This is a genomic window from Streptomyces sp. NBC_00988, assembly GCF_045162645.1.
Lineage (GTDB): Bacteria > Actinomycetota > Actinomycetes > Streptomycetales > Streptomycetaceae > Streptomyces.
On record NZ_CP108730.1, the window covers coordinates 7,028,045 to 7,085,715 of the forward strand.

Here is a 57,671-nt window from a genome sequence, read left to right on the forward strand (position 1 = left end):
CTCGCCAGCCTCCGAGTGCGAGGTGCGCACATATGTTTCATGGCGTGTTTTAGGGGAATCAACGGGACCCCATGGCAGTCATGGGGTCCAACGGGGGAGGTTTTTCATGTCTGTTGACCGTACTGAAGAGGTCGAGGGCGACGGCACGACGCAGGCCGTCACCACGGCGGCGTCCGCAGCGGCGGCGCTGCACTACTACTCGATCGCACCCGGCACCCGCGTCAACGTCCGCAGCGGCCCCGGCACCGGCTACACCATCGTCCGCGTCCTGGCCGAGGGCTCCCAGGTCCCGATCTACTGCCAGACGCCGGGCACCACGGTGACGGGCTACTACGGCACGACGAACATCTGGGACAACATCGACGACGGCGAGTACATCTCCGACGCGTACGTGAACACGGGCAGCGACGGCTACGTCCGCCCGCACTGCTCCTGACCACACCGCCACCACCCAGGGGGACACGCATGACATTCCGAAGACGCGCGTCGGTCTTACTTGCAGGCGGTGCCGGAGCACTGGTCCTCGTGATCGGCTCACCGGTCACCGCCAGCGCGGCGCAGACGTACACGACGGCCAACGTCACCCTCAACATCCGCAGCGGCCCAGGCACGGGCTACAGCATCGTCGGCACCCTGCCCGCGAGTTCGAAGGTCCTGCTCTACTGCCAGGCGCCGGGGACGACGGTCACCGGCACCTACGGCACGTCGAGCATCTGGGACAACATCAGCAACGGCGAGTTCATCGCGGACGCGTATGTGAACACCGGTAGCGACGGCTACGTGGCGTCCCGCTGCGCCTGAGCCCCCAACGGGAGCCCGCGCCCACCCCCGGAGCCATAATCGTCCCGTGAACGACGAGACGACCGGCACCCAGGACACCCCCGCGGGCTCCCCAGGCGAAGGCACGGCCACAGCGACAGGCCCCCGCCCCGAACCCCTCCGCTTCTTCGGCAACACCTGGGTGAACCACGACGACGGCTACACCGCACGCCGCGTCTCCACGGCCGCCGGCTCCCTCGCCGCCGCGGTCGCCGCCTGCCTGGTCCTCCGCTTCGCCTACCAGGGCATCCAGATCGCGAACGTAGGCAGCTTCGTCACCCTCCTCGTCATCGTGATGTTCGCGATCTGCAGCGCCCTCGCCTTCGGCCACACCTGGGAAACCTTCAAAAAACGCCCCGACCCGGACCGCCAGGCCTCCCTCCGCGGCCTCCTGGCCATCGGCTTCGTCGGCTCTCTCCTCGCCTACTTCTTCCGCTCTCTGGTGGAGGCCCCGGGCGAGAAACTCCACCGCCAGGAGTACGAGACCGCCCTGACCCAGTACGAGAAGCGCACCTCCCGCCGCACCCGCAACCCGTCGAAGAAGCGACGGGGGGCGTGAGGCAGGGGTACGGATTCCGGGGAGCTACGGCGCCTGGGGCACGGGCAGGTCTTCGGGCACGCGGAACTCTCCAGCTGGGCGAGAGCCGGTCGTACGGCAGCTTGCGACTCCGCGGGTCACGGCGGTTCCCTCTTTCATTTCTCACCAAAAACCACCTGCACCCTGCACCCACCCGGGTAACCATGGCCGTATGACCACCTCCGCAAATCCCCCCTCACCCGCCGCCCGAGCCCACTCCTTCAACGCCGCCGCAGGCCAGTACGCCGAGAACCGCCCCTCCTACCCACCCGCCCTCTTCGACGCCATCGAGGAACTCGCCGGCCACCCCCTCACCGGCGCCCGCGTCGCGGACGTCGGCGCGGGCACCGGCATCGCGACCGCCCTGCTGCACGACCGCGGCGCCGAAGTGATCGCGATCGAACCCGGCGACGGCATGGCGGTCCAGTTCCGCCGGACCCTCCCCGACATCCCGATCGTCCGGGGCAACGGCGACGCCCTCCCCCTCACCGACCACTCCGTCGACTTCCTCACCTACGCCCAGGCCTGGCACTGGACCGACACCACCCGCTCGGTCCCGGAGGCGCTCCGCGTACTGCGCCCCGGCGGCGCACTCGCCCTGTGGTGGAACACCGGCGCTGTCGACGTGCCGTGGATCGCGGAGCAGTCGGAACGCATCAGGATCCACTTCGGCATCGACCGCGTCGTGGAGCAGAACGGCAGCGGCGTGCGTGCCGCGCTGGCCGATCCCACCGGCCGCCTCGACTTCGCCCACCGCAGGGTCCGCTGGAGCCGCCACGTCCCGATCGACACGCACCTGGCCAACATCGGCAGCCACTCGGCCTTCCTCGTCCACGACAAGGCGAGCACGGACGCCTTCCTGACCGAGGAGCGGGACCACCTACGGACCGTCTTCCCGGACGAGCTGGTGGAGGAGACCTACGTCGTGGAACTCGTCGTAGCCCTCACGCCATGACCCCCTGACGGCCACCCCGCCACGCGTCCGGCGGCCACCGCGAGCCCTGATGCCCCGGGGGCACGGGGCTGTACCGATATGCGGCTCCGCCGCGCGGGCGCGACCAGCCCCGCCCACCCGCACCCCGCACACAACCGAAGCCACCCACCCCCAACCCGACAACCACCGCTCCCGCTCACACCGCGCCTCCGGCAGCCCACCGACCCACCACACCCCGCCCCGACAGTCACGGACTCCCAACTCGCCCTCCCCTCACAGCCGTTACCCCCTCACCCTGCTCCGGTGCCGGCCCCCGCCCCCTCTCCCGCCCGACGACCCACCCCTCCAGCGCCGCCGCACACGCATGATCCACATGCCGCAGCCCACCCAACTCCAGCCGCACCACCCGGTCGCACGGCAACGCCTCCAACGCGTCCAACAGCTTCGGCAACCGCAGAAACGTCGCGTGCCCCAGCACCCGTACGACGATCCCCGCGTCCCCGAGATCCTCCGTCGCCACCTGCACATGACTGACGTCCCACGCGGTCTTCGCCACGGCCGACGCCAGCCCGACCAGCACCCCCTCGAACACATTCCCCACCACGATCACCACCGCGGTCACCCCGAGCACGACCACCTCACCCCGATGCCCGCGCCACAACCCCCGCACCTGCCGCACCGGCAAGAGCCCGCACCCGGCGTGCACGAGCAACCCCGCCAGCGCTGCCACCGGAACCAGCCCCAACACCCCGGGCAGCAGAGCCGTGAACACCAGCAACCACCCACCGTGCAGCACCCGCGAGGCCTTCGTCCGCGCCCCCGACTGAACTCCCCCAGAGGGGGCGCCCCCAGTCGCACTCCGCACGATCACCGCGGTCATCGGCAACGCCCCGAGCACCCCGCACACGGCGTTCCCCACACCCTGCGCGATCAACTCCCGGTCGTAGTCCGTCCGCTGCCCCCGATGCAGCCGGTCCACCTCCGCCGCGCCGAACAACGACTCCGCCGACGCGATCAGCGCGAACGCCACGACCGTCCCGATCACCCCCACTTCCGTAAGCCGCCCGAAATCCCCCCACTCCGGCACCCGCACGGCACCGACCAGCCCCCGCACCTCCACCCGCCGCACGGCGAGGTCGAACCCCCCGGTCACCGCCGCGGCCAACCCCACCGCCACCAACGGCGCCGGAACCAACCGAGACCCCCGCCCCCACCGAGGCCACAGCAGCAATACGGCAATGGTGGCACCCCCCACTGACAACGCCACCGGATCCACCAGCCCCGGCAGCGACACCAGCCCGGCGAGCTTCCCGACCCCGCCCGCCGGCGCGGCGACATCACCGAGCGCGTACACCTGCCCGGCGACCAGCACGAGCCCGATTCCGGCGAGCATCCCGTGCACTACGGCCGAGGACACGGCCCGGAACCACCGCCCCAGCCGCAACGCCCCGAGCCCCAACTGCACCACCCCGGCCGCGAACACCAGCACCCCGAGCGCCTCGACGCCGTACGTCCGCACGGCCTCGTACACGAGCACGGTCAGCCCGGCGGCCGGACCGCTCACCTGCAGGCTGCTCCCGGGCAACGCCCCGACGACCAGCCCACCGACGATCCCGGTCACCAGCCCCAACTCGGCCGGCACCCCAGAGGCGATCGCCACGCCCACACAGAGTGGGAGCGCGACGAGAAAGACGACGAGCGAAGCGAACAGATCGGCCTTGCTCACACCACAGCGCACGACACGCATGACAACGGCACCTCCGAAGACAGGACAGAGCCGGACAGGAGATGCGTGGGCGCCGCACCGGGGGAGGGCACGGCGAACTGAAATCCATTGTCGGGAAAGGGAGTTGGCCCCGCACCCGGTTCGTGTTGCCACCCCGTGAACGCGGAGGCATCCATACCGGAGCACCCCACTCCGATCACGCCACCACGCGCCTGCGCCGTCCCGCACACCCACCGGACGACACCCCAACCCAACCCGCTTGACGGTCCCGTCCCGCGAGAGCATTATTCATCACATGATGAATTACCTCCCCGGCCCGTCCGCATCACCGGACACCCCGCCCGACACGGACCGCGAACCGGCCGTCCAGGCCGAGTCCCTCACCGTCGTCCGCGGCCCCCGCACAGTCCTCCGCACCCTCGACTTCACCGTCCCGCGAGGCCAGATCACCGGCCTGCTCGGCCCCTCCGGCTGCGGCAAGTCGACCCTCATGCGCTCGATCGTCGGTACCCAGGCCAAGGTCACCGGCACCCTGAACGTCCTCGGCCGCCCCGCAGGACACCCGACCCTCCGCACCCGCATCGGTTACGTCACCCAAGCCCCCTCCGTCTACGACGACTTGACGGTCCGTCAGAATCTCGACTACTTCGCCGCGATCCTCGACCCCGGCCGCGCCGCGGCCACCCGCCGCCACGACGACGTCACCCGGGCCATCAACGACGTCGACCTCACCACCCACGCAGACGCCCTCGCCGGCAACCTCTCCGGCGGACAGCGCAGCCGCGTCTCCCTCGCGGTCGCACTCCTCGGCACCCCGGAACTCCTCGTCCTCGACGAACCCACCGTCGGCCTGGACCCCGTCCTCCGCCGCGACCTCTGGGCCCTCTTCCACGACATCGCCGCCTCCCGCGGCGCCACCCTCCTCATCTCCTCCCATGTCATGGACGAGGCCGAGCGCTGCCACCGCCTCCTCCTGATGCGCGAGGGCGAGATCCTCGCCGACGACACCCCGGACGCCCTCCGCACCAGCACCGGCTCCGACACGGTCGAAGCCGCCTTCCTGCACCTGGTCGACGAGGCCGTAGCCACCGCCCGCCAGAAGGAGACCACCCGATGAGCGCGAACACGGCCACGAGCACGGCCGCCACGACGACCGGCACCCCCGCACCTGCCAGGCCCCGCGCCCTCAGCGCCTCCCGCACCACTGCCACCGCCGCCCGGGTCCTGCGCCAGCTCCGCCACGACCCCCGCACGATCGCGCTGCTGATCCTCATCCCGTGCGTGATGCTCGTCCTGCTGCGCTACGTCTTCGACGGCAGCCCGCGCACCTTCGACAGCATCGGCGCCTCACTGCTCGGCATCTTCCCCCTCATCACGATGTTCCTGGTCACGTCCATCGCCACCCTGCGCGAACGCACCTCCGGCACCCTCGAACGCCTCCTCGCCATGCCCCTCGGCAAGGGCGACCTGATCGCCGGCTACGCCCTCGCCTTCGGCATCCTCGCGATCATCCAGTCCGCCCTGGCGACGGGCCTCGCCGTCTGGTTCCTGGGCCTCGACGTGACCGGCAGCCCCTGGCTCCTCCTCCTGGTCGCCCTCCTCGACGCCCTGCTCGGCACCGCCCTCGGCCTCTTCGTCTCGGCCTTCGCGGCCTCCGAATACCAGGCCGTCCAGTTCATGCCGGCGGTGATCTTCCCCCAACTCCTCCTCTGCGGCCTCTTCACTCCCCGCTCCGACATGCACCCCGCCCTGGAGGCCATCTCCGACGTCCTGCCCATGTCGTACGCCGTCGATGGCATGAACGAGGTCCTCAAGCACACCGACATGACCGCCACCTTCGTACGCGACGCACTGATCGTGGCCGGCTGCGCGCTACTGGTGCTGTGCCTGGGCGCGGCCACCCTGAGAAGGCGTACGGCATAGAGGAGTGAGGAGTACGGAGGTCCTGTTCCGCCAGCCGGACAACCACCACCTCTCCCCACGGCCGGTGCGAGGATGGGCCCATGAGTCAGAAAGTCGCAGTCCTCGGCACCGGCAAGATCGGTGAGGCCCTGCTCAGCGGAATGATCCGAGCGGGCTGGGCCCCGGCCGACCTGCTGGTCACCGCCCGCCGCCCCGAGCGCGCCGAAGAACTCCGCGCCCGCCACGGAGTCACCCCGGTCACCAACCCGGAGGCAGCGAAGACCGCCGACACCCTGATCCTCACGGTCAAGCCGCAGGACATGGGCACTCTCCTCGACGAACTCGCCCCGCACCTCCCCGCCGACCGCCTGATCATCAGCGGCGCGGCGGGCATCCCCACCTCCTTCTTCGAGGAGCGCCTGGCCGCAGGCACCCCCGTCGTCCGTGTCATGACGAACACCCCCGCCCTCGTCGACGAGGCCATGTCCGTCATCTCCGCCGGCAGCCACGCCACCGAGGCCCATCTCGCGCACGCCGACGAGATCTTCGGCGCCGTGGGCAAGACGCTCCGCGTCCCCGAGTCCCAGCAGGACGCCTGCACCGCCCTCTCCGGCTCCGGCCCGGCGTACTTCTTCTACCTGGTCGAAGCCATGACGGACGCGGGCATCCTGCTCGGCCTGCCGCGCGACAAGGCCCACGACCTCATCGTCCAGTCCGCGATCGGCGCCGCCGTCATGCTCCGCGACAGCGGCGAGCACCCGGTGAAGCTCCGCGAGAACGTCACCTCGCCCGCCGGCACGACGATCAACGCCATCCGCGAACTGGAGAACCACGGCGTACGCGCCGCACTCATCGCCGCCCTGGAGGCCGCCCGCGACCGCAGCCGCGAACTGGCCTCCGGAAACAGCTGACCGGCTAACCGCTCACGCGACTACGCAGGCAGAAGCCCGATGGCCCGATACGCGCTGTCGACCATCGGCTTCGCCATCTCTCTCGCCTTCTCCGCCCCATCCCGCAACACCCCTTCCACATAAGCGGGATCCGCGCACAACTCCTTGTGCCTCTCCTGCACGGGCCTGAGCAGCTCGACCACGGCCTCCGCCGTGGCCTTCTTCAAAGTGCCGTACGACTCATATACACCGCTCAGGTCCTCCGGGTTCCCACCACCGCAAGCGGCCAGGATCTCCAGCAGATTGGCCACCCCCGGCCGCGCCTCCCGGTCGTAGACGACCTCCGCGCCACTGTCGGTCACGGCCCGCATGACCTTCTTCCGTACGGCCTCCGGCTCGTCCAGCAGATAGACGATGCCCGGCCCGGAGTCGTCCGACTTCCCCATCTTCGAAGTCGGCTCCTGCAGGTTCATCACCCGGGCCGCCACCTCCGGCCGAGTCGCCCGAGGCACCACGAACGTGTGTCCGTACCGCTGGTTGAACCGCACCGCCAGATCCCGGGTCAGTTCCACATGCTGCGTCTGGTCGTCCCCGACCGGCACCTCGTCCGTCCCGTACGCCAGGATGTCCGCCGCCATCAGCACGGGATACGTCAGCAGCGACAGCCGCACACTCCCGCCCCGCTCCCGCTCACGCGCGGCCTTCTCCTTGTACTGCACCATCCGCCGCATCTCACCGTCGGTGGCCACACACTCCATGACGTACGACAGCCGCGCGTGCTCGTCCACATGACTCTGTACGAACACGGTGCACAGCTCGGGATCCAGCCCTGCCGCCAGCAACAGCGTCGCCGCCTGCCGACTGAGCCTGCGCACCCGCGCCGGATCGTGGTCCACGGTCAGCGCGTGCAGATCGACCACACAGAACAGCGCGTCGCTCCGCCGCTGATCCACGTCGACCCACCGCCGGATGGCGCCCAGGTAGTTCCCCAGCGTCAGATGCCCGGTCGGCTTGACCCCACTGAAGACCCGCGTCATCTCTCCACCTCCTGATAGAGACCGCCGCACCCGGCCGGCCGACCCTCTGGAGGGAGAAACGCGAACGGCCGCCGATGCGGCGGCCGTTGAGTACATACGTGTGTACGGCCGCCGTCAGGCGGCCCACCACTGCTGGGTGCACGTACGCGTAGTCACGTCACACAGCGTACGCCTCCACTGTGCTCTCCGGAGCGGAGTTGACACGCCTCTACCGCGTACGTAATGTTCTCCGAGTTGTCCGACGTGAGCGCCGACCCCGGTCGGTCCCCGGACAGCCATTCCGCAAGTACCTACGAACAATCGACGATCCGTCGTCGCGTTGTATTGCCATGCGTATTTGCGAAATGAGGAATCCGCGTTCGAAAGGACGCACCCCCCGATTCGCTCGGGACTCAGGAATCCGCTAAAGTCTCACTCGTCGGAACGGCCCAAGGGCCGGGAAGGCAAGCCCCGCTGACTGGGAGTCAGGCCCGAAAGGATCTGATAGAGTCGGAACCGCCGGAAAGGGAAACGCGGAAGCGGAAACCTGGAAAGCACCGAGGAAATCGGGACCGGAAACGGTCTGATAGAGTCGGAAACGCAAGACCGAAGGGAAAAGCCCGGAGGAAAGCCCGAGAGGGTGAGTACAAAGGAAGCGTCCGTTCCTTGAGAACTCAACAGCGTGCCAAAAATCAACGCCAGATATGTTGATACCCCGTCTCCAAACATCATCTGATGTCTGGGACGAGGTTCCTTTGAAGAAAACATACAGCGAGGACGCTGTGAACGGTCGGGCTTATTCCGCCTGACTGTTCCGCTCTCGTGTGTGTCGTTCCCGATTACGGGAAAACATTCACGGAGAGTTTGATCCTGGCTCAGGACGAACGCTGGCGGCGTGCTTAACACATGCAAGTCGAACGATGAACCACTTCGGTGGGGATTAGTGGCGAACGGGTGAGTAACACGTGGGCAATCTGCCCTGCACTCTGGGACAAGCCCTGGAAACGGGGTCTAATACCGGATAATACTCCTGCACTCATGTGTGGGGGTTAAAAGCTCCGGCGGTGCAGGATGAGCCCGCGGCCTATCAGCTTGTTGGTGAGGTAATGGCTCACCAAGGCGACGACGGGTAGCCGGCCTGAGAGGGCGACCGGCCACACTGGGACTGAGACACGGCCCAGACTCCTACGGGAGGCAGCAGTGGGGAATATTGCACAATGGGCGAAAGCCTGATGCAGCGACGCCGCGTGAGGGATGACGGCCTTCGGGTTGTAAACCTCTTTCAGCAGGGAAGAAGCGCAAGTGACGGTACCTGCAGAAGAAGCGCCGGCTAACTACGTGCCAGCAGCCGCGGTAATACGTAGGGCGCAAGCGTTGTCCGGAATTATTGGGCGTAAAGAGCTCGTAGGCGGCTTGTCACGTCGGGTGTGAAAGCCCGGGGCTTAACCCCGGGTCTGCATTCGATACGGGCTAGCTAGAGTGTGGTAGGGGAGATCGGAATTCCTGGTGTAGCGGTGAAATGCGCAGATATCAGGAGGAACACCGGTGGCGAAGGCGGATCTCTGGGCCATTACTGACGCTGAGGAGCGAAAGCGTGGGGAGCGAACAGGATTAGATACCCTGGTAGTCCACGCCGTAAACGGTGGGAACTAGGTGTTGGCGACATTCCACGTCGTCGGTGCCGCAGCTAACGCATTAAGTTCCCCGCCTGGGGAGTACGGCCGCAAGGCTAAAACTCAAAGGAATTGACGGGGGCCCGCACAAGCAGCGGAGCATGTGGCTTAATTCGACGCAACGCGAAGAACCTTACCAAGGCTTGACATACACCGGAAAGCATTAGAGATAGTGCCCCCCTTGTGGTCGGTGTACAGGTGGTGCATGGCTGTCGTCAGCTCGTGTCGTGAGATGTTGGGTTAAGTCCCGCAACGAGCGCAACCCTTGTCCTGTGTTGCCAGCGTGCCCTTCGGGGTGACGGGGACTCACAGGAGACCGCCGGGGTCAACTCGGAGGAAGGTGGGGACGACGTCAAGTCATCATGCCCCTTATGTCTTGGGCTGCACACGTGCTACAATGGCCGGTACAATGAGCTGCGATACCGTGAGGTGGAGCGAATCTCAAAAAGCCGGTCTCAGTTCGGATTGGGGTCTGCAACTCGACCCCATGAAGTCGGAGTTGCTAGTAATCGCAGATCAGCATTGCTGCGGTGAATACGTTCCCGGGCCTTGTACACACCGCCCGTCACGTCACGAAAGTCGGTAACACCCGAAGCCGGTGGCCCAACCCCCTTGTGGGGAGGGAGCTGTCGAAGGTGGGACTGGCGATTGGGACGAAGTCGTAACAAGGTAGCCGTACCGGAAGGTGCGGCTGGATCACCTCCTTTCTAAGGAGCATCTAGGCCGCCAAGTTCGCTTGGTGGTCCAGGGCCATTACGTCGGCAGATGTCCGACGGTGGTTGCTCAAGGGTGGAACGTTGATTATTCGGCACTGTCGGTCATCTCTTGGCTGCGAGTACTGCTCTTCGGGGCGTGGAAAGCTGATCATGAGTGGCGATGGTGCCGGGCACGCTGTTGGGTGTCTGAGGGCACGGCCGAGAGGCTGCCTTCAGTGCCGACCCCAGTGAACTTGCCCAGTAGGGCAGGGTGATGGGTGGTTGGTCGTTGTTTGAGAACTGCACAGTGGACGCGAGCATCTGTGGCCAAGTTTTTAAGGGCGCACGGTGGATGCCTTGGCACCAGGAACCGATGAAGGACGTGGGAGGCCACGATAGTCCCCGGGGAGTCGTCAACCAGGCTTTGATCCGGGGGTTTCCGAATGGGGAAACCCGGCAGTCGTCATGGGCTGTCACCCTTGCCTGAACACATAGGGCAAGTGGAGGGAACGCGGGGAAGTGAAACATCTCAGTACCCGCAGGAAGAGAAAACAACCGTGATTCCGGGAGTAGTGGCGAGCGAAACCGGATGAGGCCAAACCGTATACGTGTGAGACCCGGCAGGGGTTGCGTGTACGGGGTTGTGGGATCTCTCTTTCACAGTCTGCCGGCTGTGAGACGAGTCAGAAACCGTTGATGTAGGCGAAGGACATGCGAAAGGTCCGGCGTAGAGGGTAAGACCCCCGTAGTCGAAACGTCAACGGCTCGTTTGAGAGACACCCAAGTAGCACGGGGCCCGAGAAATCCCGTGTGAATCTGGCGGGACCACCCGCTAAGCCTAAATATTCCCTGGTGACCGATAGCGGATAGTACCGTGAGGGAATGGTGAAAAGTACCGCGGGAGCGGAGTGAAATAGTACCTGAAACCGTGTGCCTACAAGCCGTGGGAGCGTCGCTCACAGAGTTTACTCTGTGGGTCGTGACTGCGTGCCTTTTGAAGAATGAGCCTGCGAGTTTGCGGTGTGTTGCGAGGTTAACCCGTGTGGGGAAGCCGTAGCGAAAGCGAGTCCGAATAGGGCGGTTTAGTAGCGCGCTCAAGACCCGAAGCGGAGTGATCTAGCCATGGGCAGGTTGAAGCGGAGGTAAGACTTCGTGGAGGACCGAACCCACCAGGGTTGAAAACCTGGGGGATGACCTGTGGTTAGGGGTGAAAGGCCAATCAAACTCCGTGATAGCTGGTTCTCCCCGAAATGCATTTAGGTGCAGCGTCGTGTGTTTCTTGCCGGAGGTAGAGCACTGGATAGGCGATGGGCCCTACCGGGTTACTGACCTTAGCCAAACTCCGAATGCCGGTAAGTGAGAGCACGGCAGTGAGACTGTGGGGGATAAGCTCCATGGTCGAGAGGGAAACAGCCCAGAGCATCGACTAAGGCCCCTAAGCGTACGCTAAGTGGGAAAGGATGTGGAGTCGCAGAGACAACCAGGAGGTTGGCTTAGAAGCAGCCACCCTTGAAAGAGTGCGTAATAGCTCACTGGTCTAGTGATTCCGCGCCGACAATGTAGCGGGGCTCAAGCGTACCGCCGAAGTCGTGTCATTCATACAACAGGGCCAACGCCTGTATGGATGGGTAGGGGAGCGTCGTGTGCCGGGTGAAGCCGCAGCGGAAGCTAGTGGTGGACGGTTCACGAGTGAGAATGCAGGCATGAGTAGCGATACACACGTGAGAAACGTGTGCGCCGATTGACTAAGGGTTCCTGGGTCAAGCTGATCTGCCCAGGGTAAGTCGGGACCTAAGGCGAGGCCGACAGGCGTAGTCGATGGATAACCGGTTGATATTCCGGTACCCGCTGTGAAGCGTCAAACATCGAGCCCATTAATGCTAAGGCCGTGAAGCCGTTCCGGACCCTTCGGGGAATGGAAAGTGGTGGAGCCGCCGGCCCAAGATGGTAGTAGGTGAGTGATGGGGTGACGCAGGAAGGTAGTCCATCCCGGGCGGTGGTTGTCCCGGGGTAAGGGTGTAGGACGAGTGGTAGGCAAATCCGCCACTCACATAGTCTGAGACCTGATGCCGAGCCGATTGTGGTGAAGTGGATGATCCTATGCTGTCGAGAAAAGCCTCTAGCGAGTTTCATGGCGGCCCGTACCCTAAACCGACTCAGGTGGTCAGGTAGAGAATACCGAGGCGTTCGGGTGAACTATGGTTAAGGAACTCGGCAAAATGCCCCCGTAACTTCGGGAGAAGGGGGGCCATCACCGGTGAGAGGATTTACTCCTTGAGCTGGGGGTGGCCGCAGAGACCAGCGAGAAGCGACTGTTTACTAAAAACACAGGTCCGTGCGAAGCCGTAAGGCGATGTATACGGACTGACGCCTGCCCGGTGCTGGAACGTTAAGGGGACCGGTTAGTCACTCTTCGGGGTGGCGAAGCTGAGAACTTAAGCGCCAGTAAACGGCGGTGGTAACTATAACCATCCTAAGGTAGCGAAATTCCTTGTCGGGTAAGTTCCGACCTGCACGAATGGCGTAACGACTTCTCGACTGTCTCAACCATAGGCCCGGTGAAATTGCACTACGAGTAAAGATGCTCGTTTCGCGCAGCAGGACGGAAAGACCCCGGGACCTTTACTACAGTTTGATATTGGTGTTCGGTTCGGCTTGTGTAGGATAGCTGGGAGACTGTGAACTCTGGACGCCAGTTCAGGGGGAGTCGTCGTTGAAATACCAGTCTGGTCGTGCTGGATGTCTAACCTGGGTCCGTGATCCGGATCAGGGACAGTGTCTGATGGGTAGTTTAACTGGGGCGGTTGCCTCCTAAAGAGTAACGGAGGCGCCCAAAGGTTCCCTCAGCCTGGTTGGCAATCAGGTGTTGAGTGTAAGTGCACAAGGGAGCTTGACTGTGAGACCGACGGGTCGAGCAGGGACGAAAGTCGGGACTAGTGATCCGGCGGTGGCTTGTGGAAGCGCCGTCGCTCAACGGATAAAAGGTACCCCGGGGATAACAGGCTGATCTTCCCCAAGAGTCCATATCGACGGGATGGTTTGGCACCTCGATGTCGGCTCGTCGCATCCTGGGGCTGGAGTCGGTCCCAAGGGTTGGGCTGTTCGCCCATTAAAGCGGTACGCGAGCTGGGTTTAGAACGTCGTGAGACAGTTCGGTCCCTATCCGCTGCGCGCGCAGGAACATTGAGAAGGGCTGTCCCTAGTACGAGAGGACCGGGACGGACGAACCTCTGGTGTGCCAGTTGTTCTGCCAAGGGCATGGCTGGTTGGCTACGTTCGGGAGGGATAACCGCTGAAAGCATCTAAGCGGGAAGCCTGCTTCGAGATGAGTGTTCCCACCCCCTTGAGGGGTTAAGGCTCCCAGTAGACGACTGGGTTGATAGGCCGGATCTGGAAGGCGGGTAACCGCTGGAGGTGACCGGTACTAATAGGCCGAGGGCTTGTCCTCAGTTGCTCGCGTCCACTGTGTTGGTTCTGAAACCACGAACAACCCCACATCCCTGGGTTATGCGGGGTGTGGTGCGGTTGTCTGTTTCATAGTGTTTCGGTGGTCATAGCGTGAGGGAAACGCCCGGTTACATTCCGAACCCGGAAGCTAAGCCTTACAGCGCCGATGGTACTGCAGGGGGGACCCTGTGGGAGAGTAGGACGCCGCCGAACAAATATTGCGAAAACCCCTGTACCGTTAATTCGGTACGGGGGTTTTCTGCGTTTAGGCTCAGCGGTATGCGCTATGACCTCGTGATCTTCGACAACGACGGTGTTCTCGTCGACAGCGAGCCGATCTCCAACAGGCTCCTGGCCGGCTATCTCACCGAGCTCGGGCACCCGACTTCCTACGAGGAGTCCCTCCGTGACTACATGGGCGCCGCGATGCACCGCGTCCACGATCTCGTCGAGGAGCGGACCGGGCAGCGGTTGGCGGCCGACTTCGACGATGTCTTCCACGCTCGCGTATTCGCCGCGTTCGAGCGGGAGTTGAAGCCGGTCGCCGGGGCCGTCGACGTGCTGGAGAGGCTGGTCGCGGACGGGGTGCCGTACTGCGTGGCGTCGTCCGGGAGCCATGAGCGGATTCGGGTGGGGCATCGGACCACCGGGCTGGACGAGTGGTTCGAGGAGGAGTGGGTCTTCAGCTCCGAGGACGTGGGGCGGGGGAAGCCCGCGCCGGATCTCTTCCTGTACGCGGCCGAGCGGATGGGCGTGGCGCCGGAGCGGTGTGTGGTCGTAGAGGACAGTCCGTTGGGGGTGCGGGCCGGTGTTGCGGCCGGGATGGATGTGTATGGGTTCATCGGGATGACTCCTGCTGAGCGGCTTGTCGGGGCCACTAAACTCTTTGGTGACATGGGGCAGTTGGCTGACCTGTTGGAATGACCTCGGGCAGGGTGGGAGCGCTGACATTTGTCATGCCGAGGTCCGGACGATCGGTTCTACTGGCGGGCCGGGGCCTCGCGGCAAGCTGAGGGCATGACGACGAACACGGGCTCCATGAAGAAGAACTTCGGGCCGCTCCTCGTGGATGTGGCGGTGCCGATCGGGTCGTACTACCTGCTGAAGAGCGGGTTCGGGATGGGCACGGTGGCGGCGCTGGGGTGGAGCAGTGTCGTGCCGGCGGTGCGGACCGTGTGGGGGGTCGTCGCGGAGCGGACGGTCAACGCGTTCGCGGTGCTGATTCTGTTCGTGAACGTCGTCGGGGTGCTGCTCAGCCTTGTGGCCGGTGATCCGCGGCTGATGCTTGCCAAGGACAGCGGGATCAGCAGTGTCGTCGGGATCGGGATCCTCGTGTCGGTGGTGATGGGGAAGCCGATGATGACCGCCGGTATGAAGCCCTTCCTGGTGAAGGGCAGCCCGGAGCGGGAGGCCGCGTTCGAGCGGCTGTTGAGCGGGTCGGTGGCGTTTCAGCGGGCCGAGCGGCGGTTCTCGCTCGTGTGGGGTGTGATGCTGCTCGCGGAGTGCGTCGCGCGGATCGTCGGGGTGTACACGCTGCCCGTGGACACCATGGTGTGGCTGGGCACGGTCGTGATGATCGGGACGATCGCCGTGACGTCCGTGGTCAGTGGCGGTGTCGCCGTCGGGCCGATGGCGGAGATGATCGATGCGGAGCTGAAGGCCGGGGAAGCCCCCGTACCTGCGGCGATGCCCTCGCTGGCCGTCGCTCGGTAAAGCTGAGCGGAATTCATCTTTGGCTGGATCTACCCACGAGTACGCTGGGGCCCTTACGCTCGCCGCCATGACAGATGTGCTGCGGCGCGGTAGGGCCTCTTTGGCGTTCAGCTTCTTCGCTCAGGGCGCCACCTTCGCGCTGCTCGTGACGCGCATTCCGGCGATCCAGGACCGGTACGGGGTCTCGGACGGGCTGCTGCCCGTCTTCCTGGCCGCGGTGCCGATTCTCGCCGGGGTCGGCAGCGTGACGACCGAGCAGTTGGTGAAGCGAATACGGCCCAGCGTGCTGCTGCGCTGGTCCCAGCCCGTCGTCCTCCTGGCGCTGCTCGGGGTCGGGGCGGGCGACAGCATGGCCGAACTGGCCGTCGCCCTCGGCGCGTTCGGGCTCGGGGTGGGTGCGCTGGACGCCTCGATGAACATGCTCGGGGTGAGTCTGCAGCGGACGTACGGACGAAGCATCATGCTCAGCTTCCATGCCGCGTACAGCCTGGGCGGGATCGTGGGGGCCTCGCTGGCTTGGGCGGGGGCGCACTGGCATCTCGCGCTGTGGGTGTCGTATCTGCCCGTGGTGGTTGTGTTGTTGCCGGCCGCCTTGGTGGGGAGTCGGTGGTACGTCGACGGGGGTGCGCCGGGGAGCGAGGCGGAGGGCGCGGAGGCTGGGCCGCTCGTCTTCAAGTTGCTGCTGCCCTTGTGTCTGGTGATGACCTTCGCCTATATCGGGGACTCGACCGTCTCCAACTGGAGTGCGAAATATCTGAAGGACGTGCTGGGCAGCTCGGAGCAGGTGGCGACCGTTCCGTACAACGTCTACATGGTGATGTGCCTGGTCGGGCGGGGGATCGGGGATCTCGGGGTGCGGCGGTTCGGGGCGGTGGCCGTGGTGCGGTTGGGGGCGGTGGTGGCCGCGGTGGGGTTCGCCGTGGTGGCCGTGGCGCCGGGGGCCGGGGTCGGGATGCTCGGGTTCACGTTGGTGGGGCTCGGGTTGTGTGTGCTGGTGCCGCAGACGTTCGCGGCGGCCGGGCGGTTGTTCCCGGGGGCTTCGGATACGGCCATTGCGCGGCTCAATGTGTTCAATTACGTCGGGTTTCTGATCGGTTCGCCGTTGGTGGGGGCGCTGGGCGACGCCTGGAGTTACCGCTGGGCGATGCTCGTGCCGATGGTGTTGGTGCTGGTGACGTTGGTGTACGCCCGCTCGTTCGCGCCGTCGGCGGACCGATACGGTGACGGGCATGAGCGGGCGCGCACAGCTGATGTGGGACGAGGCAGTAACGGGCTATGACTTCGGCCGGGACCATCCGATGGACCCGGTCCGGCTCGCCCTGACCCGGAGACTCGTCGATGCCTTCGGGCTCGACAAGGACATGGATGTGGTGGCGGCGAAGCCCGCCGGTGATTCGACGCTGCGGCTGGTCCATCGGGAGGACTACGTCGAGGCGGTGAAGGCGGCCTCGGCTGATCCGGAGTCGGCGGACGGGGCGTATGGGCTGGGGACGATGGATGATCCCGCCTTTGCCGGGATGCATGAGGTGTCGGCGCTGATTGCGGGGCAGTCGGTGGGGGCGGCGGAGGCTGTTTGGGCCGGGGATGTGCTGCATGCCGTGAACTTCTCCGGTGGGTTGCATCACGCTATGCCGGGGGCTGCCTCGGGGTTCTGTATTTACAACGACGCCTCGCTGGCCATCGCCCGGCTGTTGGAGCTGGGGGCCGAGCGGGTCGCGTACGTCGATGTCGATGTGCATCACGGGGATGGGGTCCAGGCGGCGTTCTGGGAGGACCCGCGGGTGCTGACGATCTCCCTGCATGAGCATCCTCGGACGTTGTTCCCGCAGACCGGGTGGCCGGAGGAGACCGGGGCCGGGAAGGGGGAGGGCGCTGCGGTCAATGTGGCGTTGCCGGCCGGGACCGGGGACGCGGGGTGGTTGCGGGCCTTTCACGCCGTCGTACCGGAGTTGATCGCGGACTTTCGGCCGCAGGTGCTGGTTTCGCAGCACGGGGCCGATACGCATTTCGAGGATCCGCTCGCTCATCTCGCGGTGTCGCTGGACGCGCAGCGGGCGGTGCAGGTCGCGTGTCATGAGCTCGCGCACGAGTACGCGGACGGGAAGTGGGTCGCGCTCGGCGGAGGTGGTTATGCCGTGGTGGAGGTGGTGCCGCGGTCGTGGACGCATCTCGTCGCGATTGCCGCGGGGCGGGAGATCGCGCCCGAGGCGGTGATTCCTGAGGGGTGGCGGCAGGAAGTGTTTGCTCGGACGCGGCAGTTGGGGCCTCAGCGGATGACGGATGGGCGGTGGCCGGTGGCCTACGCCGACTGGGAGTCGGGGTATGACCCCGCGGATCGTCTTGATCAGGCTGTTGTGGCTACTCGGCGGGCGGTGTTTCCGTTGCGGGGGTTGTTGGCGTAGGTCTTCGGTGGTTGTGCGGGTGGGGGTGGGTTTTTCGCCCCCGCCGCCCCTACCCGTCCCATCCCAGGGGGCTGCGCCCCCAGACCCCCGCTTCGGCCCCGAAAGGGCCTCGTCCTCAAACGCCGGACGGGCTGGATTTGGTGGGCTGTGCCGTGAAGTGGCCGCCCGCGCCGAGTGACGCCACCCCGTGTCGAGAAGCGCCCGCCCGCATCGAAGAGCGACCACCGGAGACGGCCGCTAGATCCGTCTCCGGCGCTCACCCCTCACCCGTCAGCCGCAGTGGCCCGAGTCCTCTGCCGACGCGTTGCCGATGGTGCCGCCCCAGGCGATGCAGGAGTCGCGGCCCTCGACGTAGACCGGGCCGGCGTAGCTCGTGTACGTGCCGGAGTCCACGGCGGGGGCGTCGGAGTCGCCGAGGGCGTCCAGGGTGACCCGCATGTTGATCTTGTTGCCTACGGCGTTGCGGACGGTTACGGCGCAGTTCTTGCCGGTCGACGCGTTCCAGGTCACGAAGACCTTGCCGGAGTTGCCGACCGGGGTGGAGTCGATGACCTTGTAGCCGGTGCCGCAGGCGCCGTTGTAGGTGGCGGCGGCTGCCGCCTTGGTGGTGGATGTGGCGGCCGAGGCCGGGGCCGTGGCGGCTACCGTGCCGCCGAGGGCCAGGACCGTGAGTGCGGCGGCGGTTGTCGTGCGACGGGACAGCTTCATCATGGTGTTCCCCCTGCTGATGTGATGGTCAACTTGCCTGGGACGGTTGGTCGTTCCGGCCCATGCAAGGTGAGACCCGGGAAGCCGTACGACAGTTGTGGGTGTTTTTGTCACTGTCCTGTCACCGGTGTTACGCCAACCGCGCGGTGTTTCCGGGGTTCCGGCCGTGGCCGGGGCAGCCGTCCGTCACCATCAGCCTCGTGTTGACCACCGGCGCCCTCCGCGCCCATCTGCTGGCCGCCCGGCTGGCCGGACCCGTGGCCACCTCGCGGGAGGAGAGCCTGCGGAGTTATCGGGCCTTCGCCGCGCGGGATCCTCGGGTGCTGATCGGACTCGATCCCGAATGGACGTGGGGGCAGCGGGACTTGATCGGGTTGATGGCGGACAAGTGTGGGGTTTCGGCCGACCCGGCGCACACTTCCGGGCATGATGTGATCGATCCGGAGCTGACTCTGGCCGCGTTGGACGCCTTCGCCGATCGGTTGGGGGAGGTAGCGGAGCGGAGTGGGGCCGTGCTTCTCGGGACCGGGCATCCGCATCGGCTGCTCGGGTTCTACGCCGCGCTGGCGGACGCCTTGTCGGCGGCGGGGTGTGCTGTTCTCACCCCTGCGCATGGTCGCTGTGTCGACATAACGACCCGGTTCGGTCTACGCACGTACAACCTTGACTACGTCCAGGGGGTCGGCCTGGTCCGCGAACCGGGCCCCGAACGCACCGGTTGTGAGCCCGGCGCACACACGCACTCACCGCTCCCGGTTCGTACCGTGCTGGGTGCGGCGGCGGAGGCCGGCGGGGTGCTTCCGGAGCTGGTGATCGGAGACCACGGATGGGTCTGCGGAGCAGGTCAGCTGGGGTTTGAGGCCATTGGTCTCGCGGATACCGATGACCCCGCGCTCTTCGTGGGTGAGGCCGAGGGGTCGGTGTCCGTCGTCGTTCCACTTGATGACGCCGTGCGGTCCGATTACTACCGCCCGCTTACCCGCTACGTACTCAATCGAGCGTGTCTGTCACAGTAGGCCGCCGATGGGTGCACCTCTTCCCCACTCGCATCACACGCCCCTACATTGGGGAGTGAGCACGCAACGACGAAGAGTCACCGGAAGGGGAAGCCGGTGACCGTCGAGTGCGGAAGGTTCAGGTGTGTCATGGCTGCAGCTGGCGAGAGGCCTCTGAACGAGGTTCAGTTCCTTACCGTGGCGGAGGTCGCCTCGGTGATGCGAGTGTCGAAGATGACCGTGTACCGGTTGGTGCACAGCGGTCATCTGCCCGCTATCCGGGTGGGGCGGTCCTTCCGCGTCCCCGAGCAAGCGGTACACGAGTACCTTCGCGAGAGTTATGTGGGGGTGGAGACAGCCTGAGGCGATACCTCGATTACGACCTCAGCGCTCGGACGGGTAGGCTGGCCCCTTGTAGGTCGTATGGGCCCATGATGCCCAGCACCGAGTGATGAGAAGTGAGCGAGGGTAGTCGTGGGCTCTGTTATCAAGAAGCGGCGCAAGCGGATGGCTAAGAAGAAGCACCGCAAGCTGCTGAAGCGCACGCGCGTGCAGCGTCGTAACAAGAAGTAGGCGACGCAGCGCCGCGAGAGCGTTTCCTGTGGCCCCCCACCGCATTCGGTGGGGGGCCACAGTTATGCCCGTGTCCGTGTCATGTGCCGAATGTGGGTACTCGGGTTCTCGTGCGTCAGGCGGTCATCACAGCGCAACACCGAACCGCTAGGTTGGCCGCACACGGGTAACTCAAAAGGAAGGCGCTGATCTTGGGGAAGGTCGTGCTCGTGACCGGAGCGGCCCGTCAGCTGGGGGGCCGGTTCGTACGACGCATTCAGCGTGATCCGGAAGTGGACCGGGTGATCGCCGTGGACGCGGTCGTGCCCGGGCACCATCTCGGGGGCGCGGAGTTCATCCAGGCCGACATCCGGCAGCCCACCATCGCGCGGGTGCTCGCCGAGTCGGGCGCCGACACGGTCGTGCACATGGACGTGACGGGCACCGCCCTGGGCAGCGGCAGCCGGACCACGGTCAAGGAGACCAACGTCATCGGCACCATGCAGCTGCTCGGCGCCTGCCAGAAGTCGCCGGTCGTGAAGCGCCTGGTGGTGAAGTCCAGCACGAACGTCTACGGCTCCGCCCCGCGCGACCCGGCCGTCTTCACCGAGGGCACCCCGCCGAAGTCCCTGCCGAGCGGCGGCTTCGCGAAGGACACCGTCGAGGTCGAGGGGTACGTGCGCGGCTTCGCCCGCCGCCGCCCCGACGTCGCCGTGTGCGTGCTGCGGTTCGCCAACATCCTTGGTCCTACGGCGGATTCGCCGCTCGCGTCGTACTTCTCGCTGCCGGTCCTGCCGACCGTGTTCGGCTACGACCCGCGGCTGCAGTTCGTGCACGAGGACGACGTGATCGACGTCCTGCGGATCGCCTCGCACGACCCGGAGCGGGGCACGCTCAACAGCGGCACCTTCAACATCGCCGGGGACGGCGTCCTGCTGCTCTCCCAGTGCTCGCGGCGCCTGGGCCGCCCGACCGTGCCGCTGCTGCTGCCGGCGGTCACCTGGGCCGGTTCCCTGGTGCGTACGCTGGGGATGACGGACTTCTCCCCGGAACAGATCCGGCTGCTCACCCACGGCCGGGTCGTGTCGACGGTCCAGATGCGCGAGACGCTGGGGTACAAGCCGAAGTACACGACCGCCGAGACCTTCGCGGACTTCGCGCGCAGTCAGGGCCCGGGGCTGCTGCCGCCGGAGGTCCTCGCGGGGGCCGTCGACCGGATCGCCGCGCTGTCCGGGCCGGGCAGTGGCCACCCCCCGACGCCGAGCGCCAACTGAGGAGCGCATCAACGATGGCGGATGCCAAGGTCATTCCGTTCGACGACGACCGGTCCCGCGCGAACGGCGTGCAGCGGCCGCAGCGGCGCCGGAGCACGGGGAACCGGCGCAAGAACGGCGAGCCCGCGCTGGTCCGTGAGGTCCAGCCCCTGCCGGGCCGGGACTTCACGCAGGATGATGTTCCTGTGACGCGTGAGGAACACGAGCCGGAGAAGACACCGGACGACGACGGCCAGAGCGCCCTGGAACGCCGGGTCGCCCACGGCCTGTCCTTCCTGCGCCGCCGGCTGACCGGGGACTACGAGGTCGACGACTTCGGCTACGACGAGGAGCTCACCGACGAGCTCCTGATGCCGGCGCTGCGCCCGCTGTACGAGAAGTACTTCCGGGTCGAGGTCAAGGGCATCGAGAACATCCCGGCGGAGGGCGGCGCGCTGATCGTCGCCAACCACTCCGGGACGCTGCCGCTGGACGGCGTGATGATGCAGATCGCCGTCCACGACAACCACCCCGCGGGCCGCCACCTCCGGCTCCTCGCGGCGGACCTCGTCTTCATGCTCCCGGTGGTCAACGAACTCGCCCGCAAGGCCGGTCACACGCTGGCCTGCGCCGAGGACGCCGAACGCCTCCTGGGCCGGGGCGAGTTGGTCGGCGTGATGCCGGAGGGCTTCAAGGGCATCGGCAAGCCGTTCAGCGAGCGCTACAAACTCCAGCGCTTCGGCCGCGGCGGCTTCGTCTCCACCGCCCTGCGCAAGGGCACCCCGATCATCCCGTGCTCGATCGTGGGCGCGGAGGAGATCTACCCGATGATCGGCAACTCGAAGACGCTCGCCCGCATCCTCGGCTTCCCGTACTTCCCGATCACTCCGACCTTCCCGTGGCTGGGCCCGCTGGGCGCGATCCCGCTCCCCACGAAGTGGACGATCCAGTTCGGCGAGCCGATCCCCACGGCCGGCTATCCGCCGGAGGCCGCCGAGGATCCCATGCTGATGTTCAACCTCACCGACCAGGTGAGAGAGCAGATCCAGCACACGCTGTACAAGCTGTTGGTGCAGCGGCGCTCGGTCTTCTTCTGAGAAACCTGACGGTCGGCTGTACGACGATGGGGGCGCCCCTTACCGAGGGGCGCCCCCATCTCGCAGTCAGGGACTACTAGTTCGCGTCCTCGCTGTCGATGCCCAGGCCGGGCAGCAGACCCGGGAGCAGCGGTGGGAGCGTGACGTCCGGTTCGGTGATCGACGGCTTGCTCGCGGACGGCGACTCCGTGCCGGAGGCCTTCGGGGGGTCCAGGAGGCCGCCCGTGTTGCCGCCGAGGAGGCCGTCGCCGGTGGTGGCGGACTCGGTGGGGGTGCTGGAGTGGCTGGTCTCCGCGGAGCCGTCGGTGGTGCTCGGGGTCGTCGAGCGGTGGGTGCCGGTGGAGCCGCCCGTGGACGTCGTACCCGGAGCGCGGTGTTTGCCGGTGCCGGGGGTCGTCGCCGGGGGCTGGGGGAGCAGCGACTGGAGCGGGGCGACCTCTTCGTCTATGGCGTCGAAGACCGAGGAGACCTGGTCGCTGACGTCGCCGAGCTGGACGGGGAGGCGGTCGCGCAGGGCGCCCCAGGCCTCGCGGTGCGAGCGGGAGAACGCGGAGAGGGCCTGGATGGGGCCCAGCGAGTTCGGGTCCTGCTCGTACGCCTCGTGCAGCAGGCGGTGGCCCTCGGACGCGTCGTGGGTCATCCCGGCGAGCGTGCGGCGGATCTCGCCGAGCTGCTCGTGGTCGAGGTGGCCGCTGCGGTCCCGCTCGATCAGCCGGCGTGCCTCGCTCAGGCGGTTGGACGCCTGGTCGAGGTAGGCCACACCGCGCTGGTCGTCGCCGTCGGACAGGTAGTTGAGCTTGAAGTCCTCGATGCCGCGCTTCAGGCCGTAGAGCGAGTCACCGGGCAGGGCGCCCGAGCTCGCCGCGGCCACTCCGCCGAAGGCACCCGCCGCGACCCCGACGCTCAGTCCGCCGGCCGCGAGGCCCTTGGTGAGCCGGGTGCGCGGTCGCAGCTTGCCCAGACCGGTGGCCCGGTGCGCACCCCGGGACCGGGGGGAGCGCTGCTCCGGTACCGAGGGTCCGGGTGCCTCGCCTTGCAGCATGGCCTCGAACGCGGCGACCAGCTGAGCCCGCTGGACCACCTTGACCTCGGGGTCCAGCACGGGTTTGGGCAGCTCGCCGAGACCGGTGGCGAAGGCCAGCATGCGGCCCTGCTCGGTCTGTTCCGCAGCAGCCGGGGCCGGGGCCGGTCCTTCGGACTGCTCGGCCGCCGTGCCCTGGTCGGACTGCTCCTCTTCCAGGGCCTGGGCGAAGGCGTTCGCCCGCCGGTGCGCCGATACGTTCGCGATCACTGGCGGCACCTCCTCTCGCGTCATGACGGTCGACTCCCCAGGGGGTCCTGAGGGTTGCACAGCCTGACCACATCCACACGATCGAGTGATCGGAGAGGGTCAGGTCGTGACCACAGGGAGCCTGTATCCCGCACAACGAGTGGCGCGGCACTTGGGTTACGGACGACGGATGATCCGACCGCGAACTCAACGGACTTTCACTGAGCGCGAGTTGGGCGTTACCGAGCGTGTGCCGTCAGCGGGCGTCGTCCGGGAGGAGCCGGGCGAGAGTGCGCACGGCCCGGTACTGGAGGGTCTTGATCGCACCCTCGTTCTTGCCCATCACCCGGGCGGTCTCCGCGACGGAGAGGCCCTGCAGGAAGCGGAGCGTGACGCACTCCTGCTGCTGCGGGTTGAGCCGCCGTACGGCGTCGAGCAGTGCGGCGTTCGAGAGGGACTCCAGGACGGAGTCCTCGGGGGAGCGCTCGACCTCGTTGGCGTCGAGCATCTCGCCGGTGGTCACTTCCAGCCTGAAGCGGCTCGACTTGAAGTGGTCGGCGACCAGGTTGCGGGCGATCGTCACCAGCCAGGCGCCGAAGTCACGACCCTGATAGGTGAACGTGCCGATGCGGCGCAGGGCGCGCAGAAAGGTCTCGCTGGTGAGGTCCTCGGCGGTGGCTTTGCCTCCCACTCGGTAGTAGATGTACCGGTACACAGTGTCGCTGTACTGGTCGTAGAGGCGGCCGAAGGCGTCGGCTTCGCCGGCCTGGGCACGCTCTACGAGGTCCATCATCCGGGCGCTGTCGCTGTCAGCGGCCGGACGGCGTGCGGTGGCGGCGCCGGCCGAGCGCCCTCGTCTGCCAACAGCCGCGCCGCCGTCGGCCAGTGCATAGCACGGACCGACGGGTGCGGTGGTGGCGAAGGCGGCGGGGACGGCGTACGCGGTGGGGACGAAGCCGCGCAACAGGTCTTGGACCGTTGCGCGCAGCGTAGCCAGGCCCGAGGCGTCAACCCCGACGTGTGGGTACACGGGACTCCCAGAGGCAGAGCTTCCATCACGTGCAGTACCGGAACATTCACCCGTCGTAGCGACGGAGGGGTACCGGATTGCGTCTGAGGAGAATAACGCTTCGTGCAGGCGCTGCTACACCCAGTTGCTCAAATCATCGATTACGTCGCTTCCGTAACCGGTTGACGCCCGATCAAGTACCGCAGAGTGACCGGTTGTTGATCAGAACGGTCCGAATTCAGTCAGGGACCGGGGCGTGTTGTGGCCGTGTGCAGCCAACGTGACTGGACAGGGGGTTACGCGGGTACGACCCGTGGATTGACTGTGTTTACCGCGTCACCGGCGTCGGCGGTGCAAAGCGATCGCCGCGGCCGTGCCGCCCGCCACCGCGCCCACGCCGGCCGCCGCCGGGATGCCGACCTTGGCCGCCCTGCGGGCCGTCCGGTAGTCGCGCAGCCGCCAGTCCAGCTCGCGCGCGTGCTTGCGCAACTTGGAGTCCGGGTTGATGGCGTAGGGGTGCCCGACCAGCGAGAGCATCGGGATGTCGTTGTGCGAGTCGCTGTACGCGGCGCAGCGCGAGAGGTCCAGGCCCTCCGCCGCCGCCAACGCCCTTACCGCCTCCGCCTTCGCGGGGCCGTGCAGGGGTTCGCCGACCAACTTGCCGGTGTAGACGCCGTCGACGGACTCGGCGACCGTGCCGAGCGCGCCGGTGAGGCCGAGGCGGCGGGCGATCACGTTGGCGATCTCCACCGGGGCCGCTGTGACGAGCCACACCTTCTGGCCCGCGGCGAGGTGGGCCTCGGCGAGGGCGCGGGTGCCGGGCCAGATGCGCTCGGCCATGTACTCGTCGTAGATCTCCTCGCCGATCGACTGGAGTTCGGCGACGCGGTGGCCCTTGACGATGGACAGCGCGGAGTCGCGCGCCTCCTGCATGTGCTCGGGGTCCTCGAAGCCGGCGAGCCTGAACCAGGCCTGCTGCCAGGCGAACTTGAGGAGGTCGCGGGTCTCGAAGAACTTCCGCTTGTGCAGGCCGCGGCCGAAGTGGAAGATCGACGCGCCCTGCATGACGGTGTTGTCCAGGTCGAAGAAGGCCGCGGCTCTGTCGTCGCCGAGGACCGGGAACTCCGGTTCCTCCGCCGCTTTTTCGTCCGCGAGGGCGTCCTGTATGTCCTGCGCGTCCTGCGACGACTTGCGCGCTGCCTCCGCAGAGGCCTCGCCTGCCAACACGCTCCGCGCCGTGGCGGAGCGCCTACGGGGAGTGAGCCATCCGAGAGCGGCCATGTCGTGAGCATAGCCAGTTTGTTCGGTGGTTCCGGAGCCGAGAGGTTCGGAGGCTGTGAACTCTCCGCGACCGGGCCGTTAAAGAAGCGCACCGGTGGCGCGAGAATGGTGTGCATGAGTCATCTCGTCACTCTCGTCCGCAAGCCCGGCTGTCATCTGTGCGAGGACGCGCAGCTCGTCGTGGAGAAGGTCTGCGCCGACCTCGGGGTCCCCTGGGAGGAGAAGGACATCACCGAGGATCAGCGCCTTCACGACGAGTACTGGGAGCAGATTCCGGTCGTCCTCATTGATGGGAAACAGCACACCTTCTGGCGGGTGGACGAGGCCCGGCTGCGCCGGGAACTGACCAAGTAGTTCAACGCGCACCCGAACGTCGCTTAGGATCGACGGCGGTTTGGTCTCGGGGGCGGGAATTACGAGGAGTGTGGCGGTTTTGCCCCCTGGAATACGCCTGGGACGTGTGTGCGTGACCCCGGTCACGTTGGCCGGGCAAATCGGACACCATCTTTGTGCACGCGTTCACAAAGACATAGCCTGCTTCCGACGGGGCGGTCTGGGTACGTGTGACCGCCCACAGCCCCGCTCTACCCGCAGGAGCACCGTGGCAACTGGCCGAACTCACCGACCGGCGAGCCGTAGCCGAGGGATTCCCGAGGCCACCGTCGCCCGTCTCCCGCTGTACCTCCGCGCGCTGACCGGACTCTCGGAGCGCTCGGTGCCCACGGTCTCCTCCGAGGAGCTCGCGGCCGCCGCCGGGGTCAACTCCGCGAAGCTGCGCAAGGACTTCTCCTACCTCGGCTCCTACGGCACCCGCGGTGTGGGCTACGACGTCGAGTACCTCGTCTACCAGATCTCCCGCGAGCTGGGCCTGACCCAGGACTGGCCGGTCGTGATCGTCGGTATCGGAAACCTCGGCGCCGCGCTCGCCAACTACGGCGGGTTCGCCTCCCGCGGCTTCCGGGTCGCCGCCCTCATCGACGCCGACCCGGCGATGGCCGGCAAGCCCGTCGCGGGCATCCCGGTGCAGCACTCGGACGAGCTGGAAAGGATCATCAGCGACAACGGCGTCTCCATCGGCGTCATCGCGACCCCCGCCGGTGCCGCCCAGCCGGTCTGCGACCGCCTCGTGGCCGCCGGTGTGACGTCCATCCTGAACTTCGCGCCGACCGTGCTGACCGTCCCGGACGGCGTCGACGTCCGCAAGGTCGACCTCTCGATCGAGCTGCAGATCCTCGCCTTCCACGAGCAGCGCAAGGCCGGCGAGGAGGCCGCCAACCAGGCGGCGCACCCGGCCGCCGCGCGCCGCGGCGACTCCGCCGAGCAGGGCCCTGACGGGGACGTCCCCGCCGTGATGCCGGCATGAGTCTCCTCGTCGTCGGGCTGAGCCACCGCAGCGCACCCGTCAGCCTCCTGGAGCGGGCCACGCTGAACGCGGACGCCCAGTTCAAGCTCCTCCAGGACACGGTCGCCGCCGAACCGGCCGCCGAGGCCGCGCTGTTGGCCACCTGCAACCGCATCGAGCTCTACGCCGACGTGGACAAGTTCCACGCGGGCGTCGCGGAGTTGTCCACGCTGCTCGCCCAGCACAGCGGCGTCGGCCTGGACGAGCTCACTCCTTATCTCTACGTGCACTACGAGGACCGGGCCGTCCACCACCTCTTCTCGGTGGCCTGCGGCCTCGACTCGATGGTGGTCGGCGAGGGCCAGATCCTCGGCCAGATCAAGGACTCCCTCGCCACGGCGCAGGAACTGCACTCCGCCGGGCGGCTGTTGAACGAGCTGTTCCAGCAGGCCCTCCGGGTCGGCAAGCGCGCCCACTCGGAGACCGGCATCGACCGCGCGGGCCAGTCCCTGGTCACCTTCGGCCTTCAACAGCTCTCCTTCGGCACGGCGGTCGAGGCCTGGGCGAAGGGGAAACGGGCCCTGGTCATCGGCGCCGGCTCCATGTCGTCGCTGGCCGCCGCGACCCTCGCGCGTGCCGGGGTCGCCGAGATCGTCGTCGCCAACCGCACCTCCGACCGCGCCGAGCGGCTCGCCCAGATCATCACCGAGAGCCCCGAAACGGACGTGTCCGCCCGCGCGGTACCGATGGATTCGGTGCCGTTCGAGCTGACACGTGCCGATGTCGCCGTGTCCTGCACGGGCGCTACGGGACTCGTCCTCACGGCCGAGACGGTCGCGGAGGCGGTCGAGGGCCGGGTGTCGCAGGACGTCACGGCCGGTCGTACGGCCGTAGCGGATGTCGTGCGGGACGAGCTTCCGCCGACGTCCGTCGGGACCGAGGACGGGTGTCCGCTGGACCTCTCCGCGGTGCAGGGGGCGAGTGGCTTCTCCGTGATGGGGGAGGCCGCCGTGGCCGGGATGGACGCGGCGACGCTGGAGCAGCACGCGGCCTGGGTCGGTGGCAGCGCCGTCGACCGGCGCGAGGCGTCCCGGCGTACGCCCGAGGCCGAGGCCGAACTCATCACCGAACTCGCCGCCATGGCCGCCACGGTCGGGCGGATCCCTGAACGCCGTCGGCCCGAGCCCGTCGCCCACATCCCGCGCCCCGCGCCGGTGTTGTCGCTCCTCGACCTCGCGATGCCGCGGGACGTCGACGCGGCCGTGCACCGGCTGGCCGGGGTGCGGCTGGTGGACATCGAATCGCTCGCCGAGGCCTCCGCGGACGCCCCGATGGCGGCGGACGTGGACGCGGTCCGGCGTATCGTCTCCGACGAGGTCGCGGCCTTCGGGGCAGCCCAGCGGGCCGCGCACATCACGCCGACCGTGGTCGCCCTGCGCGCCATGGCCGCCGAGGTCGTCGCCGGCGAGATCGCCCGGCTCGACGGACGGCTGCCCGGCCTCGACGACAAGCACCGCGCGGAGATCACCCAGACCGTGCGACGCGTCGTCGACAAGCTGCTGCACGCGCCGACCGTACGGGTCAAGCAGCTCGCGGCCGAGCCCGGCGGCGCCGGGTACGCGGACGCGCTGCGCACCCTGTTCGACCTCGACCAGGAGACGGTGGCCTCCGTCTCCAGGGCCGTAGAAGACTCTGAGATCAGCAAGAACCGAGGGCCAGCATGAGTAGCAAGGCTTTGAGGCTCGGGACCAGGCGGAGCAGACTCGCCCTGGCCCAGTCCGGGTTGGTGGCGGACGCCGTGAGCCAGGTGACCGGACGGCCCGTCGAGCTCGTCGAGATCACCACCTACGGCGACACCTCCCGTGAGCACCTCGCCCAGATCGGCGGCACCGGGGTCTTCGTGACCGCGCTGCGGGACGCCCTGCTCGGCGGTGAGGTCGACTTCGCGGTTCATTCGCTGAAGGACCTGCCGACGACGCAGCCCGCGGAACTGGTGCTCGCCGCCGTACCCGAGCGCGAGGACCCGCGCGACGTCATCGTCGCCAGGGACGCCCTGAAGTTCACCGACCTGCCCCGCGGGGCGCGCATCGGTACGGGCTCCCCGCGGCGCACGGCCCAGCTGAACGCGTACGCGCGCAGCCACGGCCTCGACATCGAGACGGTCCCGATCCGCGGGAACATCGACACCCGGGTCGGCTTCGTGCGGGACGGTGAGCTGGACGCCGTCGTCCTGGCCGCCGCCGGACTGAGCCGGATCGGCCGCCTCGACGACGTGACCGACTTCCTGTCGGTCGACACGATTTTGCCCGCCCCCGGCCAGGGGGCCCTGGCGATCGAGTGTGCCGCGGACAACGCGGACCTCATCGCGGCGCTCGGTGAGCTCGACGACCCGTTCACGCGGATCGCCGTGACCGCCGAAAGGTCCCTGCTCGCCGCCCTGGAGGCCGGCTGCTCCGCCCCTGTGGGCGCGCTGGCCGACCTGCTGGCCGACGGGCAGATTGTCAAGGAAATGCGCCTGCGCGGAATAGTCGGCACGACCGACGGTTCGCGTACGGTGCAGCTGTCCACCACCGGTCCCGTGCCCGAGACGCATGACCAAGCACTGGCGCTCGGTCGCGAACTCGCCGCCGAGATGCTTGCCCAGGGCGCGGCCGGTCTGATGGGGGAGCAAGCCAAGTGAGCCCCACCACTCTTCCCGCCGCCGGTCCTGAACACGGGCACGTCACCTTCCTGGGTGCCGGACCCGGAGATCCGGGACTGCTCACACTGCGCGCCGTAGAGGCGCTGGCGAACGCGGACGTCCTCGTCGCCGAGCACGAGGTGCTCGACGTCGTACGTGCGCACGCCCGACCCGGCGTAGCCGTCGTGCATCCGGATCCGGGTCCTTCTTCGGACTCGTTCCCGGGCACAGGCACGCCTCAACTAACGGTTGTTGACGGTGTGTCAACAACCGTTGGCCTACCCGCTGTGCGGGATGCGGCACATCTTGTCATGGAGGCCGCGCGGGGCGGCAGGCGGGTCGTACGTGCGGTGTCCGGGGACCCCGGACTAGATACGTACGCCGCCGAGGAAATGCTCGCCTGCGTCGCCGCGGGTGTGCCTTTCGAGGTCGTCCCGGGTGTCGCCGCGGCCGTCGGTGTGCCCGCGTACGCCGGTGTCCCGCTGCGGGACGCGCAGGGCGCGGACGTCCGGTTCGTGGACGCCCGTACCGCGTCGGACCGGTGCTGGACGGAGGTGGGGGCGTCGGACGGCACGGTTGTGGTTTCCACGTCGCTGGACTCCGTGGCTTCGGCCGCCGGTGAGTTGGTGGCTGCCGGTCGTAAGCCGGACACCCCTATGACGGTCACAGTGGCTGGTACGACCACTCGTCAGCGGACCTGGTCCGCGACCCTCGGCACGATCGCGCAGACGCTGAAGCAGGCGAAGGTGCTGCCGTCCCCGGAAGGTGGCCGGCCGGTGATAGCCGTGGTCGGTGAGCGGTCCGCCGCCGCGCAGCGCGACCAGTTGTCGTGGTTCGAGTCCAAGCCGCTGTTCGGCTGGAAGGTGCTCGTGCCGCGGACGAAGGAGCAGGCGGCGTCGCTCTCCGACCAACTGCGGTCGTACGGGGCCGTTCCGCACGAGGTGCCGACGATCGCCGTCGAGCCGCCGCGGACGCCCCAGCAGATGGAGCGGGCGGTCAAGGGGCTCGTGACCGGGCGGTACGAGTGGATCGCTTTCACCTCTGTGAACGCGGTCAAGGCCGTGCGGGAGAAGTTCGAGGAGTACGGGCTTGATGCGCGGGCGTTCGCCGGCATCAAGGTCGCTGCGGTGGGGGAGTCGACCGCCAAGGCGCTGGTTGCCTTCGGCGTGAAGCCGGATCTGGTCCCGAGCGGGGAGCAGTCCGCGGCCGGGTTGCTGGAGGACTGGCCTCCGTACGACCCCGTTTTCGACCCGATCGACCGGGTGTTCCTGCCCCGTGCGGACATCGCTACGGAGACCTTGGTCGCCGGGCTGATCGAGCTCGGGTGGGAGGTCGACGACGTGACCGCCTACCGGACCGTGCGGGCCTCGCCGCCGCCGGCCGATACGCGGGAGGCGATCAAGGGGGGTGGCTTCGATGCCGTTCTCTTCACGTCGTCGTCCACTGTGCGGAACCTGGTGGGGATCGCCGGTAAGCCGCACAACGTGACCGTGATCGCGTGTATTGGTCCTGCTACGGCGAAGACCGCCGAGGAGCATGGGCTGCGGGTGGATGTGATGGCTCCGGAGCCGTCTGTGCACAAGTTGGCCGAGGCGTTGGCCAACTTTGGGCTTCGGCGGAGAGCTGCGGCTCAGGAGGCTGGGGATCCGGTTACTCGGCCGAGTGAGCGGCGGCCGGGGGCTCGGCGGCGGCGTACGACCTGAGGTTGAGGGTTCGGTTGCGGTGGGTGGGGGCGGGTGTCGCGGGGATTTTTCGCCCCCGCCGCCCCTACCCGTCCCGTCCCTGGGGGCTGCGCCCCCAGACCCCCCTTCGGCCTGGACGGCCTCGTCCTCAAACGCCGGACGGGCTGAGAGATCGCGGCCTGCGTTTGAAGGTGCCGGACGGGCTGAGGGTTGGCGGCCGCGTTGGAAAGGTGCCGGGCGGGCTGGGAGTTGGCGGCCTGCGCTTGCGAGGCGCCGCCTGTGCTGGAAAGTGCGCCCGAGAGTGCATGAAAGCGTGCCGAAGGGTCCGTGACGTATGGCGAAATGTGCGCCGACTCACCGTCGGCAAAGGTGCCCCTGAGGCGGGCGTAGCGTAGATGGCATGACGACGTACGGATCCTTTCCCGGCTCTCGGCCCAGGCGGCTTCGGACCAGCCCCGTCATGCGGCGGATGGTCGCTGAGACGCGGTTGCACCCGGCCGACTTCATCCTTCCCGCGTTTGTGCGGGAGGGGGTCAGTGAGCCGGTGCCGATCGGGGCCATGCCTGGGGTTGTGCAGCACACTCGGGACAGTCTGAAGAAGGCTGCCGCTGAGGCTGTTGCCGCCGGGATCTCCGGGATCATGCTCTTTGGGGTGCCTGAGGAGTCCAAGAAGGATGCCCTTGGGACGGCTGGGACCGATCCTGACGGGATTCTTCAGGTCGCCCTGCGGGATGTGCGGGCCGAGGTCGGGGACGAGTTGCTCGTCATGTCCGATCTTTGTCTTGATGAGACCACTGACCATGGGCATTGCGGGGTGCTTGACGAGCTTGGGCGCGTTGACAACGACGCGACCCTTGAGCGGTATGCCGAGATGGCTCAGGTGCAGGCCGATGCCGGGGCCCATGTCGTCGGGCCCAGCGGGATGATGGACGGGCAGGTCGGGGTCGTCCGGGACGCGCTCGACCAGATCGGGCGGGAGGATGTCGCCATCCTCGCCTACACCGTCAAGTACGCGTCCGCGTTCTTCGGGCCGTTTCGTGAGGCCGTGGGTTCCTCGCTCAAGGGGGACCGCAAGACGTACCAGCAGGACCCGGCCAACGCGCGGGAGTCCATGCGGGAGTTGGCGCTCGACCTGGAGGAGGGGGCCGACATGGTGATGGTCAAGCCGGCGGGGCCCTACCTCGACATCCTGGCCAAGGTCGCCGAGGTCTCGGACGTGCCCGTCGCCGCCTATCAGATCTCCGGCGAGTACTCGATGATCGAGGCCGCCGCCGAGAAGGGCTGGATCGACCGGGACAAGGCGATCTTCGAGGCGCTCACCGGGATCAAGCGGGCCGGGGCGCAGAACATCCTCACGTACTGGGCGGTGGAGGCGGCGCAGAAGCTGCGCTGACCTGACCGTCGAACGCCCGCTGAACTCCCGTCAATAGGCAACGCTTCGAGATCGTTCCGGCGTCGGGGCGATCTCGGTCCGGGGTCCCACCCGGTTCTGGCGTGAAATCGCCGATGAGTGTGGGCAGTTGTGTCCCGGTAAGCGGCCTTGTGTCCCGCACTTATGCGGATTTGACGCGTCCGCATCAGTGTCCTTACCTTCTGCGCCTGGCCTGATCCGTTCTGGACGGTCTGGACGTCGATCCCTGGGGGACACCACCATGACCTGGTTCATCGAGGCACTGAAGAAGTACGCGGTATTCAGCGGGCGCGCGCGTCGCAAGGAGTACTGGCAGTTCGGTCTCTTCTCCGGGATCATCGCCCTCGTGCTGGTCATCCTCGCCGTCGTGACCAAGTCGTCGGCCCTCTTCGCCCTGGTTGGCCTCTTCTACCTCGCCATCCTGCTGCCCGGCCTGGGTGTCAGCGTCCGTCGTCTGCACGACGTTGGCCGCTCCGGCTGGTGGCTGTTCTTCTACATCGTCCCGATCGCCGGTCCCATCACGCTGCTGGTCTTCAACTGCACGGACAGCGCGCCCGGCGTCAACGCGTACGGCCCGAACCCGAAGGAAGTCGACGGGGTTCCGGCCCACGCCTGATCGCACCCGCCACGAGGCCCGTCAGGGCGTGGACCCCGTCGACATCGACGACGTGGGGCCCACGCCGGACGGGCCTTCGTCGCGTACGCCCATGCCGTCCTTGCATCCCGAGAGCAGCAGCGCCGCGGCGAGCACGGCCGTGGCGATGGCCAGGACACGGGTGCGGATACGGATGCGGGTGGTGCGGGCCGGCATGGGTTCCCCCTGTGGAAGCGAAGCGTCGGGCGAAGTGTCATCGGACGCAGCTTGGGTGGTCGCGCGGGGCCCGGTCTACGGCTGCCGCCGGATTCGGGACGCCGGGACCGTCCCGGCCCTTCCGACCTGCGGGGATGTCGGTCCTCACGGGCACGTTGTGGGACGCCGGGAAGGGTCCGGTGACCTCGTGGTCGCCCTGCCGCCGCCCGTCCTTCGGACTGGGCACCATCAAGTCCCGGCGGGAGTTAGGTTGTTGACCACTGCTCTGGTTGTCCGTTGAATGACCCACTCTCCTGGGAGACGCGCATGCCCGGTGACGCCCTCAGCCAAGATCCCGCCGAGCTGAGAAGGAGGATCGACACCAGCAAGGCCCACCCGGCCCGCGTCTACGACGTCTTCCTCGGCGGCAAGGACAACTACCCCGTCGACCGCGAGGCCGCCGCCGCCGCGCTCGCCGCCAACCCGCGCGGGTACCTCGACGTACGGCACAACCGGGACTTCATGCGCCGCGCGGTCACCCGGCTGTCGCAGGAGCACGGGGTGCGCCAGTTCCTCGACATCGGCACCGGGCTGCCCACCGCGGAGAACGTGCACCAGATCGCGCAGGGCATCGAGCCCGAGTCGCGGATCGTCTACGTCGACAACGACCCGGTGGTCCTCGCGCACGCCCGCGCGCTGCTCACCAGCAGCCCCGAGGGCCGTACCGACTACATCGACGCCGACCTGCGCCGCCCGGACGACATTCTCGAACAGGCCGCCAAGACCCTCGACTTCAACCAGCCGATCGCCCTGCTGCTGGTGGCGATCCTGCACTTCGTGGAGGACGAGGAGGCGTATCCGCTGGTGCGCGAGCTGGTGGACGTGCTGCCGTCGGGCAGTCATCTGGTGCTCAGCCATCTCACCGACGAGATGCACCCCATTCCGGCCCGTGCGGTCCAACGGACGTACACGGAGCGGGGGTTCACCTTCGTGTTCCGTTCCAAGGACGAGGTCGAGCGGCTCTTCACCGAGACCCCGGGCGTCACCCTGGACGAGCCCGGTGTGGTCCCCGCGCACAAGTGGCACCCCGGTCCGGCGCCCGCGCCGCCGGTGGTGGAGCAGGCGTACTTCGAGAGTCTCGACGACATCGAGAAGATCACCTATCGGGACATCAATGACGTGACCGACGATGACATCAACGTCTATGGGGCGACCGGCAAGAAGGCCTGAGGCCAGCCAGGAGGAGATGGCGGGTGTCCGGATCGTGAAAAGGTGCTTGTAGGCGGCACGTACGTTTCTAGGCTGCGCGGTATGCCCCTCACCGAGACACCCGCTGTTCCTCTGCCCCCGCTCGCCGCGCGCGCCCGTGCGATCGGGGGTTCGCCGGTGCGGGACATCCTCGCCGTCACCGCCCGCCCCGAGGTGATCAACTTCGCGGGCGGGCTCCCGGCGCCCGACCTCTTCGACGCGACCGGCATCGCGGCCGCGTACCAGGCGGTGTTCGCCGAGACGCCCGCGCGGGCGCTGCAGTACGCGACGACCGAGGGTGAGCCGGTGCTGCGGGAGGCGCTCGCCATGCGTACCTCGGCGCGCGGATTGCCCACCGAGCCCGACGACCTCCTCGTCACCACCGGTTCGCAGCAGGCGCTCTCGCTGCTCGCGACCGCGCTGCTGGAACCCGGGGACGTCGTCCTCGTCGAACAGCCCTGTTATCTGGCGGCACTTCAGGTCTTCGCGTTCGCCGGTGCGCGGGTCGTCGCGGTGCCGGGGGACGGGGACGGGGTCGACCCGGAGGCGCTGGACGAACTCGTCGTGCGGGAGCGGCCCAAGCTGCTCTACACCGTGCCGACCTTCCAGAACCCCACCGGCCGCACCATGCCCGCCGACCGTCGGGCGGCCGTCGCCGCGGTCGCCGTGCGGCGCGGGCTGTGGATCGTGGAGGACGATCCGTACGGCGAACTCCGCTTCGAGGGCGAGCGGTTGCCGTGGATCGCGGCGCAGGAGGGGGCGGCGGACCGTACGGTCCTGCTCGGTTCCTTCTCCAAGGTGATGGCGCCGGGGCTGCGGCTCGGGTGGCTGCGCGCGCCAACCGACCTGCTGCGGGCCTGTGTTGTCGCGAAGCAGGCCGCCGATCTGCACACCCCGACCGTCAGTCAGCTCGCCGCCGCGCGGTACCTGGCGGACAACGACCTGGACGCGCATGTGGCGCGGGTGGCCGGTGCCTACCGGGAGCGGCGGGACGCCATGCTCCAGGGTCTTGCCAACGCCCTTCCCGAGGAGTCCAGTTGGGAGCGGCCCGCGGGCGGCATGTTCCTGTGGGCGCGGCTTCCGGAGTCGTACGACACGACGGAACTGCTGGCGCGGGTGGTGCGGCAGGACGTGGCCTACGTGCCGGGGGCGCCCTTCTACGCCGGGGAGCCCGAGCGGTCGACGATGCGGCTGTGCTTCGTGACGCAGCCGCCGGAGGTGATCCGGGAGGGGCTCAGGAGGCTGGGGGAGGGGCTGAGGGAAGGGCTGGGGATTCCATCCCGGGGTAGTGCGCTTATGGTGGCCGAAGGTCATTGATATCGGTGAATCCCCTTGGAAACGCGCCGAGTTGAACCCTGGGAGGAAATGCCATGGCACCGGTGCTCGTCGGACGTGAGGGTCTGCTGGCGGGAGAACGTATTCCGATCGTCGACACCCGCGTCACCTTCGGACGCAACGCGGGGAACACGGTCGTCATCGCCAGCCCGAGCGTCTCGCGTTTCCACGCGGAGATCGTCTTCGACCAGGACGCGGGATACGTGCTGAGCGACCTCGGCAGCAGCAACGGCACGCAGGTCAACGGGGAGGAGGTGGAGTCCCGGCTGTTGCAGCCCGGGGACGAAATCACCATCGGGGACCAGGAGTTCCGCTTCGAGGTCGCCGACGCCATGCAGACCCTCATGGCGCTCAACCTGCCCCGCTCCGTGACCCACCCGGAGGAGAGCGAGGAGGGGTCCCTGCTGCGGGTCACCGTCGTCGGTGGCGGTCCGGTCGGGCTGTCCATGGCTCTGCTCCTTGAGCACTTCCTCGGCGCCCAGGTGAAGATCACCGTCTTCGAGGGCCGGTGGCGCAAGGACGGCCGCCGCGTCGTCTGGAAGAGCGAGGCCGAGGGCAACGTGCGGCGCCAGCAGGTGGTGACCGTGCAGAGCCGGCAGTACCTCGCCTGGCCGCAGTACGTCCAGGAGCGGCTCTTCGACCCCGAGCACTACACCGAGATGTGGCCGTCGGGTCCGGACTCGATCGGCGACCACCATCCGCGCAACATGCGGATCGCCTACATCGAGGACAAGCTGCTGGAGCTGGCGAACGAGAAGCGGGACCGAATACGGCTCATACCGGCCAAGTTCGACCCGGCGGAACAGCGCGATGAACTCGCCAGCCAGCATGTGCTCGCCATCTGTGACGGCGGGCGGTCGCGCACCCGGGAGCACTTCGCGGCGAGGTTCGGCAAGGCCGACGAGTCGATCTACTCCCTCGACGGCGTCCATCTGCGGGACGTGGTCCTGGGGTTGAGGGTGAAGTCGGAACTCCCCGACCCCATGGCGATCCTGTTGACGGTCGCTCAGAACCGCTTCCTGCTCAACTCGTTGCGCGGCGAGGGCTTCCTCAACATGCGGCTCACCGACGCCGAGTTGGGCGAGGTCATCGGCATCGACCCGGTCCGCCGGGTCTTCGAGGAGTGCATCGCCTCCCGCCCGTGCCTGATGAACCGCGACGAGCACGGCGACTTCCAGTGCTCCACCCACGGCACGCTGTTCCTGCCGGCGCTCATCAAGGGATCGCCCTTGTGGAAGCGCGTGCACGAGGGACTGCGGCTCTTCGACGTCTCGGACCAGGACCTGTCCGCGGTCACCAGTTTCCGGCTGGACATGGTGCAACGCCCGCGGTTCTCGGCCGAGTTGCTGCCGCCGACCGTCAACTCGCCGGGTACCTACGGCTTCCTGCTGGGCGACGCGGCCAACTCGATTCACTTCTGGCCGGGCCGGGGCCTCAACAGCGGTCTGGCGTCGGCGATTTCGCTGGCCCGCTCCCTCAACAGCGCCTGGAACGGCCGCCCCTTCCGGGACGCGGACTTCCTGCGGCACGAGGCGGCCATGTCGATGCTCCAGTACCGGCACAAGAGCCGCGCCTGGAAGGCCATGGTCACCACCGACGACCAGGGCGTCACCTGGGCGATCAAGGACATCATCGACCACGGCATCGACGGCATCGCGGAGGAACCCGACCGCGAGGCGGACACCGCGACGCTGCTGGCACGCATGGCGGCGATCCGCGACAGGCTCGCGCCCCGCTTGGCGGGCATGCCGGACGACGAGGCGATCCTGGAACGCCTCCAGACCCTGGAGTCCAGGACCCTGCGCATGCTCGTCCTCAGCGGTGCGTGGGACACCCTGACGATGGGTGGCGAGGAGGTCGACATCGACATCTTCTACGGCCAGGACTCGACGGCGGCGGCCGCGGCGGTGGAGGCGTTGGAGTCGGCGACGCAGCAGTGAGCCGGAGAAGGGCGGGGCGGTTGATTCCGTAGGGGATTGCGCGGGGTGATTTCGTAGGGTGGGGGCATGTCTGACAGCGGCGCCTTCGACCTGGACGAATACCTCGCGCACATCGGTTGGGAGGGTGAGCGGCGGGCCGACCTGGGGACGCTGCGGGGCGTGCATCTCGCGCACATGCGGGGCATCCCGTTCGAGAACCTGGACGCGCTCCGGCGTACGGCTCCCTCGCTCGAACTGCCGGACCTGATGGCCAAGTTGGTGCACAGCCGGCGCGGTGGCTACTGCTACGAGCACAACACGCTGCTCGCCACCGCGCTGAGGGCACTGGGCTTCGGGGTGACGTTGCTGGCGGCGCGGGTGGTCGTGGGCACGGACCGGTTCGAGAGCCGCCCGCGCACCCACATGGCGCTGCTGGTGGAGGTGCCGGGTGACCCGCAGCGGTATCTCGCCGATGTCGGGTTCGGGGCGATCGGGGCGCTGCTGGAGCCGGTTCCGGTGGTGGTGGGCGGGGAGTTCGAGGGCGCGGGGCGCAGGCACCGGTTCGTCGGGGTGCCGCACCGGGGACCGTTGGAGCTCCTGGTCCTCCAGGCGTACGGCGACGGTTCCTGGCAGCCGCAGTACGCCTTCACCCTGGAGCCCTTCGAGCACGTGGACTTCGAGGTCATCAACTGGCACATCGCCACGAACCCGCGCTCCCCGTTCACCAAGGGCCTCTTCGTCCAGCGCGTCACCCCTGACCGCCATCTCCTGCTCCACGGCCGCGTGTTGACCGAGACGGGGGCCGACGGAGCGGTGAGCGAGCGGGAGTTGACGGACGAGGGGGAGGTGCGGCGGTTGCTGGACGAGGAGTTCGGGATCGAGGCGCCGGAGGGGATGAAGCTGCTCAGCTGATCCGGGCCGCGTGCGCCTGGTGGGTCAGTCCCACCAGAAGGACCACACCTGCTGGTTGAGCACCTCGTGCTGGGCGTACGCGCGCAGGGTCTCGTGATGGCCCTGGGTGATGTTGTCGGAGCAGAAGGCGAAGTGCTCGGCGGCTACGGCCTCGGCCTCCTCCTGGGTCGCAGGCGGGGCCGCGACCGACAGCACCAACTGGTCGGACGTGAGCGCCACGACCCGTATCCCGAAGCGGTCCTCCCAGGAGCGCAGGACGGCACAGAGCCGGGCCACGTCCCCCTCGTAGTTGATCTGCCCGGTCCAGCCGATCGCCGCCGGGATGTCGGCGCTGCGGCGGGCCGGGACGAGGGCGAGGTGCGGTTCCTTGAGCCAAGAGCCGCTGCCCGCAAGGGAGTCGGCGATCTCGGCGGCCCGCGCGTCCGGATCGGCGACCAGGGTGAGCGGTTCGGCGAGGCCGGGCCACTCGGGACCGTACGGCGCGATCATCTCGTCGTACGTGGCCTGCTCGCCGAAGTTCTCGACCACGGCCTCGGCGAAGGAGTCCGTGCCGGGACGGTTGGCGTCCGGGGCTAGTTCGTCCGCCGCGTACTCCTCCCAGAACTCCTCCAGGACCTCTTCGGCGTCGTGATCCCCGGGGTACGACGCCTCGTCGGGCAGCAAGTGCCATTCGTCCAGGGCGCCTTCGTCGCCACCCAGGTCCAACAGCACGGGGAGCAGCCCGGCAGCCCGGCGCGCGGGCTGGAGGGCGTCGTAGTCTCCGGGCCTCGCCGGCTCGTCCGCACACCACAACAACGGTTGGTCCGCCGGGCCTTCGGCGGTCACGTCGATCAGACTCCCGGCGGGGAGTTCAAGCCCGAGCGAGCTGCCGCTCGGGTCGGCCGCCAGCATCGGCAGCGGGTTGGGAAGGGTCGCCATGCCGAAAACTGTAGAGGCGGCCACTGACAACGGGTCCCGGCCCCTGCCCCTCCCCCTGCCCCTGTTCCGCCCCACACACCTCGCCGACGGCCTACGCCTCCCGCAGTACGCCCGCGACGACCGCCGTCACCGTCCGGCGGACCGTCTCGCGTTCCGGGGGTCCCGCCTCCCGGTCGGCGAACAGCAGGTGCCCGGCGCCGAGGAGGGTGGGGGCGAGGACGGCGACGTCGGCGTCGGGGGCGAGGCGGCCGAGGTCGCGTTCGGCGGTGAGGTATTCGGCGAGCGTCGCCGACGCCTCGTTCATGACCGGGATGCCGGTCGAGCCGGCCGCGCGCAGCCGCGCCCGCAGCTCGTCCCGCGAGATCACGAGGCCCACGATCGCGACCCCGACCGGGTCGAACACGTCGATCAGCGCGTCGGTGAGGTGATCGACGACCGAGCCCGTGCCGACAGCGGCGCGCAAGGTGTCGGCACGGGTGTCGAGCCGCCCGACGCGGTCGAGCACGAGGTCGACGAGGAAGGCGTCGAAGTCGGCGAAGTGGCGGTGCAGGACGCCCTTCGCACAGCCCGCCTGAGCCGTCACGGCCCTGCTGGTCAGCGCGTTCGGCCCGTCGCGCACGAGGATCCGCTTGGCGGCGTTGAAGAGCTGTCGGCGGGGGTCCTGCATGGCCACGCCTGTGGGCATATCGGGGTTCGTCTCCTCGTGTCGGGACAGCCAGTGAACATCATGTTGGGACAGCGAGTGGGCGTCATGTCGGGACAGCTAGTGGGCGCCTGCCCATTGACGAGTGGGCGCCTGCCCATTCAAAGTGGGCGCATGGTCACTCTATCGTCTTCCGCAGGCCAGCCCCATGGGCGCCGGGACATCGCCGAGTCCTTCGGCACGGACGCCGAGCGCTACGACCGGGCCCGCCCGCGCTACCCGCACGCCCTGATCGAGCGCATCGCCGCCAACCCGGGCGCCGCCGACCCGGGCACCGTCGTCCTCGACGTCGGCTGCGGCACCGGAATCGCCGCACGGCAGCTCCGGGCGGCCGGATGTCAGGTACTCGGCGTGGAACCGGACGCCAGGATGGCCGACCTCGCGCGACGCCTCGGCGTCGAGATCGAGGTGTCCACCTTCGAGCAATGGGAGCCGCGGGGGCGGGAGTTCGACGCGGTCGTCGCCGGGACGGCCTGGCACTGGGTCGATCCCGTCGCCGGGGCGGAGAAGGCGGCGCGGGTGTTGCGGCCGGGAGGCCTCCTGGCCCCCTTCTGGAACGTCGGCCAACTCCCGCCGGACCTCGCCGAGGTCGTCGCCGACGCGTGTGAACGCGCCCTGCCCGACGTCCCGTTCGACCTCCGGTCCGCCGTCACGCGGTCGGCCGTCGAGGGGTACCAGACGCTGCTCGACAAGGCGGCGGACGGGATGCGGGCGGCGGGCGGGTGGTTCGGGGAACCCGAACAGTGGCGCTACGACTGGGAGTTCACGTACACGCGGGACGCCTGGCTGGACGTCATGCCGACGCAGGGCACGTTCACGAACTTCCCGGCGGAGCGGCTCGCGCCGGTGCTGGAAGCGGTGGGTGCCGCGATCGACGAGCGGGGCGGGTCCTTCGTGATGCCCTACGCGACGCTGGCGGTCACCGGGAGGCGAAGTCGGCGGTGAACGCGGCCCAGGCGGTGGGGGTGAGTTGGAGGGTGGGGCCGTCCGTCGCCGGGTTCTTGGAGTCGCGGATGTGGATGGTGTGGGGGCAGGTGGCGACCTCGACGCACTGGCCGCCCTCGCTGCCGCTGTAGCTGGACTTGCGCCAGGTGTAGGCGACTTCGAGGCAGGCGCCGCCTTCGCTGCCGCTGTAGCTCGACTTGAACCACTCAAGTGCGGTGCTCATTGATCTCCTAGCAGACGATCGAGCAGGCACCTGGACTCCTGGGGCGTCAGGGCCTGTGACCGCAGCATCGCATATTTGCGCGCCAGCCTGGATACCTCATCGAGGTCCGCGACCCACTGGCTGCCACGCTGTCCTTCCGCGTAAGCCAGGTGCTGATGGTCCGGCGTCTCAAGGAGGATGAACGGGCCGTCGAGACCAGCGTGCGCGGCTGTGTTCATCGGCAGGAACTGGAGCGCGAGGCCCGGGAGTTCGGCACACTGGCGCAGAAACCGGAGCTGCTCGCGGCGGGCCTCCGGTGTCCCGATGCCGAGGTGCAGCACGGGCTCCCAGATGACGAAGCTCATCGTCGGCGGACACTTGCGCTGCAGGATCTCCTGCCGCTCGATACGGCCCGCGAGCTTCGCCGCGATCTCGTCCTCGTCGTAGGCCGGAATGCGTTCCGCCAGGACCGCGCGGGCGTACTCGGTGGTCTGGAGCAGGCCGGGGATGACCGCGTTGTCGTACCAGGACAGGGAGATGGCCTCCCGCTCGTGCAGCATGTACTCCTCGGCGTAGAGCGGGAATTGGTCGATCTCGGGGAGGTTGTCGACGCCCGCCTCGAACGTCCCCTTCGTGTCGAGGATCCTGTCCAGCGACTTCGCCAGCGGGGGCATCAGCCGACGCCTGCCCTGCTCGACCGACGCGATGGTCTCCTCGTCGACCAACGCCCGCTCGGCGAGCTGGCGTTGCGTCAACCCGGCCGCCATCCGGGCCGCTTTCACCTGTGCGCCCAGCAGCCGCATCGTCGAGCGGTTCTTCTTGGAGTTCATGCTGTGGTGCTCCCCACATCCACCCGTTCCGGACCCCGCACGAACCCGTACTCCGCCCGTACAAAAAGGAGTCCAGGGCTCACGCCCTGTCAACACTAGTGACGCTACGCAACTCTTGTCCCGTGAACCTGAGTGAGAAGTTCTTCCGGCGCGAACGCCGGTCCGTTCCCGCCGCGAGGCAGTTCGCTCACGCGTACCTGGCCGAGTGGGGACTCGCGGGGACCGAGCGCGGCGCCGATGTGCTGTTGTGCGTCAGCGAGTTGGCGACCAACGCGCTGGTGCACGGGGTGCCTCCGGGGCGTCAGTTCCGGCTGTTGCTGCGGTGCGACGGGTATTCGTTGCGGGTCGAGGTGCACGACAGCGGGGGTGGTGTGCCGCGCGTCGACACCCACCCTCGCGACACTGACGAGGGTGGGCGGGGGCTGCTGCTGGTCGCCGCGCTGGCCGACAAGTGGGGGGTGGGGGAACGGGACTTCGGGAAGGTGGTGTGGGCGGAGTTCGGATGCGAGGGCGACATCGCTGAACAGTGCCCCTCGGAACCATGAACTCCGCAAGCGGGTGCACAACCCCTCATACGCACCGGCGGTCACTCGTGATTGTCGGAATCCCCTGCGTTGTACGGAGGTTGTGCTGTGCCCTCTACCCGTTCTCCCCGCATCAGCCGAGGAGCGGCCCTGGGACTCGCCCTCGGCACCGCGCTGGCCGCCTCGCTCGCCATGCCCGCCACCGCCGGAGCCGCGACCAGGCCGGCCACCCTGGCGGTCGAACCCCTCGGCTGGACGATCGACTACACGGCGGCGCCGGGCCAGATCAACAAGGCGGTCCTCAACGAGTCCTTGGCCGCCCACGGGAAGATCACCTTCGTCATCGACGACGTGGTCCCGATGAGCATCCAGTCGGGAACTCCCTGCACCTACCCCGTCAGCAGGGACCACACCAAGGTCTCCTGCACGGTGCCCGGCCAGCAGACCGAATTCACCTACAGCATCCTGAAGTTGGACCTCGGCGACGGCAACGACACCGTCACCTACAACAACGCCAACACTCTGCCCACCTACCACTCCACGCTGATCCTGGGCGACGGCAAGGACACCGCGACCAACACCGGCAGCTACGACGGCAACGAGATCGAGGGCGGGCCGAACGCCGACACCATCAGGGCGGGTCGCGAAGCGGTGGTCAACGGCCAGGGCGGCAACGACGTGATCCACGGCGGTGCCCTGGCCGGCCTGCAGGGCGGCAAGGACGTCGACCACGTCTACGCCGACGGCAGCGACAGCCGCGCCGACGGCGGCGCCGGCAACGACTTCGTCTACGGCGGCGCGGGCCCGCAGACACTCCTCGGCGGCAGCGACGCCGGCAAGGACACCATCCTCGGCGGCCCCGGCAACGACACGATCCGCGGCGGGCAGGGCGACGACATCATGTACGGCAACAGCGGCAACGACTGGATCTTCGGCGAGGACGGCAACGACAAGCTGTACGGCGGCCCGGGCACGGACACGCTCAACGGCGGCCCGGGGCGGAACGTCGTACACCAGGACTGAGCGGACAGGACGAAGCGGCGGGTTCTCACCACGTGCCCGGTGAGAACCCGCCGCTTCGTCGATCCGCCCCGGTCAGCCGAACGCCAGCTTGCCCGTCCAGCTGCCGATCACCGTCGTGTAGCCGCCGATCGCCGTCTTGCCGCCGGAGTAGAGGCGGACGCTGCCGTCGCTCATGTGGGCCCAGAGGTCGGGGACGGAGTCGCCGGTGACGTCCGGGATGGCGAAGAAGCGGGGTACGGCGGTGCCGGTCCAGCCGCTGGCCGCGTACTCGGTGTCGGCGCCGCCCGAGCCCGCCGCGGAGTTGGCGAGGGAGAGGATGTCGACGCCGGTGCCCGCCGCGTTGGCCTTGCCCTTGCGCAGGATCAGCCGGCCGGAGTCGGTGGTGCGGTAGAGCATGTCGGCGATGCCGTCGCCGCTGATGTCGGAGACCGCGACCACGTCACGGGTCGTCCAGGCGCTGCCGGTGTTCAGGAGCGTGGCACTGGCGAACGAGCCGCCGGTGTAGCCGGTGAACGCCCAGTACTGGGTGCCGGAGGTCATGAAGAGTTCCGGCTGCCCGTCCCCCGTGATGTCCCCGGCGGCCAGGATCTGGTCGAACGCGGACGCGGCCGGGACGGTGACGTTCGCCCCGCTGGTGTCCGTGCCCGTGGTGGGCAGCAGGACCGGCATCCGGGCGCAGGTGTTGAAGCCGCCGAAGCCGTCGCCCGGGTAGACGTAGAGCGTGCCGTCGTTCATGCGGGCGACGAGGTCCTGGAGGCCGTCACCGGGGTAGTAGTCGCCCCCGTGGGTGATGAGCGCGTCCTTCCAGTCCACGGCGGCGGTCGTGCAACCGTCGGCGTAGGCGGTGTTCTTGGTGGCCTCCCCGTAGGACGGGTTCATGCCGACGAACAGGTCGCCCTTGCTGCCCGAGGGGTAGTCGCGCAGGTCGTAGTGGGTGACACCGTCGTCGTCCGTGGACGTGATGATGGTCAGCAGGTCGGGCTTGTCGTCGCCGGTGAGGTCGGTCGCGGCCTCGTCGCGGTCCTTGGGGCTGACGAAGATCTTGTACGCGTTCGGGGTCACCGACTCGTTGCCGGCCGCGTCGAGGGCCTTGACGTAGAGGATCGCCGGTCCGGCGAGCGGCGGGGTGACGGAGACGACCGACGTGAACGAGGTGCCGGTGATCACGTCGCCCGACTTGGTGGTGCAGCTGTTCAGGTCGCTGAGTTTGGTCGACTTGTCGTACGCCGTGCTGTTCCAGCTGTAGGCGTACGAAGTGACCTTCTCCCCGGGCCAGTTGACGAACGTCATGCAGCCGGACTGACCGAAGGTCGCCTTGGACCACTGGTCCTCGCCGCTGTCGTTGTCGCCGTCCGCCTCGTCGAAGTCGGCGGAGCCCACCATCGGCGTCTTCGGGGCGACCGTGTCGACCCTGAAGTGGCAGCTGTAGCTGGTGGGCGACTGGGACGGGTAGTCGTCCTTGACGTACATGTTCCAGTGGTACGTACCGTCCTTGAGGCCGCTGCTGTCGAAGACGACGCTGGCCGTGGTCTTTCCGGAGGCGCTCGCCTCACGGTTGTAGTACGTGCCCGTCGTGTCGTTCTGCAGGTACAGGTGCACGACGTCCAGGTCGTCCTTGCCGTCCGGGTCCGAGACGGACGCGGAGAACGTGATCTGGTCGTTGGCGCCGATGGTGACGTAGGGCGCGCTGGTCGTGCACTTGCCCGGGCTCATCTTGAGCTTGGTGGGCTTGTTCGGCTTGGTGTTGTAGGTGACGTCGACGTTGGGACCCGCGTTGTCGTTCGTCGCCTGGAACTTCTTCCACGCGTACTGCTCGTCCTCGTCGGTGGCCCGCACGCCCAGCGTCCAGTGGTTCAGGCTGTTGTCGGCCGCGTACTGGGCGGCCTCCTTCACGTCGAAGACCGTGTTCCCGGCCGCACAGCTCTTCTTGTAGCCCTTGGCGTACGACTTGGTGTCCTGGCGGGTGTTCCAGCTGGGCTGCGTCTTCCAGCTGGTCTTCTTGTCGATGTCACCGGTGCGCCAGACCTGCACCTCCTTCTTGGTGCAGGACCAGGAGTACGTCTCCTTCATGTTGAGCGTGGCCTCCTTGATGGAGGTCGTGCGCACCGCGTTCGGCCAGGCCATGGTGAAGAAGGAACGGCTGGTGCCGAAGGTGTCCGACTCGTAGCCGGCGCGGGCCTCGTTGGTGCCCTTGTTGAAGCCGCGCCCGTTGAAGAAGGTGGCGTCCGCCCAGCTGCCGCGCTTGTAGGCGGTGGTCCAGTTGCCCGCGTCGGTGTTGGTGCTGGGGTCGATGAAGACGGGGTACGAGGTGCCCGACCCGGTCAGCAGGTCCTGGTCCGGGGTGATGGTGATCGTGCCGTCGGCAGCCAGCTCCGGGTCCATGCGGGAGCTGTGGGTGCCGGGCTGGGGGCCGTTCAGGCCCGGGAACTCGCCGTCGATGGCGGTGGTTTCGGGGGTGATCACGGCGTCCTCGTCGCCCGCGGGCTGGGTCGCGACGGGGTCCGCGGAAGCGGTCGCCGGGCTCGCGGTCGCGTCGCCGTCGGTCTCCGTGGTCGCGGTGGGCGCGGCGGACGCCGTGCCGAAGTCGGTGTCGGCGTTCTGGTCGTCGGCGCCGCGGTCGCGGGCGGCGTCGTCGGAGTCCGCGGGCTCCGGTGCCTTGCTCGTGGTGTCCGTGGCGGTCGGGGTCGGGTCCGGGTCGTCCGCGCCGCCGTCCCCGTGGGTGAGGTTGTCGGTGGTGGCCTCCTTGCCGGCCGAGTCCCACATCAGGAGGGTCGGCGTGGCCGCCACGTCGTTGCCGTCGGCGTCGTAGGCGTGGATGGAGCCGCTGCGCGAGTCCAGCCTCATCGTCAGGTCCGGCGATGACAGGCCGTACGAGATGGTCTTCAGCGCCGGATTCGCCGCCGCCTGGGCCGACTTGACGACCAGGACCTCGGAGAAGCCGCCGTCGTTCGCCGCGAGGACGAGGTCGACGCCGGGCAGCACCTCGCGGTACAGGGCCTCGTTGCTCTCGACCTCGGGGGCGGGGAGGGTGCCGGGCCAGGTGAGGTCGATCGTGTGGCCGGCGGTGGTCAGGGTGACGAGGGTGGTGGCGGTGCCTGCGGCGGTGTCCGTGGTGGCGTTCGCGCGGTAGGCCGCCGGATGTACGTAACTCGCCTTGTCCGCCGTCGACTTGTGCTTGGTCCCGCTGTTCTTGCCGCCGCCCGAGAACACCACCGGCGTCGTCGTGGCCTTCGTGGTCCAGTCGCCGTCGGCCGTGCGGCGCAGCGTCGGGTCGATGGCCCGCCAGGTGCCGTCGACCTTGGTGCGCACCGGTGAGACATGGATGCGGGTGGTCAGCGTGTGGTCGGGGTCGGCCCAGGTGGTGGTCGTCGCGGTGCGGGCCGTGACGATCTCGACGCGCTTGCCGGAACTCCTGGCCAGGGCGCGTGCCTCGGTCTCCGTGCGGGGGTGGGGTTTCGCGCCGCCGCTCTTCGCCGCGGAGCCGCCGGTGTCGTGGTCCGGGAGCAGTACCCAGGCGGTCCCGGCGGCCAGGATCAACGCCAACAGCCCGGCGAGCAGGCGGGTTTGACGTGGGCTCAGCCTGTGCGGCCAAGAAGCGGAGGACACCGAACCGTTTCCCCTCTGACGGTGGCGACATGACGTGCCCGCATGCGGACCGCCCTCCGCCGGCTCACCCGGTGGTCGGTGCCGGGGGTGTGGGGAGGACGTGCAGATCATGGAGCGCCGGTGTGCGCCGGGCAAGCCCCTTTCCTTCGGGTACGGTCGGCGGAACGTCCCCTTCCGGGTGTAACACCCGTTATTCCGCCCGGAGTTGGACTGTCTTGTCATGCTCTGGTCAGTGATCAAGCCCACATAAAGTCAAATGATCTAGCGCTGACGGCAAAGGACGGCCAATAATCCGGGCTGTTTTCCTCCTTCTTTTCTCCATCGCTTCTTCCTTTTCTCCATCGCGTCTTCACGGCCGGGGTGACTGCCCGGCCGGGCTCACCGGGGGGTCCTTCCGTGTTCCGTCGCTCACGTCCGAGCGCGCATCCGCGCCGCAGAGCCTGGCGCCGCAGAGCCGTGCCCGGTGTCGTCCTGCTGCTGTCCCTCGCGCTGTCGGTCGGGGCTCTGGAGGGCCAGGCCTTCGCCGAACCGCCGCCGGACGACGACGTCGCCGCGATGGTGGACGTGCCCGCCACCGATCCGGTGGACGGCGCCGACCAGTCCCTGTCCGGGTACGCCCGGCAGTACGCGATCGACGCCGCGCAGGACGACACCGACCCGCCGGACGGCAGCACCGCGATACCGGCCGCCGGTCCCGACGGCACCGCCGACATCACCCCGGAGAAGCTCGCCGCCGCCGAGGACGGCCTGGTCCAGATCGACGGCGGAGTGCCGGTGAAGATCGGCGCCGCCTCCGACGACACGACCCAACAGCCCGTCGGAACCTGGGCGGTCGACGTCCTCAGCCAGACCGACACGGCCGCCGCCGGGGTCAACGGCCTGCTCATGCAGGTCACCACCAGCGACACCACCCCGGCCCCGGCCCGCCTCCAGGTCGACTACACCGACTTCAAGAACTACTTCGGCGCCCAGTGGTCCGACCGGCTCCAACTGGTCCGCTACCCCGAGTGCTTCCTCACCGACCCGGACAACGAGGAGTGCGCCACCCCCGAGCCGCTGGACAACTCGGCCGACCTGCGCGCCGACACCACGACCACGGACACCGACGGCAACGAGACCACCGACCTGGGCGCCACCAAGGTCGAGGCCACCGTCGACCTGTCCACCCCGATGGACGCCGACACCGCGACCGGCACCACCACCGCCGACGCGACCGCCGCCCTGGACAAGGGCAGCACGCAGTCGGCGGTCTACCACGGCTCCGCCGCGCGGGCCGTCACCGCCGCCGCCTCCTCCGGGGCCGGCGGCGTCCTCGGCGTGACCGACTCCGGCAACGGCGCCGGCGGCTCCTTCCGGGCCACCCCCCTTTCCTCGGCGGGCAGTTGGGACGCCGGATCGTCCTCGGGCGGCTTCGCGTACTCGTACGCCGTCGACACCCCGTCGGTCTCCGCGGGGCCCACGCCGAGCATCGCCTTCTCGTACAACTCCCAGGCGGTGGACGGCAAGACGTCCACCGCCAACCCGCAGACCTCCTGGATCGGCGAGGGCTGGTCCTACGACACCGGGCACATCGAGCGCTCGTACCGGGGCTGCGGCCAGGACCAGGACGGCGACGACGCCAACAACAAGGGCAAGAAAAAGAAGACCGGCGACCTGTGCTGGGCCTCCTCGAACGCGGTGATGTCCCTCGGCGGCACCACTGTCGAACTGGTCCGGGACGACACCAGCGGCGAATGGCACCCGCGCTCCGACGACGGCACCAAGGTCGAGCACAGGACGGGCGCCGACAACGGCGACGGCGGTGACACCGACGACAAGGGCGAGTACTGGATCGCCACCACCCGCGACGGCACCAAGTACTACTTCGGCCTGGACAAGGTCGGCAACGGCCACGCGGACACCGACTCCGTCTCCACCGTCCCCGTCTTCGGCAACGACCCGAAGGAACCGTGCCACGCGGACGCCTTCAAGGACTCCTCCTGCACCCAGGCCTGGTCCTGGCAGCTCGACGAGGTGGTCGACCTCCACGGCAACGCCATGGTGATCAACTACCAGCAGGAGGACAACTACTACGCCAAGAACAAGTCGACCAAGACGAACGTCAAGTACCAGCGCGGTTCCTACCCGCTGAGCATCGAGTACGGCCTGAACAAGGACGACCTGGGCGCGGTCCCCGCGGCCAAGGTGCAGTTCCAGACCGACGAGCGCTGCCTCGCCGCGTCCGCCAGCAAGTGCGACGCCGACAACTTCACGTCGGGCGACCCGGAGAAGTACCGCGTCTGGTACGACACCCCGGCCACCCTCAACTGCAAGTCGGGCACCGCCAAGCAGTGCCCGACGTTCCCCTCCTTCTGGACCCGCAAGCGCCTGGAGAAGGTCGTCACCTGGGCCCACCGGGACGGCACCGGCACCCTGTACCCGATCGACGAGTGGACCCTCGACCAGGCCTTCAACTCCGGCTGGTACCAGACCTCACCCGGCCTGTGGCTGTCCTCCGTCCAGCACGGCGCCTACGACACCGACACCACCGACCCGGACGACGCCCCCGGCCAGAACCTGCCGGCCGTCGTCTTCGACGGCACCGCCCTGCCCAACCGGGTCCGCGCCAACAGCGACGACATCGAGCTGACCTACTGGCACCCGCGGATCACCGGGATCACGGACGAGAACGGCAAGAAGACGGTCGTCGACTACAACAAGGGCTGCACCTACGCCCCGGCGACCACCGACATCTCCGACAACACGGCCGCCTGCTACCCGGTGCACTGGTCGCCCGACGAGAGCCTTGAGAACCCGCCGCTGGCCTGGTTCAACAAGTACACCGTCGCCCGCGTGACCGAGCAGGACACGGTCGTCACCACGACCGCGCTCGCCTCACCCGACATCGTCACCACGTACGCCTACGGGGGCGGCGGCTACTGGGCCAGGACCGACGCCGAGTTCACCAAGCCCTCGCAGCGCACCCACAGCGACTGGCGCGGCTACGCCTCCGTCACCACCAGGGTCGGCGACCCCGACGGCCCCGCCGCCACCCGCTCCAGGACGACCACGTACTACCTGCGCGGCTCCGGCTCCACCCTCAAGGACGACACCGGCGCCACCCTCTCCGCGGACGACGCCGACGAGAACGCGGGCCAGGCCGCCGAGACCGTCACCTACGTCTCCGACGAGAGCGCGGCGGCGGCACACAGCCGGGTGATCACCCTGCCCGGCACCAGCACGGTCACCGCCACCCGCAAGCGCACCGGCGACAGCGACCTCGTGGCGAAACGGACGTACGTCAAGCGCGTCGACGACCTGACCGCCTACAACGGCAAGTGGCGCGGCACCCGCACCACCACCGCCATGGACGACGACGGCCTGCCGAAGCTGAGCGAGGTCGCGGTCGTCACCCTGGCGAGCCCCGGCGACACCACCCCCACGGTCGGCGACACCACCTGCACCCTCACCACCTTCGACAACAGGGCGTCCACGAACCTCTACGGCCTGCCCAAGCGCGCGCTGACCACCGCGACCGACTGCGACGACGTGTCGAGCGCGGCCACCGCCGCGGTCGTCTCCGACGTCACCACCGGCTACAACGACGCCGGTGACGCCACCAGCGAGAAGTCCCTCGACGGCGCAGGCACCGGCACGATCACCGGCTCCCTCACCGAGTACGACGTCTACGGCCGCGCCAACAAGGTCACCGACGCCGGGAAGAACGTCACCAGGACCGCCTACAACCCCGGCAGCAGCCCGTACGTCATCACCGGCACCACCATCACCAACGCCAAGCAGCAGGCGACGATCACCACGATCGACCCGGCCCGCGGCCTGACCACGCTCACCACCGACCCCAACGGCAACAAGACCCGCTACGAGTACGACCTCCTCGGCCGCCTGGTCAAGGGCTGGCGGCCCGGCGACACCGACGCCCTGCCCTCCACCCAGATCAGCTACACGCTGGGCACCCGCACCCCGACCCGGGTCACCACCAAGAGCCTGAAGGACAACGGGAGTTACACCCAGTCCGTCACCTTCTACGACGGCATGGGCCGCACCGTGCAGACCCAGGCACCGGACGCCACCGGCCTCGGCCGCCTGGTCACCTCGGTCCGCTACGACGACCACGGCGCCCCCGTCCGCACCGACAACGGCTACTACGTCCTCGGCCTGCCGGCCACCACGCCGTACATCCCCACCAGCCAGCAGTCGATCCCCAACTCGACCAGGGCCACCTACGACGGCCTCGGCCGCCCGCTCACGTCGACGACCCTGCACCACAACGCGGACTTCGCCACCGCCACCAACACCTACAGCGACACCGACGCCTCGGTCACCAACGTCCCGCCCACCGGCGCCACCGCCACGAAGGCCATCGGTGACGCCCTGGGCCGCGAGGTCAAGGCGATCACGTACACCAACGCCGACCGCAGCGCGAACACCTACACCGAGACCAGCTACGACGCGCTCGGCAACCGCACCCAGGTCAAGGACAAGGCGGGCCACCTCTGGACGTGGACGTACGACTCCCGGCACCGCGTGCGCCTCAGCAGCGACCCGGACTCCGGCACCGGCCAGACCTGGTACGACGACGCCGACCACGTCATCCAGACCAAGGACGCCACCGGCAAGGTCCTGCACTACGGCTACGACCCGCTCGGCCGCAAGAGCACCCTCACCGTCGGCTCCGACACGTTCCCCACCGACGAGTGGACCTACGACACGGCGGCCGAGGGCATCGGCCTGCCCGCCAAGTCCATCCGTCACACCGTGCCGGGCTCCACCACCGGCGACATCGTCAGCGAGGCCACCGGCTACACCGAGGACGGGCAGCTGACCGGCAAGACGGTCACGGTCCCGGCGGTCAGCGGCTCCACCGACAACCTCTCGGGCTCGTACCACTGGTCGTACACCTACACCCGCACCGGCAAGCCGCTCACCACCACACTCCCCGCCACCCCCGGCGGCATGACCACGGCCGAGAAGGTCATCACCCGCTACAACACCCAGGACCTGCCCGTCTCCACCTCCGGCTGGGACTGGTACACCACCGGCGCCGTCTACAACCCGTACGGCCAGATCACCCGCTCCACCAGCGGCAAGAACCCCTACCGGGTGTGGACCAGCGCCCTCTACGACGACTCCACCGGCCTGCTGCTCCACTCGTACGCGGCCACCCAGACGGCGAACGGCCTCGTCTCCCAGACGGCCTACGCCTACGACCAGGCCGGCAACACCAGCCTGGTGGCGACGGGTTCGACCGCGTCGGCCACGACCACCTGGGACAACCAGTGCTTCACCTACGACGCCCGCGGCCAGCTCGTCGAGGCCTGGACCGGCGCGACGACGAAGTCCTGCACGGACTCCTCGGGCACGACCTGGAAGGCGTCGGACTCCTCGGCGACCGCCTCGGGCTCGGTGGGCGCCACCCCGTCCACCTCGACGATCGCCACGGGCACGGCGGCCTACGGCAGCCTCCCGTACTGGCAGTCGTACCGCTACGACGACCTCGGCAACCGCTCCACCCTCACCGACCACAGCACCCAGCGCACCTCCACCGGCGCCCTCAACACCGCGCTGGACGGCTCGACTTCGTACGCCTACGGGGACACCGGCCAGCCGGACACCCTGACGGGCTGGACGCAGAAGACGGTCACGGCGGCGGACTCCGGCACGAAGACCGTCACCGAGGCGAACACCGCCACGTTCGACGACGCCGGCCGCACCGACACCCGCACCATCAACGGCGACACCCAGTCCTTCAAGTACGACGGTGAGGGCCTGCTGAAGTCCGTCTCCGGATTCGGTGCCGGATCGGGCGCGATCACCGGACCCGGCGGACTGTGCGTGGACGACGGCGGCGGCCACACCGCCGACGGGACCGTCATCCAGATCTACACCTGCAACGGCACGGCCGGGCAGCGGTTCAGCACGAGCGGCGGCAAGCTCACGGTCCTGGGCAAGTGCGCCACGGCATCGGGAACGACGACCGGCTCGACGATCACGCTGAAGACCTGCGTACCGGACGCCACCACCCAGTCCTTCACGCTCCGCACGGACGGCACCTTCTACAACACGGCCTCGAAGCTCTGCCTGAACGTGGCGAGCGCCACCGTCAGCGCCGACCTGACCCTGGCCGCCTGCACGGCGAGCGCCGACACCCAGAAGTTCACCCTCGCCGCGAGCACGTCGTACCTCTACGACGCGGACGGCACCCGGATCGCGAAGACGACCGGCGGCTGGACCACCCTCTACCTCGGCGAGACCGAGGTCATGGGCTCCCAGACCTCCACCGCCACCCGGGCGATGCGCAGCTACGCGCAGGCCGGCGCCCCCACCGTCGTCCGCTACACCTCCAGCGCCACCAGCGCACACACCCTGGTCGCCCAGGTCACCAACACCCAGGGCACGGCCACCGTCCAGATCAAACTGGCCTCCGGAATGGCGGTCCAGAACCGGTCCTACGACGCCTGGGGCAACCTGCGCGGTGACCAGGAGACGTCCCTGACGGGCTGGGCGGGCTCCCGCACGTACATCGGCGGCGCGGACGAGTCCAGCACGGGCCTGATCCACCTGGGCGCGCGGGACTACGACCCGGTGACGGGCCGCTTCACGTCACTGGACCCGGTGATGGACTTCTCCGACTTGTTGCAGTTGGGCGGTTATGCCTACGCGGACAACAGCCCGGTGACGAAGGAGGACCCCAACGGCCAGTTCTGGGGCTGGTCCCAGGTCAAGCACGCGGCCTGGTCCGCCACCAAGACGGTCGCGCACGTGGCGTACGAGTACTCGGGCCTCGCCGACATCGTCAGCTGCGCCACCCACCCGGCACTCGGCTCCTGCCTGATGGCGGCCGCCACCATCATCATCACCGTCGCGACCTTCGGCGAGGGCGGAGTGGCCCTGGCCGCCGCCCGGGGCGGAATGCGCTTCGGCGGCGGGGTGCTGGCGCGGGGCGCGGAACAGGCGGCGGTGAAGACGGCGGAAAAGACGGCCGTGAAGGCCGCGACCAAGGCCGTCGAGAAGAAGGTCGTGAAGACGGCCGAGGAGAAGGCGGCCAAGGCGGTCGAGAAGAAGGCCGCGGCGAAGGCGACGGAGAAATCCGCCGCGAAGACGGCCGAGAAGGACGCCGGCAAGGCGTCCGACGCGGGCGAGGACGCCGTCGAGTCCGGCGGCAAGTGCAACAGCTTCACGCCCGACACCCGGGTCCTGCTGGCGAACGGCAAGACCAAGGCGATCAAGGACCTGCGCCCCGGCGACAAGGTGAGATCGACGGACCCGGTCCTCGGCACGACGGCGTCCCGCACGGTCACAGCCACGATCCAGGGCCACGGCACCAAGCACCTGGTCCGCCTCACCCTCACCAACGGCAAAACCCTCACCGCCACCGACGGCCACCCGATCTGGCTGCCGAAGGACCACCGCTGGGCCAAGGCGAGCGAACTGCGGTCGGGCGACTGGCTGCAGACGTCTGCCGGGACGTACGTCCAGGTCAAGGCGGTACGGGCGTGGACGCAGACGGCAACGGTCGACAACCTGACCGTCGCCGGGACGCATACGTACTATGCGGTGGCCGGGGGCACGGCGGTTCTGGTCCACAACTGCAATGACGCCGACTATGGCGAGGTGCTGCCCGACGAGCGGCGGACGGGGGTAGCAGCCATCGTTGGTCCCGCGGACATCAGCACGGGAACCAAGGCCGGCCGCCGGATCATCCCGCCGGGCTTCGTGAAGAACTCGACCGGCCTCACGCGGGGGCACCTCCTTCCGCAGGTGCTGGGTGGGGATGGCAAGGTTGCCGCGAACATCGTCGCGACCAAGTCGAAGGTGGACAACGGCGCCATGTCCGCGTTCGGTGACTCGATCGCCGCGTATGTACAAGCGACGCAAAGTGAAGTGTTCTTCCAGGCGATACCACGCTATCTGCCAGGGTCGAACGTGCCGTTCCGGGTGGACATCAGTGCCTTTGCCGACAATGGCTGGTCAACGGCGGCTCAGTTCCTGGTGGGATGAGGCCGAGGAGAAGGGAGAGAAGATGTTTCCGTATGATCTTGTGCGGCTGAGCGACCTTGAGAACGAGGTCGTCATCACAGTCCTCTCACCCATGGACTCTCCTTTCTGGGAGGCGCGGATCATGGTGACCAGCACGTTCGTCAAGGGGGCCACACTGCTGGTCCTGTCCCCGGCGAAGCTCGATTCCTGGGCGAAGGCACTGGAAGAGCTGCGGCGGGGGCGGGACGTCGTCTGGATGAAGACGGACCGTGGTCCCACCATCAGCATTCAGCTTGACGGCGAACGGGACTGCCCGGAGGTCGTCGTGGAGGACGAGTCTCTGTCCATGGTGACCATCCGCATCCCCATCGCCCTTGAAGAAGGATGGATCGCCGACCAACAGGCCCGTCTCGGCCGATTCAACGAGCAGGTGTGAAGCGCCGGGACCCTGCGAGGCCCAGTCGGAGAAGTCGCCAAGACCGCTGAGAGGGGCAGTCCCTAACGTCCCGACTTCCCCCGCACCCGCCGCACTTGCCGATTGTCCGCGACCGCGTCCAGGAATCGCCGCCCGCCGCCGGCCTCGTACGCCGGGCCCTCCAGGCGGAGCACGGTGCCGTCGCGGACGACGGCGTACGCGATGGGGTTGGCCGTCTTCGGGAGGGCTACCGGGTGGCGGCCGGAGGGGAGCTTCAGGCGGGCGGGGAGGCGGAGTCGGGCCGTGGTGGCGTCGGTATCGGGGGAGGGGAGCAGCTCGGCTTGGACTCCGAGTGTTCCCACGGTGACCTTCATACGGGCCGGAGCGTCGTCGTCCGGCTTCGCCGCCACGTACGGCAGGGGGAGCGAACTGCCCTCGCCGCGTTCGGAGTTGGTCGCGGCGGCCGCGGAAATGTCCTGCCCCAGCTTGCGCTGACGCTGGTCCACGTCCAGGGCGAGCTGGCCGCTGCCCGTCCAGTACGGGAGTGCGAGTCGGCCGCCGGTCAGTGCCGGGCCCGCCGCCGGGGCGCCCGGCGTGCCCTGGCCCGTCACGCGCACCAGGCGGTCCACGCCCAGCAGTTGGACGTACGCCCACACGTCGTGCACGCCCCGCTCCATCGGACGTCCACCCGCCAACCGCTCGGGGTCCAGGGACAGTTGCCCGGAGGCGACGACCTGCGAACGGCCGTCCCCGAGGGGCTTCAGCCGTACCTCCAGGTCGCCCTCCGGATACCACCAGTCCTCGCGGTCCCGGTCCTTCACCACGAGTTCCGCGTACGCGAGCCGGAAGGGGTCGGGGACCTCCCAGCCGTCCTCCGTCCCCGGCACGCCGGCCAGCAACTCCGGGTCCAGGTACTGCTTTCCGTCCCGCTCGACGAGGACGAGGGGTTCGCCGTCTCCGCGCAGCAGGTCCAGCGTCACGTCGGCTACCAGGCGGCCGTTCGCCCAGCGCAGGTCGCTCACCTGGCTGCGGGCCTTCACCTCGCGGACGCGCTCCGCGAGGGTCACCGCGCCGTCGAAGTCACCGGCCTCCAGCAGGGTGGCGCGCAGGCGGGACACCGCGGGGAGGCCCTCGCGTACGGCCGTCGGGAACTCCTCCAGGGCCACTTCCCTCGCAGCTTCGAAACGCTCTCGCTGCTCGGCCGGGTCCTCGCGGAGGATCTCGGGCTCGCGGGTGCGGGAGAGGATCTC

Annotated in this window: 45 protein-coding genes and 3 rRNA genes (1 of these 48 cut by a window edge); 35 read left to right on the forward strand and 13 right to left on the reverse strand. The window is 68.3% G+C overall.

Annotation, left to right across the window (positions count from 1 at the left end; translation table 11 throughout):
- Positions 1–106: 106 nt before the first annotated feature.
- The 4 genes from OG496_RS32345 to OG496_RS32360 all read left to right on the forward strand — a co-directional run bounded on the left by OG496_RS32345 (position 107) and on the right by OG496_RS32360 (position 2,351).
- A complete protein-coding gene (locus OG496_RS32345; protein WP_405973433.1) occupies positions 107–436 on the forward strand; it encodes an SH3 domain-containing protein in 330 nt (109 codons plus the stop codon).
- Positions 437–465: 29 nt separating this feature from the next.
- On the forward strand, positions 466–801 hold the full coding sequence (locus OG496_RS32350; protein ID WP_405973434.1) for an SH3 domain-containing protein: 336 nt from the start codon (positions 466–468) through the stop codon (positions 799–801).
- Positions 802–847: 46 nt separating this feature from the next.
- A complete protein-coding gene (locus OG496_RS32355; RefSeq protein ID WP_405973435.1) occupies positions 848–1,378 on the forward strand; it encodes an EamA/RhaT family transporter in 531 nt (176 codons plus the stop codon).
- A 190-nt stretch (positions 1,379–1,568) separates the two neighbouring features.
- Complete coding sequence (locus OG496_RS32360; RefSeq protein ID WP_405973436.1) at positions 1,569–2,351, forward strand: class I SAM-dependent methyltransferase; 783 nt, start codon at positions 1,569–1,571, stop codon at positions 2,349–2,351.
- A 226-nt stretch (positions 2,352–2,577) separates the two neighbouring features.
- Here the strand turns inward: OG496_RS32360 and OG496_RS32365 are convergent, their stop codons facing one another.
- Positions 2,578–4,077: a SulP family inorganic anion transporter gene (locus tag OG496_RS32365; RefSeq protein WP_405973437.1), complete on the reverse strand. Its 1,500-nt coding sequence runs from the start codon at positions 4,075–4,077 to the stop codon at positions 2,578–2,580.
- A gap of 274 nt (positions 4,078–4,351) precedes the next feature.
- On the opposite strand from OG496_RS32365, the gene OG496_RS32370 reads away from it, so the two are divergent.
- The 3 genes from OG496_RS32370 to proC all read left to right on the forward strand — a co-directional run bounded on the left by OG496_RS32370 (position 4,352) and on the right by proC (position 6,869).
- A complete protein-coding gene (locus OG496_RS32370) occupies positions 4,352–5,173 on the forward strand; it encodes an ABC transporter ATP-binding protein (RefSeq protein ID WP_366497630.1) in 822 nt (273 codons plus the stop codon).
- Positions 5,170–5,979, forward strand: a complete 810-nt coding sequence (locus OG496_RS32375) for an ABC transporter permease (RefSeq protein WP_366497632.1) — start codon at positions 5,170–5,172, stop codon at positions 5,977–5,979. Before OG496_RS32370 ends, OG496_RS32375 begins: the two co-directional genes overlap by 4 nt.
- A gap of 80 nt (positions 5,980–6,059) precedes the next feature.
- Positions 6,060–6,869, forward strand: a complete 810-nt coding sequence (gene proC, locus OG496_RS32380) for a pyrroline-5-carboxylate reductase (RefSeq protein WP_393751715.1) — start codon at positions 6,060–6,062, stop codon at positions 6,867–6,869.
- A gap of 20 nt (positions 6,870–6,889) precedes the next feature.
- Here proC and trpS read toward each other — a convergent pair whose 3' ends face one another.
- On the reverse strand, positions 6,890–7,885 hold the full coding sequence (gene trpS, locus OG496_RS32385) for a tryptophan--tRNA ligase (protein ID WP_405973438.1): 996 nt from the start codon (positions 7,883–7,885) through the stop codon (positions 6,890–6,892).
- A gap of 831 nt (positions 7,886–8,716) precedes the next feature.
- On the opposite strand from trpS, the gene OG496_RS32390 reads away from it, so the two are divergent.
- The 7 genes from OG496_RS32390 to OG496_RS32420 all read left to right on the forward strand — a co-directional run bounded on the left by OG496_RS32390 (position 8,717) and on the right by OG496_RS32420 (position 17,794).
- Positions 8,717–10,244 (forward strand): 16S ribosomal RNA (locus tag OG496_RS32390).
- A gap of 313 nt (positions 10,245–10,557) precedes the next feature.
- Positions 10,558–13,680 (forward strand): 23S ribosomal RNA (locus OG496_RS32395).
- A 95-nt stretch (positions 13,681–13,775) separates the two neighbouring features.
- Positions 13,776–13,892, forward strand: a 5S ribosomal RNA gene (gene rrf / locus OG496_RS32400).
- Together the 16S, 23S and 5S rRNA genes form the textbook arrangement of a ribosomal RNA operon.
- Before the next feature lie 66 nt (positions 13,893–13,958).
- On the forward strand, positions 13,959–14,603 hold the full coding sequence (locus OG496_RS32405; RefSeq protein ID WP_405973439.1) for an HAD family hydrolase: 645 nt from the start codon (positions 13,959–13,961) through the stop codon (positions 14,601–14,603).
- Between the two features lie 93 nt (positions 14,604–14,696).
- Positions 14,697–15,392: a VC0807 family protein gene (locus tag OG496_RS32410; protein ID WP_405973440.1), complete on the forward strand. Its 696-nt coding sequence runs from the start codon at positions 14,697–14,699 to the stop codon at positions 15,390–15,392.
- Positions 15,393–15,459: 67 nt separating this feature from the next.
- Complete coding sequence (locus OG496_RS32415; protein WP_366497505.1) at positions 15,460–16,671, forward strand: MFS transporter; 1,212 nt, start codon at positions 15,460–15,462, stop codon at positions 16,669–16,671.
- Entirely contained in the window at positions 16,622–17,794 is a 1,173-nt protein-coding gene (locus OG496_RS32420) for an acetoin utilization protein AcuC (protein ID WP_405973441.1), read from the forward strand. The genes OG496_RS32415 and OG496_RS32420 overlap by 50 nt, the downstream gene beginning before the upstream one ends.
- 270 nt (positions 17,795–18,064) lie before the next feature.
- Here the strand turns inward: OG496_RS32420 and OG496_RS32425 are convergent, their stop codons facing one another.
- Complete coding sequence (locus OG496_RS32425; protein WP_366497503.1) at positions 18,065–18,505, reverse strand: spore-associated protein A; 441 nt, start codon at positions 18,503–18,505, stop codon at positions 18,065–18,067.
- 197 nt (positions 18,506–18,702) lie between these two features.
- Between OG496_RS32425 and OG496_RS32430 the strand changes: the two genes are divergently transcribed.
- From OG496_RS32430 to OG496_RS32450, 5 genes are all read left to right on the forward strand, one after another.
- Entirely contained in the window at positions 18,703–19,518 is an 816-nt protein-coding gene (locus tag OG496_RS32430) for a phosphatase (RefSeq protein ID WP_405973442.1), read from the forward strand.
- Positions 19,519–19,647: 129 nt separating this feature from the next.
- Entirely contained in the window at positions 19,648–19,860 is a 213-nt protein-coding gene (locus OG496_RS32435; RefSeq protein WP_004984898.1) for a helix-turn-helix domain-containing protein, read from the forward strand.
- Positions 19,861–19,971: 111 nt separating this feature from the next.
- Complete coding sequence (locus OG496_RS32440) at positions 19,972–20,070, forward strand: 30S ribosomal protein bS22 (protein WP_003948845.1); 99 nt, start codon at positions 19,972–19,974, stop codon at positions 20,068–20,070.
- A 191-nt stretch (positions 20,071–20,261) separates the two neighbouring features.
- Positions 20,262–21,323: an NAD-dependent epimerase/dehydratase family protein gene (locus OG496_RS32445; RefSeq protein WP_366497501.1), complete on the forward strand. Its 1,062-nt coding sequence runs from the start codon at positions 20,262–20,264 to the stop codon at positions 21,321–21,323.
- A 14-nt stretch (positions 21,324–21,337) separates the two neighbouring features.
- Positions 21,338–22,399: a lysophospholipid acyltransferase family protein gene (locus OG496_RS32450; RefSeq protein WP_405973443.1), complete on the forward strand. Its 1,062-nt coding sequence runs from the start codon at positions 21,338–21,340 to the stop codon at positions 22,397–22,399.
- Positions 22,400–22,475: 76 nt separating this feature from the next.
- Here OG496_RS32450 and OG496_RS32455 read toward each other — a convergent pair whose 3' ends face one another.
- The 3 genes from OG496_RS32455 to OG496_RS32465 form a co-directional block, all read right to left on the reverse strand.
- Positions 22,476–23,690, reverse strand: coding sequence for a DUF5667 domain-containing protein (locus OG496_RS32455; RefSeq protein ID WP_405973444.1), 1,215 nt, complete (start codon positions 23,688–23,690; stop codon positions 22,476–22,478).
- A 235-nt stretch (positions 23,691–23,925) separates the two neighbouring features.
- Positions 23,926–24,699, reverse strand: coding sequence for an ECF subfamily RNA polymerase sigma factor, BldN family (locus tag OG496_RS32460; protein WP_026151088.1), 774 nt, complete (start codon positions 24,697–24,699; stop codon positions 23,926–23,928).
- 315 nt (positions 24,700–25,014) lie between these two features.
- Positions 25,015–25,959: an HAD-IB family hydrolase gene (locus tag OG496_RS32465; RefSeq protein WP_365310764.1), complete on the reverse strand. Its 945-nt coding sequence runs from the start codon at positions 25,957–25,959 to the stop codon at positions 25,015–25,017.
- Positions 25,960–26,064: 105 nt separating this feature from the next.
- On the opposite strand from OG496_RS32465, the gene OG496_RS32470 reads away from it, so the two are divergent.
- The 7 genes from OG496_RS32470 to OG496_RS32500 all read left to right on the forward strand — a co-directional run bounded on the left by OG496_RS32470 (position 26,065) and on the right by OG496_RS32500 (position 33,690).
- Complete coding sequence (locus OG496_RS32470; RefSeq protein ID WP_328680405.1) at positions 26,065–26,313, forward strand: glutaredoxin family protein; 249 nt, start codon at positions 26,065–26,067, stop codon at positions 26,311–26,313.
- A 247-nt stretch (positions 26,314–26,560) separates the two neighbouring features.
- On the forward strand, positions 26,561–27,322 hold the full coding sequence (locus OG496_RS32475) for a redox-sensing transcriptional repressor Rex (protein WP_405973445.1): 762 nt from the start codon (positions 26,561–26,563) through the stop codon (positions 27,320–27,322).
- Positions 27,319–29,025 carry a glutamyl-tRNA reductase gene (locus OG496_RS32480; RefSeq protein ID WP_405973446.1) on the forward strand — a complete coding sequence of 569 codons (1,707 nt, stop codon included), beginning with the start codon at positions 27,319–27,321 and terminating at the stop codon, positions 29,023–29,025. Before OG496_RS32475 ends, OG496_RS32480 begins: the two co-directional genes overlap by 4 nt.
- Positions 29,022–29,981, forward strand: a complete 960-nt coding sequence (gene hemC / locus OG496_RS32485) for a hydroxymethylbilane synthase (protein WP_366497496.1) — start codon at positions 29,022–29,024, stop codon at positions 29,979–29,981. The genes OG496_RS32480 and hemC overlap by 4 nt, the downstream gene beginning before the upstream one ends.
- A complete protein-coding gene (locus tag OG496_RS32490) occupies positions 29,978–31,684 on the forward strand; it encodes a bifunctional uroporphyrinogen-III C-methyltransferase/uroporphyrinogen-III synthase (protein ID WP_366497495.1) in 1,707 nt (568 codons plus the stop codon). The genes hemC and OG496_RS32490 overlap by 4 nt, the downstream gene beginning before the upstream one ends.
- 379 nt (positions 31,685–32,063) lie before the next feature.
- Positions 32,064–33,056, forward strand: coding sequence for a porphobilinogen synthase (hemB, locus tag OG496_RS32495; RefSeq protein WP_405973447.1), 993 nt, complete (start codon positions 32,064–32,066; stop codon positions 33,054–33,056).
- A 259-nt stretch (positions 33,057–33,315) separates the two neighbouring features.
- On the forward strand, positions 33,316–33,690 hold the full coding sequence (locus OG496_RS32500) for a DUF805 domain-containing protein (RefSeq protein ID WP_405973448.1): 375 nt from the start codon (positions 33,316–33,318) through the stop codon (positions 33,688–33,690).
- 21 nt (positions 33,691–33,711) lie between these two features.
- Here OG496_RS32500 and OG496_RS32505 read toward each other — a convergent pair whose 3' ends face one another.
- Positions 33,712–33,885, reverse strand: a complete 174-nt coding sequence (locus OG496_RS32505) for a hypothetical protein (protein ID WP_405973449.1) — start codon at positions 33,883–33,885, stop codon at positions 33,712–33,714.
- 306 nt (positions 33,886–34,191) lie between these two features.
- Between OG496_RS32505 and OG496_RS32510 the strand changes: the two genes are divergently transcribed.
- The 4 genes from OG496_RS32510 (at position 34,192) to OG496_RS32525 (ending at position 39,278) form a co-directional block, all read left to right on the forward strand.
- Positions 34,192–35,094: an SAM-dependent methyltransferase gene (locus tag OG496_RS32510; RefSeq protein WP_366497491.1), complete on the forward strand. Its 903-nt coding sequence runs from the start codon at positions 34,192–34,194 to the stop codon at positions 35,092–35,094.
- A gap of 81 nt (positions 35,095–35,175) precedes the next feature.
- The gene (locus OG496_RS32515) at positions 35,176–36,429 is read left to right on the forward strand and encodes a PLP-dependent aminotransferase family protein (RefSeq protein WP_405973450.1); all 1,254 of its coding nucleotides are present in this window, start codon (positions 35,176–35,178) and stop codon (positions 36,427–36,429) included.
- A gap of 53 nt (positions 36,430–36,482) precedes the next feature.
- On the forward strand, positions 36,483–38,387 hold the full coding sequence (locus OG496_RS32520) for an FHA domain-containing protein (protein WP_399398187.1): 1,905 nt from the start codon (positions 36,483–36,485) through the stop codon (positions 38,385–38,387).
- Positions 38,388–38,453: 66 nt separating this feature from the next.
- Complete coding sequence (locus OG496_RS32525) at positions 38,454–39,278, forward strand: arylamine N-acetyltransferase (RefSeq protein ID WP_405973451.1); 825 nt, start codon at positions 38,454–38,456, stop codon at positions 39,276–39,278.
- Positions 39,279–39,302: 24 nt separating this feature from the next.
- Here the strand turns inward: OG496_RS32525 and OG496_RS32530 are convergent, their stop codons facing one another.
- The gene (locus OG496_RS32530) at positions 39,303–40,196 is read right to left on the reverse strand and encodes a DUF4253 domain-containing protein (RefSeq protein WP_405973452.1); all 894 of its coding nucleotides are present in this window, start codon (positions 40,194–40,196) and stop codon (positions 39,303–39,305) included.
- Positions 40,197–40,287: 91 nt separating this feature from the next.
- Positions 40,288–40,881, reverse strand: coding sequence for a TetR/AcrR family transcriptional regulator (locus tag OG496_RS32535; protein WP_405973453.1), 594 nt, complete (start codon positions 40,879–40,881; stop codon positions 40,288–40,290).
- Between the two features lie 132 nt (positions 40,882–41,013).
- On the opposite strand from OG496_RS32535, the gene OG496_RS32540 reads away from it, so the two are divergent.
- Positions 41,014–41,844 carry a class I SAM-dependent methyltransferase gene (locus OG496_RS32540; protein ID WP_405973454.1) on the forward strand — a complete coding sequence of 277 codons (831 nt, stop codon included), beginning with the start codon at positions 41,014–41,016 and terminating at the stop codon, positions 41,842–41,844.
- Here the strand turns inward: OG496_RS32540 and OG496_RS32545 are convergent.
- Complete coding sequence (locus OG496_RS32545; RefSeq protein WP_405973455.1) at positions 41,819–42,067, reverse strand: DUF397 domain-containing protein; 249 nt, start codon at positions 42,065–42,067, stop codon at positions 41,819–41,821. The two genes, OG496_RS32540 and OG496_RS32545, sit on opposite strands and share 26 nt — an antisense overlap.
- Positions 42,064–42,876, reverse strand: coding sequence for a Scr1 family TA system antitoxin-like transcriptional regulator (locus OG496_RS32550; RefSeq protein WP_405973456.1), 813 nt, complete (start codon positions 42,874–42,876; stop codon positions 42,064–42,066). The genes OG496_RS32545 and OG496_RS32550 overlap by 4 nt, the downstream gene beginning before the upstream one ends.
- A 122-nt stretch (positions 42,877–42,998) precedes the next feature.
- On the opposite strand from OG496_RS32550, the gene OG496_RS32555 reads away from it, so the two are divergent.
- Both OG496_RS32555 and OG496_RS32560 read left to right on the forward strand, forming a co-directional pair.
- Positions 42,999–43,421 (forward strand): ATP-binding protein, encoded by a 423-nt coding sequence (locus OG496_RS32555; RefSeq protein ID WP_405973457.1) that lies wholly within the window; start codon positions 42,999–43,001, stop codon positions 43,419–43,421.
- 87 nt (positions 43,422–43,508) lie between these two features.
- Positions 43,509–44,423 (forward strand): calcium-binding protein, encoded by a 915-nt coding sequence (locus OG496_RS32560; protein WP_405973458.1) that lies wholly within the window; start codon positions 43,509–43,511, stop codon positions 44,421–44,423.
- A 72-nt stretch (positions 44,424–44,495) separates the two neighbouring features.
- Here the strand turns inward: OG496_RS32560 and OG496_RS32565 are convergent, their stop codons facing one another.
- Complete coding sequence (locus OG496_RS32565) at positions 44,496–48,029, reverse strand: FG-GAP-like repeat-containing protein (protein ID WP_405973459.1); 3,534 nt, start codon at positions 48,027–48,029, stop codon at positions 44,496–44,498.
- 396 nt (positions 48,030–48,425) lie between these two features.
- Between OG496_RS32565 and OG496_RS32570 the strand changes: the two genes are divergently transcribed.
- Positions 48,426–56,027, forward strand: a complete 7,602-nt coding sequence (locus OG496_RS32570; RefSeq protein ID WP_405973460.1) for a ricin-type beta-trefoil lectin domain protein — start codon at positions 48,426–48,428, stop codon at positions 56,025–56,027.
- Between the two features lie 22 nt (positions 56,028–56,049).
- The gene (locus OG496_RS32575; protein WP_405973461.1) at positions 56,050–56,442 is read left to right on the forward strand and encodes a DUF5959 family protein; all 393 of its coding nucleotides are present in this window, start codon (positions 56,050–56,052) and stop codon (positions 56,440–56,442) included.
- A 62-nt stretch (positions 56,443–56,504) separates the two neighbouring features.
- On the opposite strand, the gene OG496_RS32580 is transcribed toward OG496_RS32575, so the two are convergent.
- Positions 56,505–57,671: the 3' portion of a glycosyltransferase family 2 protein gene (locus tag OG496_RS32580; RefSeq protein WP_405973462.1), read on the reverse strand. The gene runs 777 nt beyond the window's last position; the window shows 1,167 of its 1,944 coding nt (coding positions 778–1,944); its start codon lies off the right edge, out of view — the gene reads right to left on this strand; the stop codon is at positions 56,505–56,507.

Coding starts and splice junctions, on each gene's coding strand:
- OG496_RS32345 (WP_405973433.1), top strand. CDS start 107: ATGTCTGTTGACCGTACTGAAGAGGTCGAGGGCGACGGCACGACGCAG.
- OG496_RS32350 (WP_405973434.1), top strand. CDS start 466: ATGACATTCCGAAGACGCGCGTCGGTCTTACTTGCAGGCGGTGCCGGA.
- OG496_RS32360 (WP_405973436.1), top strand. CDS start 1,569: ATGACCACCTCCGCAAATCCCCCCTCACCCGCCGCCCGAGCCCACTCC.
- OG496_RS32365 (WP_405973437.1), bottom strand. CDS start 4,077: ATGCGTGTCGTGCGCTGTGGTGTGAGCAAGGCCGATCTGTTCGCTTCG.
- OG496_RS32370 (WP_366497630.1), top strand. CDS start 4,352: ATGATGAATTACCTCCCCGGCCCGTCCGCATCACCGGACACCCCGCCC.
- OG496_RS32375 (WP_366497632.1), top strand. CDS start 5,170: ATGAGCGCGAACACGGCCACGAGCACGGCCGCCACGACGACCGGCACC.
- proC (WP_393751715.1), top strand. CDS start 6,060: ATGAGTCAGAAAGTCGCAGTCCTCGGCACCGGCAAGATCGGTGAGGCC.
- trpS (WP_405973438.1), bottom strand. CDS start 7,885: ATGACGCGGGTCTTCAGTGGGGTCAAGCCGACCGGGCATCTGACGCTG.
- OG496_RS32405 (WP_405973439.1), top strand. CDS start 13,959: ATGCGCTATGACCTCGTGATCTTCGACAACGACGGTGTTCTCGTCGAC.
- OG496_RS32410 (WP_405973440.1), top strand. CDS start 14,697: ATGACGACGAACACGGGCTCCATGAAGAAGAACTTCGGGCCGCTCCTC.
- OG496_RS32415 (WP_366497505.1), top strand. CDS start 15,460: ATGACAGATGTGCTGCGGCGCGGTAGGGCCTCTTTGGCGTTCAGCTTC.
- OG496_RS32420 (WP_405973441.1), top strand. CDS start 16,622: ATGAGCGGGCGCGCACAGCTGATGTGGGACGAGGCAGTAACGGGCTAT.
- OG496_RS32425 (WP_366497503.1), bottom strand. CDS start 18,505: ATGATGAAGCTGTCCCGTCGCACGACAACCGCCGCCGCACTCACGGTC.
- OG496_RS32435 (WP_004984898.1), top strand. CDS start 19,648: ATGGCTGCAGCTGGCGAGAGGCCTCTGAACGAGGTTCAGTTCCTTACC.
- OG496_RS32450 (WP_405973443.1), top strand. CDS start 21,338: ATGGCGGATGCCAAGGTCATTCCGTTCGACGACGACCGGTCCCGCGCG.
- OG496_RS32465 (WP_365310764.1), bottom strand. CDS start 25,959: ATGGCCGCTCTCGGATGGCTCACTCCCCGTAGGCGCTCCGCCACGGCG.
- OG496_RS32470 (WP_328680405.1), top strand. CDS start 26,065: ATGGTGTGCATGAGTCATCTCGTCACTCTCGTCCGCAAGCCCGGCTGT.
- OG496_RS32480 (WP_405973446.1), top strand. CDS start 27,319: ATGAGTCTCCTCGTCGTCGGGCTGAGCCACCGCAGCGCACCCGTCAGC.
- hemC (WP_366497496.1), top strand. CDS start 29,022: ATGAGTAGCAAGGCTTTGAGGCTCGGGACCAGGCGGAGCAGACTCGCC.
- hemB (WP_405973447.1), top strand. CDS start 32,064: ATGACGACGTACGGATCCTTTCCCGGCTCTCGGCCCAGGCGGCTTCGG.
- OG496_RS32500 (WP_405973448.1), top strand. CDS start 33,316: ATGACCTGGTTCATCGAGGCACTGAAGAAGTACGCGGTATTCAGCGGG.
- OG496_RS32505 (WP_405973449.1), bottom strand. CDS start 33,885: ATGCCGGCCCGCACCACCCGCATCCGTATCCGCACCCGTGTCCTGGCC.
- OG496_RS32510 (WP_366497491.1), top strand. CDS start 34,192: ATGCCCGGTGACGCCCTCAGCCAAGATCCCGCCGAGCTGAGAAGGAGG.
- OG496_RS32515 (WP_405973450.1), top strand. CDS start 35,176: ATGCCCCTCACCGAGACACCCGCTGTTCCTCTGCCCCCGCTCGCCGCG.
- OG496_RS32520 (WP_399398187.1), top strand. CDS start 36,483: ATGGCACCGGTGCTCGTCGGACGTGAGGGTCTGCTGGCGGGAGAACGT.
- OG496_RS32525 (WP_405973451.1), top strand. CDS start 38,454: ATGTCTGACAGCGGCGCCTTCGACCTGGACGAATACCTCGCGCACATC.
- OG496_RS32530 (WP_405973452.1), bottom strand. CDS start 40,196: ATGGCGACCCTTCCCAACCCGCTGCCGATGCTGGCGGCCGACCCGAGC.
- OG496_RS32535 (WP_405973453.1), bottom strand. CDS start 40,881: ATGCCCACAGGCGTGGCCATGCAGGACCCCCGCCGACAGCTCTTCAAC.
- OG496_RS32540 (WP_405973454.1), top strand. CDS start 41,014: ATGGTCACTCTATCGTCTTCCGCAGGCCAGCCCCATGGGCGCCGGGAC.
- OG496_RS32545 (WP_405973455.1), bottom strand. CDS start 42,067: ATGAGCACCGCACTTGAGTGGTTCAAGTCGAGCTACAGCGGCAGCGAA.
- OG496_RS32550 (WP_405973456.1), bottom strand. CDS start 42,876: ATGAACTCCAAGAAGAACCGCTCGACGATGCGGCTGCTGGGCGCACAG.
- OG496_RS32575 (WP_405973461.1), top strand. CDS start 56,050: ATGTTTCCGTATGATCTTGTGCGGCTGAGCGACCTTGAGAACGAGGTC.